This window comes from Heliorestis convoluta, from assembly GCF_009649955.1.
In the GTDB taxonomy this organism is placed as follows: domain Bacteria; phylum Bacillota; class Desulfitobacteriia; order Heliobacteriales; family Heliobacteriaceae; genus Heliorestis; species Heliorestis convoluta.
The window spans coordinates 2,171,614-2,229,284 of sequence record NZ_CP045875.1; the positions used below are offsets into that span (position 1 = coordinate 2,171,614).

A 57,671-nucleotide genomic window follows, 5' to 3' on the forward strand; every position below is an offset into this window, starting at 1 on the left:
TGAAGTAAAGACGAACCGGCGCGTATATGAACTGATTCTATCAGACATCAAAGATGTAGAGGAATTCAACCATGTCCTAGTCTGGCGTACAGCAGCAGGGATGCCTATCTACTTACATGATATTGCCAATATTACCTTAACAACAGAAGAACCTTCTGTACTGGCCTATCATAACGGTTTGCCTGCTGTAAGCCTAAGCATTAGCGGTGAATATGGCAGCGACATTCCAACGTTGCAAAGACATATCGATACAATGATGGCCCAATTAGAAGGAGATCTACCCAACTGGGCGCAATTGGAGTCGGTCTATTCGCAAAAAGAGCGAGTCGATGAGCTCTTTACTAAATTAACCCGCTCTCTCGTCTTTGCTGTCATTGCCGTTATGCTTGTCTGTATGCTCGGCATGAACTTGCCTTCTGTTTTCGTGGTAGCCATGGCCATTCCAGTGGCCTTATCGATGGCTTTCATTCCTCTTGGCACTTTAGGTATTACGCTCAACCAGATTTCTTTTATTGCCTTTATTATCGTTCTCGGTATATTGATCGATGATGCTGTCGTTGTGAATGACAACATAGAACGTCGCTTAACTGTATTTAAGGAAAGTCCTGAACGGGCTGCTGTCAACGGCGCCAAAGAAGTTTCTATTTCTATTTTTACAGCCAACTTAGCAACCATTTGCGCCTTTGGTCCACTCCTCTTTTTGACCGGCAATATTGGCAACTTTATCAAACCAGTTCCCGTGATTATTATATTGGCCATGCTTTCGTCTATGATTCTATCTCTTTCTGTTGTACCTATTTTCCGTCAGTGGTACGAGTCAAGAGAAGTGGCCAAAAGAGGTACGAGCTATGAGCGCAAAGCGCCTGGTATCTTGGGTGACAAAGTAGTAAGGTTGTCCAAATGGTATGCCAATCAATTGATGCCTGTCTTGGTTCGTCATCCTAAGAGAACTGCAACAGTGGGTCTTTTAGTCGGTGCCATCTCTTACGGTCTTGTTGTGTTTACACCCATTGAGCTTTTTCCCATTGACGATCGTACTGAATTGATTGTCAATGTTCGCGCACCTGTTGGTACGAGCTTGGAAGAGACAGAGAATATTATGAAAGAAGCAAGTAACTGGATCATCGAACAGCCTGGCGTCCGATTGGTAGCCGCTTACGCTGGTTCCGTAGCACCGAAGATGTTCTCTGGTGATACTGGTGAAGGTGGTGGCGACAATGCAGGACAAATTGTTGTACGTGTTTACGATGATGTCTCTACGTCTGCATTGGTGCGCCAGTGGGAAAAGGAACTAGAAAAAATGTTCCCTTATGCTGCTGTCGTACCGGAAGAGCTTATGGCAGGACCGCCCGTCGGAGCGCCTGTGTCGATTCGTCTCTTTGGTGATGATATTGAAACACTGCGCAGTCTTTCCCTAGAGATCCAAGAAATTATCAAAAACACAAGAGGCACTTTCGATATCAAAGATACCTTTGGCATCGAGCGCTATGCTTTATACTTTGATGTAGACCGCAATCAGATGAACCATCTTATGGTTCATGAAAGCGATCTATCAAGAACGATTCGCTTAGTTAGTGAAGGTATCAAAGTCAGCGAATTTGACACGGGACAAGAAATGATCGATATCGTCTTATTCAGCGATCGAGAAGGTCAAGATCCTGTTACAGCCATTCAGCATCTTACGGTTCCTAATAGCCGAGGGGAACAGATTCCCATCTATCAGATTGCAAAAGTAGAACCTGACTTTGCCCTATCATCGATTTATCGCTACAATCTTTCTCGTGCTGTTACGATTACAGGCGATGTACGCGATCGAACGGCTACAGAAGTGATGAGTGAAATCTTACCTCAGTTAGAACAGATGCAATTTCCGCCAGGCTATCGCTATGAAATTGCCGGAGAAACGTCGGAACAGACCGACGTCTTCGTAGAGATTTTCCAGCTTTTCATCGTCGTTGTCTTTTTGATCATCATCTTGATGGCCTTACAGTTTTACTCCTTGACCTTGCCCTTGCTCATCTTAAGTACAATTTTCTTAGCTTTTGCGGGTAGTCTCTTGGGTCTATTTATCACCCAGACGCCCCTTGGTTTTATGACGCTCATGGGCGCCATGAGTTTATCTGGTATCGTTGTTCGCAACGGCATCATTCTTGTTGAGTTCATTGAATCGGCACGACGAGAGGGCATGCCTTTAGATCAAGCAGTGATAACGGCTTGTGAAGCGCGGCTACGTCCCATCTTGCTTACTTCCTTTACTGCCATTGCAGGTCTAATGCCTTTGGTCATTAGCGGCGATGTACTCTTTAAGCCTATGGCTGTAGCCATTATTTCCGGTCTTTTCTTCTCTACCATGCTTACCTTAATGTTGCTACCTTCTTTCTATATCTTGCTTGATCGAGTGCGCAATCGTAAAGATTATCGAGAAGTGAAGAAAGATAGTTCGGGAGTGTCTATGTAGGAAAGTGTAGGATTTGCTTATCCGCCAGACTTTTCATTATGGAGAGGTCTGGCGGATTTTTTTATGCTAACCAGTTATGCCCGTCTGAGCACAACCAGTGATGAAAATCAGCTTTTCCTGATTACGTTGGGGTTACTTCGTGCAGGGGCCAGGTCATCACGCTTTCCTCCGCTCTGGACTGGTCCCACGCTGTTACCGCCAGCAAGCTGGCGACAGCTGAGGTCCCAAGTCCCGCTACGGAAAGCGTGATGCCCAGTCCCAGAAGGTTTTTGCTGATTGTTACTTTCCGTTGACATTGCTTTGCGCAACTTTCTGCGATGTATATGCAACTGCTTATTGTTTTTGTATTTGCAATAGGCCAAAACTCAGTCACAACCAGCAAGATGTATCTGGGTCAGGCGTTATGACTTCCTGGAGAGAGGACTTCAGACCTCAGCCATCGGCAGCTTGCTGCCGCTCATGGCGTGGGATGAGTCCGTTCGGAAGGAATTCATAACGACTGACCCTACCACAGGGTAGCTATTTGCGGACTAACCCCATGCATATAGGCAAATCTTAAAAATAGATAGAAGATATCGATCGGAAAATAATAACTATAACCATAGCATAGCAAGCAAAAAAGCCCTGTCTGTAAATGTAAAGACAAGGGCTTTTTTTGCTTTTATCTAGACCGTAGTAGGAGAGCTACATCATAAAATGCATGGAAGTTTTCTTAAGAAGAGAGCCCAGTATGAGATGGCAAAGCTTTGCGCGGTCTAGGATGATAAGGCTCTATAAGCCCCAGCTTTCGCAAGCGTGCGCGAATAATCGGATAATGCTTTCTCAATAGATAAGCAACAATACCCCACCAGAGAACATTCTTTATCCGCAATCGAAATAGTTTGCGATGGGCGGCAATGACGAGAACCAAAGCGCTTGTTTTTAACAAAGTTACTGAAACGGGCCTTGCTGCTACATTTTCAATAGCAAGAACTTCCCTAGACGCTGACAAAGGTGCCAGTACTTGTTCTTCCGCAATCGCTTTCGGATTGTAATGAATCAGTACTGTTCTGGTCAGGGAGCTATAATCCAAAGATAGGACTCCGATTTGTTCTTCTATGCAATCAAAGCGTTTTTGCCACTCTTCTGGTGGATAAGGGTGAAGAATTTGCAGACGAATTCTTCCGGGAATCTTATGCAGGATCTTCCAACTTGACAAGAGGAACACCTCCTAGCTCTTTGCGACCTCCTTCTATCTCTAAGGGATAGAGAAGTAAGCGACCTGAGTTCAAGACAACGCCTAAGGTGCTCAGGTTATGAAGCAAAGCGCCAGTGAGAGGAGAGATGATGTTCAGCGCACCAAGAAGAATCCCTGTAGCATTAATTCCTACAGCAAATGCAAAGTTCTGGCGAATTACTTCCATCGTTCTTCGACTTAAAATAATAAGTTGAACGACTTTGGTAGGGTCGTCACCTTGTAGTACAATCGGTGCCGTTTCAATGGCGGCATCACTGCCTGCTTGCCCCATGGCAATGCCTACGTCGGCGGTGGCGAGAGCCGGAGAATCATTGACACCTTCACCAACCATGACTACTTTGTAACCTTGGGCTTGATAGTTTTTGATAATATCTACTTTATCTTCTGGCATTAGACTTCCATGATGAAGAGGCACACCCAATTGACGAGCAATGATAGAAACGGTCTCCGGATTGTCACCACTAATAATGCTTACGTTCTGAATTCCTTCTGCGTAAAGCAGATCAATCGTTTCTTTTGATCGAACTCGTAGTGTATCGACAATACCGATCAGGCCGATCAGTGTTTTTTCTCGTGCTACATAAAGAACCGTTTCCCCAAGGCTATGCATTCTGTTCGCTTCAAAATCACCATGACTGCGTTCGATGCCTTCATCATCCATCCAGTGACCACTGCCTACTAGCAGAGGTTTGCCATCGATCAGTACACGAATACCATGGCCAATAATGACTTCATCGTCCGTATGATCGGGCAGAACCAGTTCCATTTCACGGGCTTTTTCTACGACTGCAAGAGCGAGTGGATGGTTAGAGTGCAATTCACCAGATGCAGCAAGGGCAAGTACATCTTCAGGACCATAGTCATCGTGCAAGCTGATGATGCGGCTTACACGGGGGCGACCTTCTGTGAGGGTACCTGTTTTGTCGAAAAGAACAGTATCAACAGAGCCCGCCTCTTCTAAATAGTGGCCTCCTTTAATCAAGATGCCACGGCGAGCACCGTTGCCCATAGCGGCACTGACAGCAGTCGGAGTCGCCAAGCCCACAGCACAAGGGCATGCGATAATCAGCATGGTCATGGCTCTACGGAAATCGCGTGTAAAGAGGAACACGACAAGAGCCAATAAGAAAGAGAAAGGAACAAAGCGTTCAGAAAAACGATCGGCAAAGTTCTGAATGGGTGCACGATGGCTTCTCGCGTCTTCCACCAAGTGAATAATTCGAGCCAAAGCCGTGTCGTCGCCTACTTTTAGTGCGAGAACGCGAAGATGGCCTGTCTCTACTACGGTGCCACTGAAAACGTCATCGCCAGGCTGTTTCATACGAGGCATGGATTCACCTGTCATCATAGACTCATTGACAGCAGCTTGTCCTTCCTGCACTTGGCCATCGACTGGAATTTTGGAACCAGGTTGCAAAATAACAACGTCGCCAGGAACAATCTCTTTTACCGGTATTTCAACTTCCACACCATTGCGTAGTACCCAGGATTTCTCTTCTTGCACGGCCAGCAAGTCGCGAATGGCACGGCGAGAACGCTCCAATGTTAATGTTTGAAAAAGAGTCGATAAATTGACAAGGAAAACGACGACAAGGCCTGTTACGCTTTCTCGTAATAGCAACGACACAAGTGTGGCCATGCCAATTAACAGATCGTTATTGATCTTTTTACCACTTAGGGCGCTAAGTCCACTTCGCAAAATCGGGTAGCCAGCTACAATGGTTGTTACAGCAGAAACAGTATGTACGGTGCGATTGGCTGACAATAGAGATGGACCTAGGATAATTCTCTTGACACCAACCCAGAGCAAGATGGCACCTGTGATCAGGGATTGTTTAATTTGGGTTTTGAGTGGAAGATCTTCGGGCTCTGCAATGGGGCGGCAAACTGAAGTTTTACAAAGACTTTCACTCTCAAGGCCTTCTGAGTTTGTAGATGACTGCTCGCTTTGATCAGGGCTAGAACTTTTAGGAGATTTTGGTTGAAGAAGTTCACGCTTTTGCTGATACGTTGAGAGTAGCTTTTCTCTAATCTCCTCTATGGACAGCAAAGCAGGATCATAGAGAAGTAATACATTACCAGAAGCAGCACTAGCCGATATTTTTTTGACTCGGCTATCAGTAGAGAAAGCTTCTTCAAGAGCGCAGGCCATGAAACGGAATCGATGCCCTTGCAATCCTTGTACGGCCAGTCGAACTCTTCCGGGTAGGTGATGTACGACTGTTACCATACCTAAGACTCGCTTTGGTCGTTCTTTTTCCCATTTGTAGGCGTAAGATCGGAAATAGAAGCGACTTCAGATAGATTCGATTCCGCTTTGCTAGCAGAAGTTACAGTAGCAGCGGCTTCTGCAGAGGCAGTTTCTTGGGGCGACTGGGCTGCACTTGATGCTTCTTCCGCTTTCTGAGCGGCAACTTCTTTTTCCACATGATGCTTATACTGGGCTTCTGCCATAATATCTTCAATGTTTTCTTTTAACTGAACACCTTTGCTAAGTGCTTTTTCCGATAAGTTAATAGCCCCTTGGGCAGCTTGGACAGCCAGTGGGCGGAGCGCCTTGGACACAGTAGGGAGAAGGGCAGCAACAGCAACAGTAGCACCTATACCTAAGGCAAATCCCTTCGTGCCTTTGTTGCTTAAGAGAGAATAGAGATGCTTGCGGTAGCCATTGGAGTTAGAATTGTTTCCTTGATTCATGGAAAATACCTCCTCATATGATAACAGATATCACATCCGATTTAAGTATATAAATATTTGTCAAAAAAGTAAAGCGAAGAATGTAACAAACTATCGAATAAAAAAGAATTATATGCTTCTCAAATTTTTTGAATAATAAAACAAATCTTTTTATACAAAGCAATTGACAAAAACAAGAAATCTTATTATCATGATACTGAAAATCGTTTTCTGTCAGGAGTGACTATGATGGCACTTTTATCAACTCCTTTACAAAAGGAGAATCCCCTTTTCATAGGTCACCATAGAGCGCCGCAAAAAGCATTGGAAGCAAAAACGAAAGTAATCCTTCAACAAGGAACCTCTATTATTAGAGTTCATTGTCTGCAATTTGAAGAAAAATGGCGTGAAAAAATGGTGTCCCAAATAGAAGAAGCAGCGGAAAGTGCTTATTCTTTAGTAAAACAACGAGAAGAGGCCTTGTTACCGACCTTCAGCGACTTGAACCAACTGCTAGAAGAGATTCGCTCTGACTTGAATCGAATTCACGCCTGTCCTTTTGGTGATACCCTTACATTACCATCGACTTTGCCCTATCCTGCTTCCATCAAGCAAGCTCTAACAGAACAGAAAATGACTTTATTCATGACAGGTTTTGCCGAAAAACAATACAATCAACTTTGGAACCAAACCCTACAAGGTGCTATTCCTACGGCTTGGCCAGCATGGGGGAAAAATCTTCTTCAACAAGGTATCGGCAGTCTTGGTATCGGCACGCTGTTACTCCAAGCCAATCATTGCTCTTATGATCAAGAAAAAGAGCGTTACCGCCAGCAACTCAGACAACGTTTCGATGGTTTGCTCTATCGCTGGCGACATCACCTGCTGGAACAGTGGCAACAGCAGTTCCAAAAAGCTGTATATAGCTGGTATGATGAACAACTTGCTTTATTGGCTCAAGAGAATCGCCAGGTCCATGCGATGTAGAACAAACACATGTAGGGACTTAGTAAGATTGCATACAATATAAAAAGAGAGCCCAGTTTGCGATTTTTCTTGTTGCTGCTGGGTTCTTTTGCTTGTATTATTTTGAAGTAGGAAAAGAAGTAAAAGGGAGTGGAGCACCCATGCTGTGGTGGACCGACGACTTGACCTCGGGGATAGACTTTATTGACAATCAGCATAAGGAACTCTTCAATCGCGTCAATGAAGTCTTCTCTGCTGTCAATGTAAATGATGAAGCTATGATTCGTAGCACCTTCGAATACTTAATCACCTATGTCATTGAACATTTCGGCGCTGAAGAAAGCTACATGATCTTATATCTTTATGATGATTTTGCTGAACATAGAGAGTCTCACAATTACTTTGTACTGCAAGTTAACGAACTTCATCGCCGCTTTTCTACAGAAGAGATTACGGAAGAAGAAAGAAAAGAGCTCGTCGATGCATTACAACTGCTCTTAGTAGAGTGGCTCGTTAACCACATTCATGACTTCGATAAAAAGCTGGCTGCTTCTATTAGAAAGGAAGAATAGACAACCTTTCATGGGACAGTCGTGGAGAAAACTGTTACAAAGTCCAGAGCGCCTTCGAAAAACTATAGTATAATAATGAGATGAGCTTATGCCAGGTCTCGGCAAGGGCTCATCTTTTTTTTGGAATCGTTGATTCTGCAATTTAGAAGATGGAAAAACAAGAGGAAATAAAAAACAGCTGTCGAAAAGTATAGATGAAAAAATACCCTCTATAAAGAATTGCAGAAAAGAATATGATATAACGATGCTAGAAAACGGGATGGTGATATAAAGTGCAAGATAGCTTCTATCGGTCTGTTCTTGAAAATTCGCCGATGGGTTACTCCTATCATAGAACGATTGTTGATAAAGATGGAAATCCCTGTGACTATGAATTTCTAGATGCAAATAGTGCCTTTGAAATATTTACAGGACTAAAAGTAGAGCATGTGATTGGAAGAAGGGCTACCGAGGTACTTCCACAGTTAAGAGATGGAGAATTTGATTGGATATCTTACTTTGGAAATATATCGTTGAGCGGAGAAAAAGGGCAAATTGAACAATACTCTAGACCCCTAAAGAAATGGTATAGAGTAAACGTCTATGTTCCAGAAAAGGGCTACTTTATTACCCACTTTATAGATATAACCCAAGAAATGACTCGGTTGGTTGAGCTAGATCGTTTTTTCTCTGTTAATTTAGATCTGCTTTGTATTGCTGATATAGAAGGCAATTTTTTAAAAGTAAACAAAGCTTGGGAATCCATCTTAGGTTATACCGCCGAAGAGCTAGGGCAAAAAAAATTCTTAGACTTTGTCCATCCTGATGATATAGAAAAAACCTTAGAGGCTATGTCAAAGCTCTATTCACAAGAACAGGTCTTAAATTTTGTGAATCGCTACCGCTGTAAAGACAACTCTTACCGCTATATTGAATGGCGATCTCAGCCTTATGGCAACTTGATCTATGCGGCTGCACGAGACATTACCAAACGAATCGACTACGAAAAAAATCTAGAATATTGGCACAATTTACTGCAGTATATCATTCAATATGCTCCGAACGCCATTGCTGTCTATGACAAAGAGATGCGGTATTTGTATGTCAGTGATCGTTATATTGATGACTATGGCTTGTGGGGAAGAGATATTATTGGCAAGAATCATTATGAAATCACACAAGAGGCTTCAGAAAAATGGAGAGATATTCATCGTCGCGCTTTAGCAGGAGAAGTGGTACATTCAGAAGAAGACCAATTTCAGAAGTCCGATGGATCTGTTGAATATACGCGTTGGGAATGTCGACCTTGGTATGGTCTTAAAGGGCAAATTGGCGGAATTATTCTTTATACGGAAGTGATCACAGAACGCAAAAAAACCGAAGAAGCTTTAATTAAAGCGAAAGAACAGGCTGAATCGGCGAACATAGCCAAAAGTCAATTTTTAGCCAATATGTCTCACGAGATTCGGACACCGCTCAATGGAATCCTAGGATTTTTGGATCTGCTCCAAGAAAGTGGATTGAATGCAGAACAAAAGGAATATATGACTTTCATTAATTCTGCCTCCGAAACCTTACTGAATGTAATTAATGATATCTTAAACATTTCAAAAATAGAGCTAGGTGTCCTTGAACTAGATGATATTGAATACAATCTACGCATGGCCGTTGAATCAGCAGTCCTTCCTTTTAGTATAAAAGCGTACAAGCAAGGGCTTAATTTGAATCTTCTCGTCAAATCTGATATTCCTCAGATGGTCAAAGGTGATCCTTCTCGTTTAAAACAAGCGCTTACCATCTTAATGAGCAATGCCATAAAGTTTACTGAAGCAGGCGATATTTATGTAGAAGCAGGTCTGAATAGCAAAAACGATGAAAACGTAGAGATTTTGTTCAAAGTACGGGATACGGGGATCGGCATGTCTACGGAAACCATCAATAAGCTCTTCAAACCTTTTAGCCAGGGTGATACTTCTTCAACCAGAAAATACGGCGGTGTTGGCTTAGGTCTTTCCATTTGTAAAACAATTGTTGAGATGATGGGTGGAGAGATTGGCGTTGCAAGTGTAGAAGGAGAAGGGAGTACCTTCTACTTTACAGTAGTCTTAAAAGAAGCCAAAAATGCCGAACTACAGGATCTCCCTGACTATTCCATATTACAAGGAAAAAGCATTCTAATCGTAGATGATGTTTCGGCCAATCGTGAAATAGCCAAGTTCTATCTTGAGGAAGTTGGTTGCATGGTCCATGAAGCCGCCAGCGCCTCAGAAGCATTTAGTAAGTTGATTCGCAATGATCTGACAGCAAAGTATCATGCCATTCTTGCGGACAATCATATGCCTGAAATGGATGGCCATGAATTAGCAACAGCCTTAAAAGTGATTCCATCGACCAAAAAAATTCCTCTCATCCTAGTTACTTCTGTTGCAAGCATTGGTGAAGCAAAAAAAGCAAAAGAAAATGGTTTTGCAGGATTTCTCACCAAACCTTACAAGCGAAGCGAATTGCTAGAATGTCTAACCATGGTGATTGGCGCCGAAAAAAAAAGTAAAAGAGATAAAGAACTTTTTATCACTCGGCACACCGTAGAAGAAGCAAAATATGCAAAGAGGCTGAAGATTTTGCTGGTAGAAGATGATCGCATTAATATGGAGTATTTTGCAAAAGTCTTAAAGCAAAAAAATCTGCACTGTGACATTGCCGAAAACGGTTTTCTAGCACTGCAAGCCCATGAGCAAAACAAATATGATATTATTTTTATGGACTGTCAAATGCCTGGTATGGACGGGTACGAAGCAACCAAGAGGATTCGGGATAAGGAAGGCATAAAAAATCATACACCGATTGTTGCTATAACAGCCTACGCCATGGCAGGAGATTCTATCAAATGCATGGAAGCAGGTATGGATGACTATCTAAGCAAGCCTGTCAATGTCCAACAAATCATGGCCATGATAGATAAATACTGTACTGAATAAAGCATACTTCTCCTACGCGAGCGTTTTTAAGTAAAATCTTATAGTTTTCTTCAACTTCAAGAAAGAAAGCCCCTTCTGTTGCAACTTTGCACAGAAGGGGCTTTCTTCATATATCTTTTTTGATGAGAATACTATTGATTGTAAGAACTATGCACTCTCTGTTTTCTTTTCTTCTTCTTCGTTACGCTTCCGTGACAAGGCAAAGAAAGCAAGTCCTGCTGCGACTGCACCGATCATGATTGCATAAAAGGCAGAAGAACTAGAATCTGTGTTAGCTGTGGCGATAGAACCTGTGATATCAACACCAGAGTTCCCGGCGTTATTAGCAAGTTGTAAAGTACCACTTTCAGGTCCATGGGCTGCAGCAGCTGGAAGGTCGACAGGCGTATCATCACTGTACTTATATTGAACGAGAATGGTTCCATATACCTTATTATCCATGGCATTCGCATTTTGCGTTCCAGAAATAATCTGGAGAACGCCTATACCTTCTTGGAAATTAGGGCTGGCTGAAATTTTTATATCACTAAAGACGCGGTTGGAATCACCTTCATAAATTTTGCTCATTTCAGGTCCCATGATATGCATACAGAAGGGAAGATCCATGCGAATCCCTTCTGGCATTGAAAAGTGCCAGCCTGCTAAAGCACGCTTATCTTCGAAACCACCGTCATAGACATCTTTGGACAATCCAATAATCAATTTATAGTTCGTAATACTGCCATCGGGGTGAACTTCAAATAAAATAGTTCCATCTTCTTGAACCATGTTAGCGCCATCTTTGGTACGGATCACTTCATATGTTATCTGATTGTGATAAGGCTGTTCTGGGAACTGGGCACCACCGATACCACCATGACAGCTTAAGCAAGAGGAACCAAATATAGCACTTTGACCTACGTAAGAGTCAACATTATGTAATGGATTAACAATTACACCTCTACCTGTTAGCAATGCCGGTGAAGTTTCTGTTGGTTCAACAATGTTAATCTCTTCTTCGGCCCATCTACTTTGCCCAGAACCAGGATAAGCTTCTGCCGAGCCATTGTAACTGAACAGTGCCACCGATAGTGCCGCTAATGATAAGAACATTTTGGACATTTTGAACATTCTGAACATACAATGAGCGCCTCCTCGTTTTTCTCAAGTCCGAATCTTATCTTGATTATATAGGGGTAAGGGGTAGCAGTAAAGGGATTACGAAACTATTCTTTTTCACTAGCTAAAAATCCTATTATATAAGGAAATAGAGAAGGTTCGTACATTCATAAAAACATAAAAAATAGACATACCCCCTAGTGTAAAGCTTTGAAAAAGATATTTTTTAAAGTCCTTAATCCAGTAGAAGGAAAAAGTTGTAGCAGCCTCGAATAAACACTGTGATAACTTTGTTTAACGATTTTCATTATTGACTAGAAAAGGAGGCCTCATCTTGCAAAAAAGTTTGCTCAAAAAAATGGTTGCTTTTTCTTTGCTAATAACCATTGTGCCTGTTCTTCTTTCTATGTTGCTCATGTTCTGGCAGGTGCGCTCAGAAATGGTCTCCAACCAGGAAGAGAGAATTCAAGAAAATCTTGAAGGACAGATTCGTCTGCTTGAGAATATTTTCAGTGAAACTAAGAATAAAGGCCTTATCATAAGCCAAGAACAAAATATTAAAGAAAGTCTCTTTATTGCTTGGCAAGGCAATAACGTCAAGGAAGAAAGTCTTGCTAGCCTTTCTTCCTATTTACAAAATCTTTTCATCGTAGAGGAAGGTCTTTATGAGAATATTTTCGTCGTGGCGCGAAACGGACAAATTTTAGCTGATTCACTAGATGGGAGCAGTGTGGGGCTTAGCATGAGTCATTATGACTTTTTTGGTCCTGTTTTGTCAGGTCGTACTCACACTTCTCGAGTTATGGAGTCACCGATCAGTGGTCGCCCCATTCTGATTGTAGGTGTGCCTGTCTATTCTCCCTATGATCCCAACCGGACGATCGGTGCCATTGCCTTGGCTGTTGAATTTCAACAGATATCAGAACCTATCATAGAACGACGCTTGGGCAAAAGTGGCTATAGCTTTGTTGCCAATGATACAGGCATGGTCTTAGCGCACCCTGATTCAGAAAAGATCTTAGCCTATGATCTAACGGAGCAAACGAATGGATTGGAGATCATACCCAATACAATCGAAGAGAAAACAGGTGCTCTCACATACAACGAGGAAGGTTCAACTCGTTGGGCCTTGTTTAGCGCCATTGACGGTGCGCCTATCGTTGTCGTAAGTACCATTGATCAGAATGAGTTTATGGAACGCTTTCAAAACATGATCCTGATCATCGCAACGGTAACCACAGTGCTTGTTATTGTGACAGGTCTTGCTGCTATGGTTTTTTCCAAGAATTTGTCCAACAGTCTACGGGATTTACGAAAAGCTATGGCTTATGGAGCGGCAGGACGTCTTACGGCACGAGCGGAAACAGATGCCCAAGATGAAAGAGCAGGCCTCGTGAAAGCTTTTAATGCAATGATGATTCGCCAAAGTCAGGTAGTCGGTACAGTCCGTCGCTCCTCTGACGAACTGGCTGCTTTTTCCGAAGAAATGGTGTCAACCACTTCCGATGTGAATAAGGCTATCGCAGAAATGAGCAACAATATGGAGCAAATGGCCATCGATGCAGAATATGGTGCCGAATCGGTTGTTGAAGTGTCACAAGTGCTTGTGGAGCTTTCTTCCTTGATTCAGATAGCGAGAGAAGCAGGGAATGTAGTGGAAGAAAAAAGTCAAATTACCTTTTCTGAAGCGCAAAAAGGCAAGCAGACTGTCGATGAGACGATTGCAGGTATGAACAATATTCAAAGAAGAGCGCAAGAAATAGAAAGTATCATAGCTCGCTTAAATACCTATACGCAACAGATTGGTACAATTACGGCAACCATTACAGGCATTGCAGAACAGACCAATTTACTTGCTCTGAATGCAGCTATAGAAGCAGCAAGAGCAGGAGAACAAGGAAGAGGCTTTGCAGTTGTAGCCGATGAAGTACGAAAGCTCGCTGAAGAAGCTTCGAAGGGTGCGACAGAAGTTACATCGCTCTTGCAGAAAGTGCAAGGTGAGACTGAAAAAGCAGTTGTAGCAACGCAGTCGAGTCGAAAAGATGTAGAACGAGGAGTTATTGCTGTTCAAGATTCTGGTGAGGTCTTAGAAAAGATTGTAGAGGCCATTGAGAAAGCCGTTGTGGAAGTAAAGCGCATTGGTGAGATTACGAATGAAAAGGTAGCTAGTTCCGAAAAAATTGTTGAACTTATTAACCAAGTGGCATCGGTCATTGAAAAAACCTCCTACAGTGCCAGCAACGTTGCTGCAGCCAGCGAGGAAGCGGCGGCTGCCATGGAATCCTTAGCCAAAGGAAGTGAAGAAGTTCAAGCAATGGCTGGTGAGCTGAGCGATGCGGTTACGTTTTTTAAGATGGATGACGATGTAGGGAATAAAAAGTAAGGAAAGGCCTTGGTAGCTATCACAGCTACCAAGGCCTTTCTAGTCAAACAAATGTGTTAAATAAAAACAATAATGGAAAAAAATAAAACATCTCAAAACAATATCTTGTTCATAAGCTTCTTCCGAGAGTCATTATAGGCAATTCTGTGAGGAGGATTGGTTGTGTTACAAAAGAAGGGGCTCATCATTGCACCATTGCTACTTTTTTTCTTACTTGTAGCAGGTTGTACACAAAGTCAGCAAGGAACACCATCACAAGATCAGTCGGATAGCAACAACAAGTTGAATATTGTCACGACAACGACAATGATTACCGATCTCGTTCGTGTTGTCGGTGGTGATGTTGTAGAGGTACAAGGATTGATGGGAGCCGGTATTGATCCCCATCTCTACAAAGCAAGTGCTGGTGATGTGAATCGAATGCGCCAGGCTGATTTGATTATCTACAATGGTTTGCATCTAGAAGGAAAAATGGCTGATATTTTTGAAGAATTTGAAGGGACTCAAGTCATAACCGTAGCGATAACGGATGCGGTTGATGAGTCGATTCTACTACCGGCAGAAGATGAGGGGAATTTATACGATCCCCATATCTGGTTCGATGTAGAACTGTGGCAAAAAGCAGCGATCTATGTACGGGATGCTCTTATTGAAGCGGATGAAAAAAATAGAGCGATTTATGAAGCAAATACAGAAGAGTATCTGCAAGAATTAGAGAAACTGCATGCTTACGTGAAAGAACAAGTTGCGAACATACCCAAAGACCAACGCGTCCTCGTAACCGCTCATGATGCCTTTGGTTACTTTGGTCGAGCTTATGACTTTGAAGTCTTAGGCTTACAAGGTATTAGCACAACGACAGAGGCAGGCATTGCCGATATGCAGGCGTTGGCAGACTTGATTGCAGAACGCAAAATTCCAGCCATTTATATTGAAACATCGGTGCCACCGAGAAGCATTGAAGCACTACAAAAAGCAGTGCAAGCAAAAGGCTTCTATGTAGCCATTGGAGGAGAACTTTTTTCCGACGCCATGGGTGATTCTGGCACACCAGAAGGGACCTATCTAGGCATGGTTCGTCACAATGTGGATACGATTGTAGAAGGCCTATCGAAGTAAGGGTTCCTAGATACCTCCTGTTCAGGCAACGTCATCAATCAAAAAAGTCCTGCAGATTTTAGATTTGCAGGACTTTTTTGTAAATATGGAATATATTTGTCAGTTCCCCGGACGACTATGATTACATACTTATTTTTTGAATGACTTTTTCACAAGGCTTGTCAACAAGAAGCACTGTGGAAAAAGGAGAGGCCTTTGTGTCAAGGGGATTCCTCGGATTGCAGAGTTGAGGTGACGCAATGATGTCAATGAATGCTTTAGATGTGAATGATTTAACGGTAGCTTATAAAGAAAAGCCTGTGCTCTGGGATATTGATCTTACAGTACCACCGGCTGTTTTGCTTGCTGTCATTGGACCGAATGGTGCAGGCAAAACAACACTGATTAAATCTATTCTCGGTCTGATTCCTACGGTAGCTGGAAGGGTGCGCATTTACGGTCGACCTTACAAAGAACAGCGAAAACAAGTGGCTTACGTACCCCAGAGAGGAACTGTAGATTGGGACTTTCCAACAAGTGTCCTCGATGTGGTGACCATGGGGCTCTATGGTACTTTAGGCTGGCTCAAAAGACCAGGAAAAGAAGAAAAGAAAAAAGCCCTAGAAGCTTTGGAAATGGTATCTATGACAGACTATGCTCATCGCCAGATCAGTCAGCTTTCTGGGGGGCAGCAGCAACGCGTTTTTCTTGCTCGTGCCCTGGTTCAGCAAGCACAAATCTATTTCATGGATGAACCTTTTCAAGGGGTAGATGCCATGACAGAAAAAGCAATCTTACGATTGTTAAAAGATTTGCGCTCTGCTGGGAAAACGGTTATTGTGGTACACCATGATCTACAGACAGTGCCAGAATATTTCGACTGGGTTACTTTATTGAACACGCGTCTCGTTGCCAATGGACCGATGGAAGAAGTCTTTACAGAAGCCAATCTCGAAAAAGCCTATGGCGGCAGGTTCTTACAGTTGAAAGCAAATGCGAGGGCAATGCCATGAAAGAATTGTTTCTTGCCCTTTTTTTTGATCATACCTTACGCACCGTTGCTATGGGAGCTGCTGCTTTAGGAATCGTCAGTGGTGCCTTAGGATCTTTTGCTGTACTACGACGTCAAAGCCTGCTTGGCGATGCCATTTCTCATGCAGCGTTGCCAGGAATTGCCCTTGCTTTTTTGCTTACAGGCAGTAAGTCAGCCCTTGTGTTATTGTTTGGCGCTGCCATGGCTGGCGCTCTAGCAACTTGGTTGGTAACCCAGATTGCGGGATTAACAAGAGTGAAATATGACAGTGCCCTAGGAATTATTTTATCGGTCTTTTTTGGCTTTGGTCTTGTCTTACTTACCTATATTCAAAAGCTTCCCAATTCCAATCAAGCAGGTCTGGAGAAATTCCTTTTTGGTCAAGCGGCAGCCATTGTAGAAAAAGATGTATTGTTAATGGCGGGGCTTGGCCTCGTAGCTTTGTTTCTTCTCTTTTTGTTCTGGAAAGAATTTAAGCTACTTAGTTTTGATCGTGATTTTGGGACCACCTTGGGCTATCCCATGGCTTTGATTGATTTTGTATTGACGACTTTGCTTGTTCTGGCCATTGTGATTGGTTTGCAAACGGTAGGTGTTGTCTTGATGAGTGCCATGTTAATTGCGCCAGCCGTTGCAGCAAGGCAGTGGACCGATCACCTTGGAATTATGGTCTTATTGGCTGCTTTTTTTGGTGCTTTTGCTGGTGTTGCTGGCACCGTAGCGAGCAGTACCATTTCTCGCATGCCTGCTGGGCCAGCCATTGTCGTAGCTGTAAGCATCTTGGTTATTATCTCTATACTTTTTGCTCCGCGGCGAGGTGTGATCTGGCAACGAGGAAGAGACTACTTGATGCGACAACGCTTTCGGGCGATGGGAGGGAAGAAAAATGGTTAGCCCACAAGTCGAGATCATGCTAATTGCTTCTGTTGTTGCTGTTGCTTGTGCTCTAGTGGGTGTTTTTCTCGTCTTGCGTAATATGGCTATGATGAGTGATGCCATTAGTCATTCTGTATTGCTCGGCATTGTGCTCGCTTTTTTCTTAACTCGCGATCTTTCTTCGCCGGCTTTAATTATAGGCGCTGCCATGATGGGTGTCATAACCGTTGTTCTGGTAGAACTGTTGCACCAGACCCGCCTTGTCCATGAAGATGCAGCCATTGGCATCGTTTTTCCCTTGCTTTTTAGTATTGCTGTGATTTTGATTTCTCGTCATGCTGCCAACATTCATCTAGATACAGATGCTGTTTTGTTAGGAGAACTGGCTTTTGCACCTTTTGATCGCTTTGTCTACCAAGGTGTTGATCTAGGTCCAAAAGCTTTGTATATTATGGGGGCCATTCTGCTGGTTAACTTCTTTTTTATTAGCCTTTTTTTCAAAGAATTGAAGTTGGTAACTTTTGACCCTCAGTTGGCGGCTGTCTTGGGCATTAGCCCTATTGTTGTTCACTATGCCCTGATGACGCTTGTTTCTGTGACGGCTGTTGGCGCTTTTGACGCCGTTGGTTCTATCTTAGTGGTCGCTTTAATGATTGCCCCGCCGGCTACTGCCTATCTTTTGACAGATCGCTTACATGTCATGATTGCCCTTAGTGCTCTCGTAGGCATCCTGAGTGCCATCGGTGGCTTTGGAATGGCCTATTATTTAGACGCTTCCATTGCAGGGTCTATGGCAACGGTGGCCGGTATTATTTTTGCTCTCGCTTTTCTCTTTGCGCCAGAAAGAGGTGTCGTTGCGGGAACTCGCCGCCGCATGGAACAACGCTGGAATTTTGCCCTTGTTACGTTGACCATTCACCTTTGGCATCGTGAAAAATCTGCGCCTGTCGTTGGCAAGGCCTATGCCATTCAAGAATTACGCCAACATTTGCGCTGGTCTACCGCCTATTTCGCTTCTGTTGTGGAACGGGCCATTCGCAGAGGATTGCTTACGCAGCGAGATGATTATGTACAGCTCACTGAGAAAGGACGAAGGCTTGCTCGAGAAGGTCATGGGATGGGAGAAAGAGCAACTTCTGAGCCTCTGTGAATACTGTCGTTACTATAGTTTCAAAAAACTTTGTAGTAGGCACAAGTGTTGTAAAGTCTATCATCCTTGTGTCTTGTTCACTCCAATAAAAGCCTATACAGATGCTTCTATTGACCAAATGGAACAGGTTTTGATATTTCCCATAAAGTGGAAAGTATCAAAACCTGTTCCATAGGGAGTGACAAAGTATGAAAAATCTTCTTTTTTTTCTGGTCTTTTTACACATTTTCCTCTATTACGTTTTGTTTTTCTTTTTTCCTGAGACCCATCATTTGCTCGAAGTTTTTCTACTGCCTTCTCTTTTTCTTGTTGGACTTCTAGGGCTACGTTGGGCGAGAAATTTAAAAGACCCTACTCGCAATAGCTGGATAGTTCTCAGCTTAGCTACTTTTGTGTACATTATCGGTGATATACTTTGGTTTTACTATGATTATAGTGGCTTAGAATCTGGGAAAGCTTCTGGAGCAGATCTTTTGTATTATATATGCGCTTTTTTTCTCGTTATTGGTATTAGTGGATTACTAAAAGCAAGTATCAGCAAGTTTTCTTTCCGTTGCATCTATCTTGATATATGGACTCTCATGATCATAATAGCTTCCGTAGTTTCTCAGTTTCTACTCTACCCACTGTGGACACAATCAGATCTAGATGTGTTAAGTCGACTTGCTCTATTGTTCTATCCCTTGCTTGATCTTCTTATTATCTTTTTTGCTCTACTTATCGCCTATCGTTGGCCTCGGCAAGAACGTGCGAAAGCATACTGGCTGATTGCAGGCATTTTTTTCTGGGTTGTTGTAGATAGCTATTACCTTTTAGAAGGCATTCAGCAAACCTATGAAGCAGGAAACTTTTTTGCTCCCTTCTGGGGTTTTGGCTTTTTCTGTTTTTTCTTTGCTTTACAACAACATGTAGCTGATGAAGAAAAAAAAAGTCAATAAAAATAGCATGGCGTTACAAAAGGAACTCTTTCTTTATGATAGAAAATCACTGTTGGTTCGTGCTATACCCAATATAGCAATATTTTCGCTGGCGATTCTCTCTATATTCTATCCAGACCTTACCTTTCTTCGTTATGGCTTCATTGCGGGTCTCATTTTGTTATCAGTACGTCAAATTCTAGTCCTTTCTGAAAATGATAATCTCTTAGTTGGTGCTCATAAGCTGAATAACTCACTAAATCAAGCCATCCATGAAGAAAAGATTCTTAATGAAGAGTTAGAAAAAGTGAACAAAAAACTAGAGCAATTAAATCATGATCTAGAAGAAAATGTTCGAGTAAGAACAAAAGAACTTCTCGTCAAAAATGAAGAATTGGTAAAAGCCAATCAGTTAAAGGAGCAGTTTGTCGCAACTGTTAGTCACGAACTAAAAACGCCGCTTCATGGCATTATTGGTTTTGGTCAAGTTCTAGAAGAAGATCTTAAGCAATCTGAAAATAAAAAGCACTTGTCCTATTTGCTTGATTCGGCTTATTATCTCCAAGCCCTCGTTGAAAGTTTGCTTAATTTTTCTAAGCTTAATGCCGACCAGTCTACATTGTACGTAGAAGAAGTGAATGTTGTTAAATTGGCACACTTTATTGCTAAGCAAGCAGAAGAGAAGATAAACAACAAGAACTTATATTTTGAGCTTCAGATAGCTGAATCAGTGAATATGCATCATTGTGATGAAATGAAATTGCGTCAAATTCTGATCAACCTTTTAGACAATGCTATTAAATACACTTTGCCAGGAGGGAGAGTTCATCTCGCCATTGATTACCGCGAAGAAACATTATTTTTCGTTGTAGAGGATACAGGCATAGGCATTCCAGCCGATAAAGTGGAAAGCATCTTTGAGCCTTTTTTTCAGATTGACAATACTTTATCACGTCGCCATGGAGGTACTGGTCTTGGGCTGTCTATTGTCAAAAAGCTTGTGGAACTTTTCGGTGGAACTATTGAGGTAGAAAGTGAAGTTGGCAAAGGAACCAAAATGTATGTCACGATCCCAGAAAAAAGTAGGAAGTGAGGATGCTTCTACTTTCTTCTTTTGAAAAGTACAATATCTTGTATCAAGCGTGGTATGGATAAGTAGGAGGATGAACCATGAAGAGCAAAAAATTCCTTGCCCAAACATTGTCCATCGTTATAATTCTTGTGCTGACTTTTGTCCTAACAGCATGTAGCTTTACAGAAAAGCTAGACCAGCCTCAACAAGAAGAGGAAAAAAGCGAACTCCTTCAAGTACTACAACCCGTGACGGTGAATAAGGAAAAAGCCGATCTACCCCAAAGCGAGATTACCTATCCGCAAGTAACAGGCTTATCAGACCAAGCTCTAGAAGCAACGATAAATCAAATCCTTAAGAACGAAGCCCTTTCCTATCGAGAAAAGACGCTTCAAGATGCCAAGGAACAGGGCTTCGATATAGAGAAAATCGCCTTCTACGGCGATTATGAAGTAACATACAACAGGGGAGGGCTTTTAAGTATTGCCATGCCCCAGGGGTCTTACATGCTACAAGCGGCTCATCCTAGCAATTATCTTAGTGCTGTTACGGTTGATGTAAGAACAGGCAACATACTATCCTTATCCGATCTGTTTATAGAAAAAGAGGACATCAAAGCACTTCTTGATCCTCTTATGAAAAAGCAAATTGAAGAACGAAACTTATCTCTCCTTACAGAATTTGCTGGTCTAGAAGAAGATCAAGACTATTATCTAGGGCCAAGTTATCTCATTCTCTATTATCAACCCTATGCCTATACGCCTCATGCCTATGGTGTCTTAAAATTCGCCATACCTTACCAAGCCATAGCAGCAGAAGTCGAACCAAAATGGGGCTTGCTTGATAGAGACTCTCAAGGATTGACAGAAGAAGAAGTTCGCGCTTTGCTCCTAGAAGCGCATCGGATGTATTGGTACATTGCTCGTGGCGGCCAAGGAGAAGGTGCTTTTGAGACTTTTACCCAGAATGGAATGGAATATCGTTATCTTCGAGGCGACATCGAAACGCGCCAAGGCTTAGAAGCCTATCTGGGCAAGCTTTTTACATCGACGGCAATAGAACAAAGCTTGCAGAATATGGGCATTGTTGAAAAGGAAGGCCGTATGGCGCAGCCGAATGCTGACGGAGGGTCTATGCTCAACTGGGAGAAAATGGGGCTTTATCTGATTGATGAGGGAGAAGAGAAGAGAGTCTATGAAGTGAAGATTTCTCATGAGACAACGCCGGAAGAAGATCAACAGCTCTGGACGGTGTTGCAGCGGGAACAAGGAACTTGGAAGCTTATAGAAACGGTTGATAGTTTTATGTAAGGTAGTCTGCATAGGGTATTAGACCTAGTTTTCGTACACCCCCCCGTGCCCGGTTGGGCACAACCATTTGATGAAAATTAACTTCTCCTGATTACGTTGGGGTTACTTCGTGCAGGGGCCAGGTCATCACGCTTTCCTCCGCTCTGGACTGGTCCCACGCTGTTACCGCCAGCAAGCTGGCGACAGCTGAGGTCCCAAGTCCCGCTGCGGAAAGCGTGATGCCCAGTCCCAGAGAATTTTTGCTGATTGTTACTTTCCGTTGACATTGCTTTGCGCAATTTTCTGCGATGTATATGCAACTGCTTATTGTATTTGCATTTGCAATAGGCCAAAACTCAGTCACAACCAGCAAAATGTACCTGGGTCAGGCGTTATGACTTCCTGGAGAGAGGACTTCAGACCTCAGCCATCGGCAGCTTGCTGCCGCTCATGGCGTGGGATGAGTCCGTTCGGAAGGAAGTCATAACGCCTGACCCCACCACAGGGTAGCTTTTTTCATACTTAACAGCCAAAAGCCGATATAGTAGCAGCACAAAGCACTACTATATCGGCTTTTTCTGTTAAGCAAGTCCTCTGTTGCTTTGCGGAATCTACTTCTGCCGCAGCCCTTTCTCACGGGCCACTAGATCCAATTGCACTGTCGCTACATCTTCTTCATATAAATCAAGTCGTTCCTGCTTCTGGTAATAACGCTCATCGACTGTCTTAAGATAACGCTTGCACTGGTTACAACCTTCAATCCGATAATGGCGCTCCTCGTCTACATAATAGATGGGCAAGCTGTACTGGTCTTCATTGGCACAAAAAGGGCAGACTACACGACGAAAAGGCCACTCTGTTTCACAAGTAGAGCAATACAGATAGCGCTTGCCATGCTCTTCTTTGGATAGACGTCCTAAAGTGGGTTCAGAACCACAATGGGGACAGAATGGCTCGCGCCAATCTCGAGTTGCTATGGTTTCTTCTAAAGCTTTGGAAGAAGCCAGCAGATAGGGCTTGAGCATGGCTCGGATAAAGTAATGTAGTAAGGGCAGATCAATATCTAAAGCGAGCCCTTTTTGCTCTAGCTCTTCAAAATCGCCAAGAGCTAGTAAGCGATAAAATTCACTCGCTTCTTCCCCTTTTAACAGTTTATGAAGCGAAGAAAGGGTTCCCAAATTATTCTCATCGGAACCATCTTCTCTTTGTAGCATCGCTTGTAACAAGTCAAGAATGCCTTCGCCATATTGACGAAGTCTAGTTGGTTCAAAAGGAAAAAGCTCGTGAGACCAAGCATGTTCCTTTTTGCTGAGTAAAGTTTGTACCTTTTCTTTTTGCTCTTCTGTCAGGGCAAGCGAAATTTCTTCAGCCCACTCTTGCTGTGCTTTTCGTACCTTCTGAAAAAAAAGAATCATATCCACAGGTGGTGCTTCTATCAAAGCCATTGTAGTCGGGCCCACTCCTTTCAAACATCAATAATACCGTAACTTGTTCGTTACTATTGTAGCAAAAAGTGCAAAGTCTTTCTATTGCCACTGTCGATAAAAAAAAGGAGGAGCTCCAGTGAAAGAATAGGTCACCCTCTAGTCAGCGCGATTTCTACAGCGCAGAAACAAGATGGCGCCAGGATTCATCTGGAAATCTCCTCCCGAACAAGTAAGGGTATAACTTTTTAATAAATTTCTAACGAGTGAATGCTTTTGTTGCGAGGCATAGGTTGACTAGATTTTATTCTCTTTCTTCAACTGTTCATACCACTTCGCATTCGAAACTTTGATTTTCTCAACAGGCACTTTGCCGTTGGTCATACCTGTTAAAGCAGCGTTACTGCGGGGGTTAATAGCAGCAAAGAAGATATGGCCCAGTGCTAAAAGCATGGTCACAAGAGCGGCAATACCGTGAATCGGTACGGACAATTGCAAGAGCGTCTGACCGAAAAAGCCATCGAACCAGAGAATAAATCCAGTGATAATAATAGCTACACCTAAGAAGACTTGTGCAAAAGCTTGTAATTTCTCGCCGCCATTGTACTTTCCTTGCGGTGGATATTTAAATCCTGGACTATTAAGGATATAGGGAACGAAGCCTTTGAGAAAGGCAATGTCGTCTTTGTCAAAATGAGTAATGTCACGGAGAAACTCACGCAAGTTTCTGCCGTTCCAGATAAGAGCGACGATAGGCGTGATGGCAAATACTACACCAGCAAGACGGTGAATGCGACTGGCCATAATTTTACCACCGAAGAGAGGCGCTAAGAAGTCAAAAGCCGTTGTAAAAAGTAGCAAGCCTGTCAAAGCACAGATGATAAAGCTAATCGCTCCGATCCAGTGAACGACTCTTTGATCGAGAGGGAACTTCTCAACCATCTCTACCTTTGCTACCTGTTCCTTCTTCTTAGTCATTCTTCTTGTCGCCCCCTTTCATGCGCTCATTGCGCCAGCTAAGCAGGGCTGCTCCAGCAAGACCAACGACAGTGCCTGCCAAAGCTAGCGTACCAGCCGGTTGAACGACATCTTTTAACAAGGTTAAAGAAAGGGGGGCTTGCGGATTTTCTGGCAAGTCATACTTAGAAGGTCGATCTGGTAAGAGATAGATCATACCGAGACCGCCTAGTTCATCAATCCCGTAGAGAGTGGCTTTGGGATACTGTCCTTGAACTGTTTGCAATCGTTCCTGAGCGACTCTCACCATCTCATCACGAGGTCCATACAAGATGGCGTCGGTTACGCAAGTCTTGGAACAAGCTGGTTCCATGTTGTTCCCGATGCGACCTAAGCAAAAAGTGCATTTGGACATTTTTTTGGCTCTTTGATCTATTTTAGGAATCTTAAAAGGACAATAGATCTCACAGTAGCCACAACCAACACAGTTTTCCTTAATGGTAACGACAGCACCATTGTCGGCTTTACGCAAGGCATCGTTAGGACAAGCTTTGACGCAAGAAGGTTCGCCACAGTGAAGACAACATTGCTTCACAAAATCCCATTCCATCTCACCTTCGCTATTTTTATGTTCGTAATAGCGAATCATCGTCCAGCGGTTTGGGGAAAGATTATTATGAGATTGATAGGTTCCAGTAAAGGAACCTATCTCACCCGGTAATTGATTCCACTGCTTACAGGCAACTTGACAGCCTCTACAGGCTATGCATTGCGTAATATCAACAAATCGAGCCATTCTTGTCATCTTAGCTCACCTTCCTTACATCAACCAGAAAGGCTTTGTACTCTGGTATGTGTGTATTGGCATCGCCGATATGAGGCGTAAGGATGTTGGTGATATCGCCTTTGACAAGCCCTTGGTAACCAAAGTGCCAAGTAAGACCAACTTGCTCTACTGTTTTACCTTGTACAGATAGAGTTTGTACTCGCTCTGTTACCATGGCGACCGCTTTAATGGCGCCACGGGCTGATGAGACTTCTACCATATCGCCATGCTTAATGCCACGTTCACGGGCAAGGGAAGGACTCATCTCAACGAAAAGCGCTGGCATTAGTTCAGCCAACCAGGGCATGTTGCGCGTAATAGCGCCCGTATGCCAGTGTTCGCAAACTCGCCAAGTGGAACAGACAATGGGGTATTGAGAAGCGTCGCCTCGCTCATTGCTTTCCCAGATCCGAATGGCTGGATTGTATTGTACTTTCGAAAGCTTGTTCTCTACAGGGCTTTCGTAAGGTTCATAATGCTCTGGAAAAGGTCCTTCGTTCATGGCATTCACAGAATAGAAGCGAGCCTGTCCTTCCGGTAGCATGATGAAAGGACTGGTACCGCCCGCTTCTTGCGGAGAGCGAGTCGGTGCAAAATCAGGTACATCATAACCAACCCAGCGCTCTTGCTGGGGATCCCACCAGATAGACTTCTTTTCTTCGGACCAAGGCTTTCCAGAAGGATCACAGTTGGCACGGTTGTAAATAATTCGACGGTTGGCAGGCCAAGCAAAGCCCCATTCTAGATAGACACCAAGGCCAGAAGGATCATCAGTACCACGACGCTTGGCGTTGTTGCCAGCTTCTGTGTACATACCGCTGTAGATCCAGTTACCACAGGCTGTGGTGCCGTCATCTTGTAAAGCGCCAAAGCCAGGCAGTTGCTGACCTGTTGTTAGATCTTTGCCGTTAATCTCTCGAGCAACAGCATCGACAAAGCTCGGTAGATTTTCAGAGGAGCCATAATTCCATGTAAGATACTTAATAGGCTCATCTTCAGGCTTGTTGCTATTTTCATAGTGAGACTTGATGGCTCTAGCAATGTGATCAATAATCCAAGATTCTTGCTTTGTATCGCCAGGACCTTCTACAGCTTGCCAACGGTATTGAATTAACCTTCCGCTGTGCGTCACTGAGCCTTCTTTTTCTAAGAACGATGTGGCTGGAAGTAGAAAGACCTCTGTTTTAATATCTTTTGGATTCACGCCAGGGCGTTTCCAGAAGGCTGCTGTTTCATTTTCGAAAATATCGATCTGAACCATCCAGTCGAGTTCTTCCATCGCCTTGGCTTCGTGGTTCGTGTTCGGTCCCGATACAACAGGGTTTTGCCCCCAGTTAAAGAGACCTTTGATCGTACCTGCCATCATATCTTCAAAAAGGGCGATATGGGAATGGTTAGCCCCTCTCTTTTGCTTGGGAAGGTAATGATAAGCTAGGTCGTTGTCAAGGTTCGCATGATCGCCCCACCAGGCTTTCAAGAGACTGGCTATAAACTTGGGTCGGTTTGTCCAGAAACCGCCTTTTGGTGTCGTAGCATTGTAGGCAGCCAGATCGACATGGTCGCCATCGTTCGGCGCAGGCATATAGCCCGGTAGTAAATGAAAGAGACAGGCCATATCCGTCGATCCCTGAACGTTGGAGTGACCGCGCAGAGCGTTTACACCGCCACCAGGGCGACCGACATTGCCTAGTAATAATTGCAGCATAGAAAGAGCACGACAGTTCTGCGCTCCTACAGTATGTTGTGTCTGTCCCATGGCATAAAGAATCGTTCCTGTTTTATCAGGGCTTGCTGTTTCGGTGAACATCTCAGCCACTTGCAAAAACTTCTCTTTAGGCATGCCGACAATGGAACAAACAGTGTCTACATCGTAGCGAGCGTAATGCTTTTTCATCATCTGGAAGACACAACGAGGGTCTTGTAAAGTCATGTCTTTGAGGGGGTTGCCTTGTCCATCGGTTTTGTAAGCCCAAGTCGCTTTATCGTAGGTTCTTTTCTCTTCATCGTAACCAGAGAAGAGACCTTCTTCGAAGTCATAGTCGTCATGGACGATGTAGGATGCGTTCGTATAGTGCAGTACATATTCGTGGTGGTAGCGACCTGTCTCGAAGATATAGTGGAAAAGGCCTCCGAAGAAAGGAATGTCAGTACCGCTTCTCATGGGCGCGTACAGATCCGCTCTTGCTGAGGTACGAGTAAAGCGTGGATCTACGTGAATAATCTTAGCGCCTCGCTTCCTCTTCGCTTCCATCAGCCAAGTGAAGGAGACAGGGTGATTTTCAGCAGCATTACTTCCAATAATAAGAGCACAGTCCGTGTTCTTAAAATCAATCCAGTGATTGGTCATAGCACCTCTTCCGAATGTGGCCCCCAGACCGGCGACCGTAGCGCTATGTCATATTCGGGCTTGGTGCTCAATATTGATAACGCCAATGGAGCGCATCAACTTGGAAATTAAGTAAAGATCTTCGTTATTTAATATAGAAGAACCGAGGCTGGCGATGGCTTCTGTGCGATTGACGATAACATCTTGTTCGTTCTTATGTACAATAGAAGCGTTGCGAGTCTCTGCTGTTAATTCACCAATGCGCTTGAAAGTCCATTCCCAAGACTTCTCTTCCCAAGACGTAGCGCCAGGCGCGCGATAGAGAACTTTGGTTACACGTTCATCGTTCTTTGCAGTCTGGAATGAAGCAGCGCCTTTGGAACAATTCGTACCTTTGTTGACGGGGTTGTCAGGATCACCTTCTACGTTCACCAGCTCTCCATTGACTGTGTGACAAATGACGCCACAGCCCCCGGAACAGAAACAGCAAATGGAAGTCGTTTCTTTGGCATCGGCAATCCGCAACCTTGGCGTGCTTGCTTCTAGACTATCAAGCGAAAAGCCTAAGCTTGTAGCCATGACGGCTGTGGTCGCGCCTGATAACTGCAGAAAGCGTCTGCGGCTTAATCCGGACATGTGGTTCGCTCCCTCCTTTGAATAATCAGAAGATTGTGCACCTTTGACACCCTATCATTCGATAGGGCACATTCAGAATCCAAAAAATTCTTAACCTTCTTAGTCTACTCCTATTATAGTGAATACTTACCCATACTGTATTCCTGCAGACCTTACCTGTCAAGAGTATGCACGGTTTAAAGCAAAGTTCTTGTCGGAATAAAAAGAAAAATCAGGGATTGAGTCGGTAGAGAGCCCAGGCTAGATAGGTCGCAAAGCTAGACCAAAGGGCATAAGGCAGAAAAAGCAGGGCCGAAAGACGATAATAAGGCCAGGATACAAAGACAAGCAAAAAAGCAGTGAGCGCGATTAAAGCCGTATTAAGAACAGAGAGAAATAGATTTTTGCTTACCGTTTGACCTGCAAAATAGATAAAGACAAGGAACACATTGGCAAGAAAAGATCCTTTCCAAAGCCAGCCTAAATTACGCCAACCGACTTTGTCTTGTAAAAGAGCCACCGACAAAGCAATTCCTCCATAGATAAGCATCCAGACAAGGCCGACAACGGCACCAGGTGGAGACCAGGCTGGCTTATTCAATGACTGAAGCCACCGCTGATCCATGGGGAATAAAAAGCTGGGAAGAGTATATAAAGCATACGTCGCAATAAAAGTGACGATTGACCGCATAGGGCAGGACCTCCTTTGCTTAAAACACTGAGGTAGGTTCTGTTGTATTACTTAAAAAGAGGCCAGAAGCGCTTGTACTCCTGACCTCTGTGGGGTTGCTTGACGATTACTGCATATTGTTGTTTTGCTGTTGAGCCTGTGTAACCGATTGTTGAGCTTGTTGAATTTGTTGTTGTGCTTGTTGTAGCTCTTGCTGTTGCTGTGCTGTTGCTTGTGCACCCATTTGAGTTTGAGCTTGCTGAAGTTGAGTTTGAGCTTGCTGAAGCTGCGTTTGAGCTTGTTGCATTTGTTGAGGGTTGTTGCTTTGTTGCGCTTGCTGGACCGCTTGTTGCGCTTGTTGAATGGCTTGTTGAAGCTGCTGAGTTTGCTGTTGTTGGTTTTGCTGGTTCTGTGGCATTCTTAGAATTCCTCCCTAAAATGTAAGTAATAATTTTCTATTGGAATCGATAACCTGTCTTTAAAATTTGTAAATAGCCATTACTTTATACTGGAGCAAAATACCAATTGATGGACAAGTCCCGAGTCCTGCTGACTTTTCCCGATTACGTTGGGGTAACTTTACAGAGGGGCCAGGTCATCACGCTTTCCTCCGCTCTGGACTGGTCCCACGCTGTTACCGCCAGCAAGCTGGCGACAGCTGAGGTCCCAAGTCCCGCTGCGGAAAGCGTGATGCCCTGGCCCAGAGGGTTTTTTGCTGATTGTTACTCTCGTTGGAAGAGCGTTGCGTAACTTCCTGCTATGCTTACGCAACTGCCTATTGTATTTGCAATAGGTCAATACGTAGTCACAACAAGCAAGATGTACCTGGGGCAGGCGTTTATCATTCCGTAGAGAGGACTTCAGACCTCAGCCATCGGCAGCTTGCTGCCGCTCATGGCGTGGGATGAGTCCGTTCGGAGGAATGATAAACGCCTGCCCCCACAGCAAACTTTGCCAACCATTATGCTACTTTTTGCCAACCCCATAAAGAAAAAGCAAAGACAAAGAATACTACAGAACCTACGAAAAAGTGACAAACTTTGCAGGACATTTGCTTGCTGGTTACGAAGGTATGTAGGTCAAAATATTATTCCGTAAAGTAGGGACCTGCCAATGCAAGCTATGATTGAATTAAAAGAAGTGGAAAAAGAATTTAGCGGCCAAGTAATTATTCCACCGCTATCTTTGAAGATAGAAGAAGGGGAATTTTTTACTTTACTAGGTCCTAGTGGTTGCGGGAAAACAACGCTCATGCGGATGATTGCTGGCTTAGAATTGCCGAGCAAGGGAGAGATCTTACTAGCAGGTCAGGCCGTCACGAAACTGCCGCCTTATAAACGAGATGTCAATATGGTTTTCCAGCAGTACGCTTTATTTCCCCACATGAGTGTAGAAGAAAATATCTGCTTCGGTCTAAAAATGAAAAAAGTAGCTCTTGAGGAACAAAAAAAGCGGGCCGAAGAAGTCATGGCTCTTACAGAATTGATGGAATATCGCTATCGTCGTCCTAAAGAGTTATCAGGTGGGCAACAACAAAGAGTTGCCATTGCACGAGCGATTGTGAACAATCCCAAAGTTTTACTCTTAGACGAACCGCTTGGCGCTTTAGATTTTCAACTGCGCAAACATTTGCAGTTAGAACTTAAAAAATTACAAAAAAATCTTGGCCTTACTTTTCTCTATGTAACCCACGATCAAGAAGAAGCTATCACCATGTCTGATCGCATTGCTGTTATGAACAAAGGTCAGTTAGAGCAAATCGGCAGTGCTCACGAGATTTATCACAAGCCGAAGACACGCTTCGTGGCAACCTTTATTGGAGAGAACAATATTTTTCAACAGGATGAAAGGTACTACGCGCTTCGTCCAGAGAAAATCAATCTTCATGATCCACTCAAAACGCAAGAATGTACATATCCCTTATACCGAGGTATTATTGAAGATATTGTCTTCTTAGGCAACATTGATAAAGTCTTTGTTCGAATGGTTGACGAGAGCCTTGATCTTTCTGTCTTTATGGCCTATCAGTATTTTGATGACAAGCGTCGTTGGCAAGTAGGAGAAGAAGTTCTTATCGGCTGGGAAAGCAGCGGCGCTGTGAGGGTTGGCTCATGAGTCGGGGCCGTTGGCTAGCTTATCCAGCCTTAGCATGGCTTTTTCTTTTTTTCTTATCGCCTCTACTCATTGTTGTCTTCTTGTCTTTTATGCAACGAGGCACTTATGGGCAAGTCATATATCAATTTACGACGGAGAATTATCTGCGTTTTTTTGAACCTCTTTACTTGCAGATTTTCGGTGATACCCTGGTTATGGCCTTTTTTACGACGGTAGTTTGTTTTCTCTTAGGCTATCCCATCGCCTATCAGATTTCAAAGCTAACACGGAGCTGGCAAAACCTTTTCTTGCTCCTTGTGATGGTGCCTTTCTGGATTAACTTTCTCATTCGATCTTATGCCTGGGTGATTATCTTGCGTTCTCAAGGCATGGTGAACACTTTCTTATTGGATTTGGGTTTGATTGAACAGCCTCTCAATCTCCTGTATAACTTTGGCGCTGTTTCTCTGGGGATGGTGTATGCGCACTTGCCTTTTATGATCTTGCCGATCTATGTCTCTTTAGAACAGCTCGATCGTCGTCTTTTAGAAGCAGCCTATGATCTAGGAGCAACGCCGATAAAAACTTTCTTCTATGTCACCTTACCACAGACTTTGCCTGGCATTATAGCGGGCTCTATCTTGGTCTTTGTATCTTCCTTAGGTATGTTCGTCATTCCAGATATTATGGGTGGCGCTAAATCTGCTTTGATTGGCAACTTGATTCAGAATCAATTTCTATCGGCTCGAGACTGGCCATTCGGTTCTGCCCTCTCCATGATGCTAGCCTTTTTCTCTTTGATTCTAATCTATCTTTATTATAGAGCCTTACAAGCCCAACAAGGGAAGGAGGAGAAAGGGTGAAGCCGTTGCGACATCGTCTGCTTTTTACCTATACCATGGCCGTCTTGGCTTTTCTCTACATTCCGATTGTGGTGCTTGTACTTTACTCTTTTAATGCCTCGCGCATCAATGCCCAGTGGAGTGGTTTTACTTTTGATTGGTATATTTCAGCGTTTCAGAATCGATATGTTATGGAGGCGCTCTATAACAGTTTGACCATCGCTCTGATCGCGATGATCGTCTCCACGGTGCTAGGTACGATGACGGCACTGGCCCTTCATCGTTACAAGTTCCGGTGGAAGGGTGCAATTCACAGCCTGATCTACTTACCGATCCTGATCCCGGAAATCGTAATGGGCCTTTCGCTCCTTGTGCTTTTTAGCCAATTGGCCATTCCACTTGGTAAGCTTACGGTGGTGATTGCTCATATCAGTTTCTGTATTTCTTTTGTCGTGATTATTGTTTTAGCTCGCCTCGAAGGGTTGGGCAAAGACCTAGAAGAAGCGGCACAAGACTTGGGCGCTACCCCATGGCAGACCTTTCGCTATGTTACCTTTCCACTCATATCACCAGGTGTTCTAGCCGGTGCCTTGATGGCCTTTACGCTTTCTATTGATGATTTTGTCATTAGCTTCTTTGTGGCGGGGCCTAATTCGACGACCTTGCCTCTTTATATCTATGGTATGGTAAAAAGAGGTGTATCTCCGGAAATTAATGCTCTTTCAACATTGCTCATACTTTTCATTGTAATCGTTACGGTGGCTCTGGTTATTTTGCCGGAGCGTTTTCAGAGTCGCGTAAGCGATAAGAAAGCGCAGCGGCAGATGCCTTTCTAATAATAATGAAAAAAGGGGGATTCCTTGTGTTTTGGGGTAAGAAAAGAAAACTAGTTGCCCTTCTTCTAACTGCTTTCTTTGTCGTAGCTCTTCTTTCGGGTTGTAGTGGTGGTGACGGTTCTTCGAGGAGTTCGCAGGTTCTAAACATTTACAGTTGGGCCGATAATTTCTGTGAAGATGTGATTGCTGATTTTGAGCGGGAATATGGTGTCCGTGTCAATTATGATAACTTTTCAAGTAATGAAGAGTTGTTAGCGAAGATTCAAGCCGGTGGTGCCCAATATGATCTAATTCAGCCTTCTGATTATATGGTTTCTACCATGATTAAGCTTAATTTGTTAGAAGAGATTAACAAAGAGAATATACCGAACTTGAGCAATATGGTGACAACTTTTGAGAAACCTCCCTATGATCCAGAAGACAAGTATTCCATTGTTTACACTTGGGGTGTTACAGGTATTGCCTATAATCCCAAGTATGTAAAAGAAGAGATTACGAGCTGGGAAGACTTGTGGAATCGGGCTCATCAAGGCCGTCTTGTTCTGCTTAATGATTCTCGTGAAGTAATTGGTATGGCTCTGAAGAAAAATGGTTTCTCCAATAGCAGCCGCGATGAAGGGGAAATTAGAGAAGCTGTGGAAGACCTAAAAGCTTTGCTTCCGAACTTACTCGCTTTTGATACTGATACGATTAAGCAAAAGTTTATTGCAGAGGAAGCTTGGATTGGCACAGTTTGGTCTGGCGATGCTGCTTTTATCTACGAAGAAAATCCTGACATTGAATTTGTAGTGCCGAAAGAAGGCGCAACCATCTGGGCTGATACCTTTGCCATTCCCAAAGGTGCTAAGAACAAAGAACTGGCCGAGAAGTTTATCAACTATATTCTTGAGCCAGAAGTTAGCGTAAGAAACTATGAATATATTGGCTATAGCAACCCTAACAAGGAAGCCTATCCACTTCATAACGAAGAATATCGCAACAATCCCATGATCTTCTTAAGCGATGAAGAGATGAGCAATACGGAGTGGCTTGAAGATGTGGGGGACGTACTGCCCCTCTATGATCGCTTGTGGACTGAGTTGAGAGTGGGTCGTTAGTACAAAAATAGCTACTTTGTGGTGGGGGCAGGCGTTATGAATTCCTTCCGAACGGACTCATCCCACGCCATGAGCGGCAGCAAGCTGCCGATGGCTGAGGTCTGAAGTCCTCTCTCCAGGAAGTCATAACGCCTGCCCCAGGTACATCTTGCTGGTTGTGACTGAGTTTTGGCCTATTGCATTGCAAATACAATAGGTAGTTGCGGATAGAAGAAAGTTTCGCCAAGCTATTTCAACGGAAGTAACAATCAGCAAAAACCTTCTGGGACTGGGCATCACGCTTTCCGCAGCGGGACTTGGGACCTCAGCTGTCGCCAGCTTGCTGGCGGTAACAGCGTGGGACCAGTCCAGAGCGGAGGAAAGCGTGATGCCTAGTCCCCTCTATGAAGTAACCCCAATGTGATCAGGAAATATTGATTTTCATCAGTGGTTGTGCCCGACCGGGCATGGGGGATTAGTACGCAATAAAGAAAGACCGCCTTCTCTCTAGAGTCATCGATAGCTATCGAATGACTGCTTAGAGAAGGCGGTCTTTCTGTTTTAGTTTATACGAGATCGCGAATCAAAGTTTCGCGGTCTCCATAGAGATAGTCGATGATAGGAACTTCAATCATCGTATAAGCACCAGGCTTCTGCTTAAAAGTAGCTCTCGCTGAGGCGATCAATACTTGGGCTGTTAAAGCAGGATTGTTAATACGCATTTCGAACTTGAGCAATTGGTTGTGACTTGATCCGGAAACACCTTTTCTTTCCATGAGAACACCATGACCCATGTCGACCAAGTCGCTTACTTTAGGAACTTGGGTTACGTGGGTTTCATCGTTTTTGAAATAGCTGTCCGTAAGAATGGCTTGTTCTACCGTCTTAAAGTCAGCACCTTCTTCTAATTCTACATACACCATGCGGCGATGAACGCTGGTGCCTAGTGGAATGGTCATGGAAAGGGCATCGCGAACGCCCTCAATGGACTTGGCCGCAACAGAGTGACCCATGCTCATGCCAGGTCCAAAGTTGGTGTAACTAAGACCTTTGGGAGTCATAAATTCAAAGATACTGCGAATCATAGAGTCGGTGCCGGGATCCCATCCGGCAGAAATGATGGCAACACTGTTATGTTTTTGCGCCACTTCTGCTAATTCTCGCCGTAAGTCAACAAGGGCACCATGGATATCGTAACTGTCAACGGTATTGATTCCTAAAGCAAGAATTTCTTTGGCTTGTTCGGGAACAGAACGAGTGGGCGTGGCCAAAATGGCTACATCTACAGGTCCTAGGTCTTTGATGGAAGCAACGACAGGGACGTCTGTTAATTCTTTTGGCTTTTCTTGGTTCATAGAAGAAGCTCGGCGAACAACACCTGCTACTTCCATATCAGGTGCTGCGTCAATGGCTTGCAGCGAATACTTTCCGATGTTACCATAGCCTACGATGGCGACTCTTAGTTTCTTTTCCATCCCTTCACACTCCTAGGTAAATTCTTGTATTTTTCGACAAATACGCTTGTTTATTGTATCAGGTATGGGTCATTGGGGGCAACCCGTTTGGTGCAGATTCAGAGCATGTGATACGAAAATAGCATAATCTTTCTGGGACAGGGCATCACGCTTTCCGGAGCGGGACTTGGGACCTCAGCTGTCGCCAGCTTGCTGGCGGTAACAGCGTGGGACCAGTCCAGAGCGGAGGAAAGCGTGATGCCCAGGCCCCTGCACGAAGTAACCCCAACGTAATCAGGAAACGTTGATGTTCACCAAATAATTGTGCCCGTCGCCTGGCAATGCAATGGCACGGGAACACTTCGTTTAGCAGCTATATGCATCAATCCTTACAATCCCCTCGCCTTCGCTTGATTATGTAGCGATCCCTAGATTCGTGACACAAGATAAGCAGAATATAAGATAACAAAAGCGCCAGTTACTGATAGAAGTAACTGGCGCTCTCATTATATCTACTGTGATAAGATATCTCTTTTACTGTTGTTCAAGATAGTTTAATACATTCAAGAAAAGCACAGCGGCTTGAGCGCGTGTGGTGATACCACGAGGTTCAAAGGTGTTGTTGGCGTGACCATTTACAATACCTTTTTCTGCTGCTGTGGCAACATAAGGTGCTGCCCAGTCTGCAATTTCACTGGCATCAGCGAATGTGAGGGTAGCGTCAGATAGTTCCAAACCTAGCGCTTTCGCAACGAATGTGGCCATTTCATCTCTAGTGATTTTTTGTTCAGGCTTTAAAGAGAAAGTGCCATCACCATTGTCATAACCATCTAGAATTCCTGCATCAACAGCAGCAGAAACAGCGGCTTTATAATCATTGTAGATTAGACCAGCGTCAGTGAAAGGTAGGTTTTCTTCGCCAGACTCAAGGCCAAAAGCACGAGCTGCTAGAACAAAGAACTCTACACGTGTGATTTCCTGATTGGGCTTAAAGGTTTTATCTTGATAGCCCATGATCAAGCCTTTTTCGAAAGCTTCTAGAATTTCGGCTTTTGCCCAGTGACCTTCAATATCAGTGAGTACTGCAGGAACTTCCGCAGTTCCTTCTGTACCAAATTCCAGCGTTTTAGCCAGAATCATCAGCGGAGAGGCTGCATTGGTTACGTCCATTAGAGCGATACGAACTTGATAAGCGCCCGTTGCCAGCGCTTCTTCGACGTTAAAAGGTAGAACATATTCTTCGTAGAGAAGTTCAAGTTCTTCTTGCGTCAAAGCTTCTACGTCTTGACCGTTCAGTTGTAGACGAGTAAATAGATCTTCCATGTTCACATCAGCGGTCACATCAACGATATCAGCACCTTTTTGCAGTTGACCGTAGGCTGCCAATAGGGCGAGCAGATCCTGTTGGTTGTCAGCAATCATCAAGGAGGCTGTTCCATGAGAGAATTCACCTTCTGTTAGTTCTGCTTGTAGTTGAAGAGAAAAAGCTTCTCCCATAGCAGCACGTAGAGCCAATTGACCTAGTTCAGGAGATGTAAGGAGGTCCTCAACAAGGGCATCTGTGTCCATTTCAAGAAGCAAAGCTTCTAGATCTGTTGTCCCCATTGCTTCAGGGTTCACAACGCCTTCTTCCGCTACAGCTAGAGGCAGGAAAGTAAAGAGCATTGCGAAAACAAGCATAGGTGCTAGAAAGGTACGCATTTTGTGCATCAAAGCGAGATCCTCCTCTTTTTGTGAATAAGATATAAAATGTTGAATGCGGTAACGGTACATAAAAGATTTCTAAAAAACCTTAAAGAAAACTTACCAATAATAAAATAAAAATAAAGCATAATACATGGTAAGCTTCGAAAAAGAAAGAAATCTTGTGCACATAGTGTACCATATTGAAATAACCCTGCCAAAAGCGAAAAAAAGATACCCACAGTGTTTATTGTAGAATAAACGCCTGTGGGTATCTTTATCTTAAGAATCCTATCTTTTAAACGGTCATGGATAATGGTGACAATCTAGGATCGCAAAAAGAAAAGTAAAAGAATGGGCAATGTAAAAGCCATCAAAGCAAGAAGATAGGTTGTTACGGCAGCTAGCTTTAATCCATTGCGCCACTGCTGTCGCCCATAGTTAATGGTATAAATCACAACGGCCATAATCGTTAACAATAATATCAACTGCCCTATATTCATAGAACTTTATCGCTTTCTATTTTTATTCCTGTTCTGGAATTATAATGGGTTGAAGAACCATGCCAGGTCGACGCAAATTAAACTCTGCAGAAACGGTAACTTCGGCTTGAGAAAAGCGCTTCTTCCAATCTAAGGCGATGTATTCTTGCTTATATAACATTTGTGTTCGCACAAAGCGCGCAAAATAGAAAGGATCAGATTCTAAAGCTTGCATTTTGCGAATTAACTCTAAGGCTTGTTCTGCTACTATTTTTTCAACTTCTGCTTCTAAAAGCGTATATTTGTCAGGTGATACATGCTTTTCTAAAGATTGAATATCTCGTATATTGCCTTCTAAGAAAAGGTGAATATCAATGGTTACAGGGTCTTCTTTATTCCAATCAATGGTAACATTGGGCGGACGGGAACGATATAACTCTACGGCAAAGGTCCGGTTTTCTACTTCTGGATCATCGAAGATCCACAAACCATAGCGGTAATTATCTCGTAAAAGACCGTAGATCCGAGACTCCCAGCCTGATAATTGCTCGATCATGACGCCTTCTTGAAGCACAGCGATGCCAATCATTTCAAGGGGATTACCGCCAGAACGATTAAAGTGATCTAAGGTTTCCCCACCAATTAGATCTTTATTAACTTCGTCATGATACTCTTCCGTTGACATGGGAGTTACTTGATTATTCTCAACTTCCTTTTCCACGATGGGATTAATACAGATCAGAGGTACGACTGTATCAACGTGATGTTCCTCAATTTCTGCAACGATATCGTGTAAAAGCATAGGCCGGGCATAGCCCAACTCGCGCATGCTTTCGCTTATACCTTCAATATAACGAGTCATAAATGTTTCGATGACCGGTAGATTGTTTAACATAAGATCACGAGCAGTGCCAAACTTATTAATCCAGACATACGTTGTTCGCCGAAACTGAGGCTCGCGTTCGAGATAATCAAGATGATAGTGAATGCCTTCTGTAGCGGCCAGTTCTTCGCCAAAAACTACGGCGCGAAGATGACGAAAGTCAAGCTTTCTTCCTATGCTTGTTCCTAACAAAGAGACGGCTTCAGGGATGGAGCGAGCTGTAACAGTAACAAGCTTATGGCCATCGGGCATTGTATCAGTACCTGAAGCTTTGCCGCCCCGTGGATCCAGTTGTCCAGGAATGGCAATACGAAAAACAACATCATATTGATTTTCAACCACGCTTTGATCAACGCCCATATTCAAAACAAAGGACAATGTTTCTAATTCTCTTCGATCCCAGCAACTTGTATTGAATAAAGAAAGCACCAAGAGCAGAGAAAGAAAAAAAAGACGAACCCTAGAAGTAGAGCTTTTTCTCATCGCCTTTGCCTCCTTTGACGGTGAAAAAGCAGAGCCCATAGCCAGAGGAGAAAGGGCAAGCCAAAGATAGGAATGGCAAGATAAGCCGGAAAAGTACGATAGGCTTTTACAGCTTCTAAGCTTGTTTCATGGAAAAAAGCAATGGTAAGGACAATGATAGCAAGAGGAAAGAGGTAGGGACGGTAATCAGACGCTTTCGCTCCTTGTGCCAAAGAAAGAGCACTTACGTAAAATCCTGCCGCCATCCCAATGATGGAAATACTTGCCCAAACGAACATAAAAAGAGGATCGAGGCGCTGTAGAAAAGTTCCATAATAGATCAAGCGAGTTAATTGAAAAAGGGGAAAACCCAACTCTGCGCCTGTATGAACGGGAAAAACATAAATATAGACAGCCTGGGCGAAAGCAAAGAAGAAGGTCAGAGTTATAAGACTCGTATAACCAGCTTGTTGCAAGGTCTGATGATTGCGAAAAAGAGGCGCAATAAAAGCAAGTAAAATAATCTCTTTATAAATTCCGATGTGATTGACAGAAGAAACTAAAAGACGCCATTCACCGTAGCCCAACCAGGGTGCAAAATTATAAAAGTCTCCGCGTTGCATAGCTAGCAAAAAAGTAACCATAAAAGCTACTAAAAGCCAAGGAAAAAGAAGCCCTGCCAGTCTTGCTAGATTTTCAATTCCAAAGTAAGCAAGATAGATAAAGGTACCTACCATGATAAAGAGAACGGCAGAAAGAGGTGTATGAGGCAATAAGGTGCTTAATAGAAATTCCCCGATAATTCGGAGCTGCAATCCAATAATCAAAACGAAAAAAGCGGCAAAGAGAAATCCTAAGAGCCATTGGGCCCAAGTCCCCCAAAGCAACCCTGCAATCTCTAGGAAGGAAAGGCCTTCAAACATTTTTAGTAGACTCGTTAGGATATAAAAAAACACCAAAGTGAAAACAAGCACAATCAGAGGTACAGCCCAAGCTACAGGACCCGCTTCATCAATTAAGTGACGAGGCATGGCCAGAAACATTTTGACATAGATCAGATAATTGCAAAGGCAAAAAGCTTCAAAGCCCCCGATATGGCCATCTTTTTTTTTCACCTTCATGCTTTTTTCCTTTTACTATGAAGTTTCTTAGATGACTTTGTATAGGGCTGTAGAAGTTGGATCTCTGTCGGCGTATTGACATCCCAGGGCCTTTGGACGAGGCTCTGTTTTTGTTTATTCAGTAGGCCCATAAAGGTAGGGCGTCTCTCCTGCATAAAAGGTATAGGTCGAAGAATCACGTCTGCGTTGCCCGGTCGAAGGGGGCTGACAGGAGAGAGAAAAGGAACGCCCATTGACTTGAGCGAGACAAGATGATGGCCTAGAAGAAGAAGACCAACGACAATGCCAAAAAATCCAAAAGCACTGGCCAAAGCGATAAAAAAGAGACGTAAGATACGGATACTAAAGGTGAGCGTATAGTAAGGGATTGAAAAGCCAGCTAGCACCGTAATGGCTAGGACAACAATCACAATGGGAGACACAATACCAGCTTCTACCACAGCCTGTCCGATGATAATAGCACCTACGATACCAATGGTCGGCCCAATCACATTAGGAATTCGTAAAGCTGATTCACGAATAAACTCAAAAGCCAACTCAAGAAACAAAATTTCTAAAAAAGTGGGAAAGGGAACTCTTTCCCGAGCCGAGGCAATGGACAGCATTAGCTCTGTACGAATCATCTCAGGATGAAAGTTGACGACAGCAATATAGATACCTGGTAAAAAAAATAGCGATTATCAAAGCAAATACACGAATCAAGCGGGCGAAAGAACCAATGGGCCAACGAAAATAATAATCTTCTGGACTATGCAATTGTGACCAAAAAGTAACAGGCATCAACAAAGCCTGCGGGCTACCTTGCATCATCACAGCGACAGAGCCTTCTAAGAGATGAGAAATGGTCCGGTCAGGTCTTTCTGTTGTTATAGCTTGCGAGAAAATGGACAGAGGTCTTCCTTGGATATAATTTTCTAGATTTCCTATGCTATAAAGCATGTCTACATCGATCGATTTAAGTCTTCTACGCATTTCTTGAACCAGCTTGGGAGAAGTCAGACCTTCTATATAAAGCACATAGAGACGCTCTTGTGAACGGTGCGGTTGTTCAACTGGCTCAGCGATAAACTCAGGAATAGACAGCCGCATGCGTAGTAAGTAAAGGTTTGTTCTAATTTCTTCTACAAAAGCATCATTAGAACCTCGAATGACCGTTTCTGTTTTTGGCGATTCTACAGCACGGCTTTCTCGCGTTCCAGCTTTTACAGCTAGGCCAATTGCAAAGCCTTCTACGTGTATGAATAACCTACCCGCGCTGATATGAGCGGCTGCATCTTCAAGCGTATAGACTTCTGTAACAACATGGCTGTACGTTAAAAGGTCTTTCAGATCCTCCCAAGCGATTTGGTTGCAATCTTCTGTTAAGGTAACAAGCGGTTCAACGATAGCATCTTGAACTTGCTGAGAATCAACAAGGCTTTGATAATAGAAGATGGAGACTTGACCACAGGGTGTTTTGAGCTGCCGAGTAACAAAATCTGGATTTATGGTTGCATAAAAAAGAGGTGCTAGAGCACTTTGTATGGAAGCGCTCTCTGTCGGCAGCTCTGTTTTTTCTTTATTCGTGGGGTGGTACTCCCTTGTAAGGGTTACTTTTCTCTGATAGGGCTTGCGAGAAGAACTGAGCGAGAAAGTTTTGTCTTGTGTAAAAGAGTTAACTACAAAAAGATTTTTTAGTTTTTGTAGATTTTTCTTCCAATTAAACAAGCTCACTCCATATAACCTCCGCTCTTCTACATGGCAACTAACATGTAGTCTTTGCTATTTTTTCTTTCTCATAGCAAATAAATAAAAGCAATATTTTCCATAAAGAGGGTTGTTCTGCTTTTTCTTAAATCGTAATGGTTACTTTTTCGCAAGAGAAAAGAGGAATTTGAACGAGAGGAAGCGAATTTAATATAATAAAAATAACAAAAGACAAAACAAAGGGTAGACAAATGGCTAGGGCTTTTTCAATGTCTTGAGAAGAAAGGAGGGAGAGGGCTTTCTGCAGAGCTAAAAGTGCAGGAGCCAGCGAGCCATGAAAATTATGATCATTGATGCAGATCCAAAGGGGAGTCTTTCGTTAAAATCCATACTTTCGCAAGCGGGCTACGATGCGGCTATAGCAAATAACCTTGATGAATTGCTTGAAAGACCCTCCTGTGAACAAGGGACAGCAGATTTTTGTGAAAAAAGAGCAGATTTACTACTACTTGATCTTCCTGGTCTTGATCTTGAGACGCGGCACAAAGCTCTTTCGTACTATAATAAGGCGAAAAACCATGAGAAGATTAGAAGCGTTCCTGCAATTATGATGATAGAAATCAATGATATGGATGATATTGATGAATTATTTCATCACCAATCCGTTGACTATATTACCAAGCCGGTGCGCAAAGCCGATCTGCTTGGACGAATTCGTTCTGTCTTATCTATGAAGAAAGAGATGGATCATCGGCAAGCCCGTGAGAAAAAGCTCTTAGAAGTAACACGACAACTAGAAGAAGCCGTTCAAAACTTAGAACAGATTTCGTCTTATGATGCCCTTACGGGTGTAGCCAACCGAAGATACTTTGATAAATATTTGAATTTAACCTGGGAACGCTGTGGGGAAGAAGGATTGCCTCTTTCTTTGCTTATGTTGGATCTCGATAATTTTAAAGACTTTAATGACACCTACGGACATCAAAGTGGCGATCGTTGCTTACAAGCTGTCGCATTGACCTTGCAAAAATATTTTGTCTTGCCAGGAAGCCTTGTCTGTCGTTATGGTGGGGAAGAGTTTGCCGTTATCATGCCCGATCTAGAAGGCAATAAAGCACTTTCTTACGCTGAAGAAGGAAGAAAGAAGATTGAAGAACTGTCTATTCCTCATCGTAAGTCTTCAGTTAGCGCCTATGTAACTGTGAGTATTGGTGTTGCGACAACAATACCGGGCAATGGTGAGATTGATAGCTACTTGAAGCTTGTTGATGCCTCCGATAAAGCACTCTATATGGCCAAAGGACAGGGACGCAACCAGGTCATGACTTATGAAGAGATGAAGTGTTATCAGAAGGTTTCACAGAAATAACTGATATAGAGCATTACAAGGACTGATAGAATTCTGACAGCATAGGGCGTCAGAATTTTTCTTTTCTCTATGAATGATCAGTAAAAGAAAGGAAAAAATAAGGCGGTAGCAAGAAAGGATGGATTACAAATGGATGGTTTGTTTAACTTATTGTCAGTTGGCTTTTGGGTTGTTCTTATCGCATTCTTCCTCTTCTCCATGGCTCGTATTGTGGGGCAATATGAGCGATCAGTCTTATTGCGATTCGGTAAATTTATTAAAGTACTTGATCCAGGTTTGAATTTTGTTCTTCCTTTTGGCATTGATCAGACCATTCCAGTCGATCTACGTACAGCAACCATTGATGTACCGAGGCAAGATTTGATCACCAAAGACAACGTACCTGTTTCTATCGACGCCGTTGTCTACTTTAATGTGTCTGATCCCAAGGCAGCTATTTTAAATGTGCAAAATTTTCGACATGCTACCACATTGCTGGCCCAGACCTTGTTACGTTCGGTCCTTGGTGCTCATGAATTAGACGATATGCTATCCCAGCGTGATAAGCTCAATCAGTTATTACAAGAACAGCTTGATAGGCAAACAGACGGCTGGGGTATCAAAGTAACAGGTGTAGAAATCAAAAACGTAGACCTACCAGAAGGCATGCGTCGTGCCATGGCCAAGCAGGCTGAGGCAGAGCGGGAGCGACGGGCCAAAATTATCGCTGCAGAAGGGGAATTTCAAGCATCCCAGAAACTGCTTGATGCCGCTACTGTCATCAGCAAAGATCCTGCAGGTTTAATGCTACGGACTTTGCAAACTCTCTCTGAAGTAGCCGGTGATAAAAATAGCACTCTCATTTTCCCAGTACCCGTAGAATTGCTCCGGTTGTATGGTGGAGATAAGAAGAACGAGAAATAGCACAAGGGGCGGTTATGCCCTTTAGCGCACAATCACAAAATAAGACAAATTGTGTATACAAAAAGCTATTTTTGTGCTATAATCTCAATGTTAAAAACGAATAGTGCCCTTTTGAACGCTGAGTTTCTCATACTTGGATGAGAAAGCGGGGGAACCAATTTTTTGGGGTGAGTCCGGTATGAACCGGTAGGGTGATCCATTCATCCGAATCCGTCAGCTAACTTCGTAAGCGTGGATGGTGTAAAGGGGTCTGCAAGTTTGTATGTAAATACATGCTTTTTATTTCTATCGCCTTTTAAGCCCTCGACATCATCCTTGTCGAGGGCTTTTCTTTTGGAATATGGAAGGAGTGAGGGACATGGGTTTTGAGCATCCGATTCCACAGTGGATTCCGAAAGAAAGCGCTCTACCCTATAAAGTAGAAAAAGCGGTGACTTCTTTCTGGGAAGCCAATCCGATACTTCTAGAGCTACTTTCAAGCAGTAGAACTTTAGAAGAAGCACGCGAGAGAGTGTATAACTATCTTCACGACTTTGAAAGAAAAAGCTTGCATGGCAAGGTTTACCTGAATCCTATGGAGCGGCAAGTAGGCCGTAAAGCTTTGCACGTATTAAAAAATATATTTGCGAAAAGAAACGAAGAAGTTACTCAAAAGAGTGCACTCAAAACTTTATATAAATTAGCCCATAACTCGAACCGCCCTGTTTCTATGGCTTTTATTGAAGAGATGAGCCACCTTTTCACGGCCATGAAGGGACAGACCAAGCTATATGGTGCTGTGCAGCAAGGTGAAGTTGCAGCGCAAGATGAGAGGCTTACTTCTATGGCTCGACAGGCCTTGCAGCAAAGCCGACGTTATCCCGATGGTTTTGACGCCGATGTTCAAGAGGAACGAGAAAAAAATCGTCAGCGAATTATGGCCTTCTTTGGTGCTATAGAAGAGAACTGGCAAGATTGGCGTTGGCAATGTAGAAACGTAATTCGTGACGCAGAAACATTGTCACAACTGGTAAAGCTCACGGAGGATGAGAAAGAAGCCATTGTTCAAGCTAACAAACATGGAATACCTTTTGGAATCACACCTTATTATGTATCATTAATGGACTTTGCAGACCATCGCCATCGTGATCACGCCATACGAGCGCAAGTACTCCCACCTCTTGACTATGTAAAAGAAGTTGTAGAAGGCCAAAAAGATCCTACGAAAACTTTTGACTTTATGGGAGAGAAAGATACTTCTCCAGAAAACTTAATTACACGGCGCTATCCTATGATCGCGATTTTAAAGCCGTACAACACTTGCGCCCAAATATGTGTCTACTGCCAACGTAACTGGGAGATTGATGATGTACTTTCTGAGAAGGCACAAGCGCCACGTCATAAGCTAGAAAAAGCCATGGCTTGGTTCCGCAAGCACCCTGAAGTAGAAGAAATCTTAATCACCGGCGGCGACCCTGCTGTGATGACCGATCAAGTTTTTGCCTCTGTACTGGATGAAGTGAGCAAGCTTGATCATGTACGCAGAATTCGCATTGGAAGCCGCATGCCTGTTGTTCTCCCCATGCGCTTTACAGAAGAATTTGCTGACCTGCTTGCCCAATATCGTATTCCTGGAAAGCGCGAAGTGGCAGTTATGACACACTTTGAACATTCTTATGAAGTAACACCAGAAGCTATGCAAGCCATTCAGCGGTTACGTCAACGAGGCATTGCCGTCTACAATCAAGGTGTCTATACCATGGAAAATGCCCGTCGCTTTGAAATGGTCGCCTTACGCAAGCGACTGCGTCTTATGGGCGTAGACCCTTACTACACCTTTAACGCCAAAGGCAAAGAAGAGACCAAAGACTACCGCATTCCCATTGCTCGACTTTTACAAGAGCAAGCAGAAGAAGCTCGACTAAACCCCGGTCTCGATCGAACTGATGAAGCCGTTTTCAACATTCCTCGCCTAGGCAAGAATTATCTTCGAGCAGGGCAAGATCACGAAGTGATCATGATCGACGAAAAAGGCGGCCGCATCTATGAATTTTTCCCTTGGGATCATAGCAACCTAGAAAGCGAACCTTTCTTGCATCAAGATGTGCCGATTTCTGGTTTCTTACAAGAGATGGAACGAAGAGGGGAAAAAGCAGAAGACTATCGTTCTATCTGGTACTACTATTAAGATTGGGTGTAAAAAATAACCTGGTTTTTTATAACTAGAAGTCTTTTCTATACGAAAAGAGAGGCGCAGACCTTTATGATAGGTTCTGCGCCTCTCTTTTTTAGGAAAGCTGAACTAGCTTAAGAAAGAGAAGCCTTATGCTGGGCCTAGGCATCTCACTTTCCTCCGCTCTGGACTGGTCCCACGCTGTTACCGACAGCAAAGCTGTCGACAGCTGAGGTCCCAAGTCCCGCTACGGAAAGTGAGATGCCCAGGCCAGGGACATATTGCTTGATTGCTCCTTAGGAGAGACAGCACAGGAGAACCGTCCCTCTGAGTTAGGTGTGGCAAACGAAACGTCCCCTTGGCATTGCCTATACCTTAGACCCCGGTACTGACTCCAAATCAGGATCAACTTCTTCCTCTTCCACTTCAGAAACTTCAACCATAGGCTGCACAATCGATAACAGAACTTTTCGCTTTAGCCGATCTTCCATTAACGTCGTGAGCAAAGAGGGCAAAGAACCATCTATCGTGGCCTCCGCTTCTAAGTGCAATGTTACCTTATAAGTAGAAGTTTCTCGATCGTAAGAAAAGGAAAAAGTCCTCCATAAAAAATCAGGTGAAACACGATTCTTTTCAACAAGAATATCTTCAATCAATTTCTCTGGATTATTAAGAACAATGCCGGCTTGTTCCGGTGATAAAGTCGTACCCATTGCTGGAACGACAGCACCTTCTTCTGGTGCAAGAGGAGGCGAATCAATCAGGCCGTGACGGTTTACTTCTGCGACTCGAACCATTTGCAACTGCAAAGAAACAGGTGCTTTGAGGCGATACTCTAAGAGATTTTCAATCTCTCGCAACTGATTCGGTGTAAAATGCTCTGGAGAACGTACTACAGCATAAATCTCTAGCCCTTTAGAATCCCGTTGATATTGATACGTTACCAGTTCTGTACGAGGAATAATCTGCAAGTTATCACTTAAGGATTGTAAGATCAATTTATCAGTCTGATTTCTATCAACAGCGCGAGCCATAATGGTGATCAGTGGAATCGAGATCAGAACGAGCATGGCAATCGAAATCATAAAGCGTTGACGAACCGAGAGGACTTCGTCTTTTTCACCGGTAAACTTCGAAGTAAACCCAGCCAACAAAAAGACAATAGAGCTAGCCAAACTAATGGCAATTAAGTTGGCTAAAAATAGAAGAAAACCACCCATAACAACGGCGTATTCGTAGGTTGCCAAACCAATCCCTACTACGCAAAGAGGTGGCATTAAGGCTGTGGCAATCGCAACGCCTGGCAGTGCAGCCGACTTGGGATGGTAGGTAATTGTATAAGCGCCAGCTGCACCAGAGGCTAACGCTATTAATAAATCGAAAAGTGTAGGTTCTATCCGTGCTAATATCTCTGGCGTCAGTTCTCGAGTGGGTGAAAGCAAGGTAATGAAAGTAGAAAGGACGATGGCCAAAGCAAGGCCTGTAAACTCAGCAAAAGAGGCTCGACGAAGTAGTTGTGTATCACCCAGTGTAATGGCCAGTGAACCCGATATAATGGGATTCATTAACGGTGCAATCAACATGGCCCCGATAATAACAGCAGCGCTATTGGTCAACAAACCCAATGTTGCTACCGTACCAGACAAAGCCACCATGAGATAAAAGTAAGCGTTGGCTTGTCCTGATTCACTAAGCTCATGATAAATCTCTCGTTTTTGCTCCTCTGATATTTTCGAAGCAACTCTTTGCATGAAACACCTCGCAAATTACAAAAAGTCTTTTGCATAAAGTATAGCAAAAGACTTTTCACCATGCTACGACAAAATTTCCATTCTGAGGTATCTTTTTATCGTGACTACTTCCGCGTTGCTCGAAAGGTTCCACCCCGAATGGGTTTTGTGTCCATCACAGTCACGAAAGCTTTCGGGTCCCACTCATTGACCTTTTTCTCCAGCTCACGAAACCTTTTTCTTTCAAAAACAACGTTCAGAAGCTGATGGCAACCTTCACGGCCTTGGCAGGGAAACAGGCTTACACCGAAACCTTCTTCACGCAATCGATCGGAGAAATTCCAGGCGTCCCGGAAGGTGATAACTTGCATGGTTAAGTAACCAATGGCGAGTTTTTCTTCGAGCCAGGTACCGACTACGTTGCCGGCTGCAAAGCCGAGGGCGTATATAATCAGGCTTAAAGGGTCATCAAGCGTATCAAAGACAAGCTTAAGAGCAATGATGTAGATTAAAACTTCAAAGAATCCAAAGGTGGCAGCCCATAGTTTTTTCCCTCGCATGACCATAAGCACGCGCAGTGTCATCATTGTGACGTCAATAACCCGTGCCATAAATACTACGAAATAGCCGAATAGTAGTGCCGTCACCTTGCTAACTCCTTTCCTCACTTTGAATAAGGAAACCTGCCTATGGTCGGCAGGTTTCCTGTTGTTTCTATGAGTCAAATTGGAGCTTTATCAAAATCTTATGGTTTTACCCATAAGTTCATATCTTCAAAGTCGCCTGCAATATGACAGTTGTTAATCAGCCTGCCTTGAAAGCGATAGCCTAATTTATAGAATACCCTGTTGATACCAAAAGATGTAGCGCGGGCTAAGGTGTAGCAGCAGTAAGGGCCACTCTCTTTGATCTCTTTTTCAAGTTCGGGAATAAGTCGCTCTGTCAAAGATAGGCCGCGGTGTTCTGGGTGAGTGGCGCAGTCTGTAATCTCGTAGCCCTGCCATTCTCTTTCGGGATAGGTGGCGGCCATGCTGACGAGCTTTCCTTGATGAAAAACACCGGCAAAAAGGCATCCTTTGGAGAAGAGTTCTTGGATATAGGAAGGATTTTCCACTGGACTGGGGTAGCTTGCAAAAACTTCCTTGAGCAGCCCTGAGATGGCAAAGCTATCTTTGCGTTGCAAAGAGCGTATCTCGTAAGCATCAGGAATGGGTGAGAGGTTTTTGATAGGTCTTTTCGTCAGTTCTTGTAGAACCTTTTGTTCTGCTTCAAGATTTTTGGAGACGCCACGCTCTTGATCTATATAGTAAGCCAGAGAGGCCAATGTTTTCTCATCTATATGACTTTCTACAATTCCTTCGAGAACAAAACCTTGATCAAGCCAGTGACCTAGATCTTGCACTGATGTCCAGAGCCAGATCTTTTCTAAGCCTTCGTTTCTGGCGATCTTTCGTAGTTTTGGTGTCGATTTTGGAGATATGGGGGATCGAATAGAGGTTACGATCAATCGTCGATTGTGCGGGTCCTTTTGCAGGTTGGAAGTAGCATAGGCTTTATAATCTCGTTGGCAATTCTCTGAAGTATAAGTCTTTTTACATGATATCATCGGTTTTCCACCGCCGCTTCACGGTAGTAGTTACTGTTTCTTCGGCGATCTCGTTGATTGTCTTGTGGTATAAGACATACTTTTTCTCCACGGAATAGCTTGGCTAGGCCAGCGCGACTTGCTTTTTTGGAATTGCAATTTTTCTCACAACTATCGCAAGCACTTTGTTTGTCGCGAGGCTCTTGATAGACTGTAATCAGACCTTCGTAATTACGTAAGACCACTTGGTCGCCTGACTGAGAAATTAGGTACGTTGGTTGAACAGGAATCTTTCCGCCTCCACCGGGTGCATCGACAACGAAGGTAGGTACGGCTAACCCAGATGTATGGCCACGCAATGTTTCTATAATTTGAATGCCTTTACTTACAGAGGTACGGAAATGCTCAATACCTCGAGAAAGGTCACACTGGTAGAGGTAGTATGGGCGGATACGTATTTTTACAAGCTTATGCAAGAGTTCTTTCATAGTGATAGGGCAGTCGTTAACACCTTTTAATAAAACAGCTTGATTGCCTAGAGGTACGCCAGCATTGGCTAGCAAGGCAATGGCTTTTTCTGATTCTGCTGTTATTTCTTTCGGATGATTAAAATGAGTGTTCACCCATACAGGATGATGCTTTTGAATAATTTCGATTAGCTTTGGTGTAATCCGCTGTGGCATTACGACAGGCGCTCTTGTACCTATACGGATAATTTCTACATGTGGAATTTTGCGTAAAGAGGAAAGGAGATAGTCTAACATTTCATCGCTAATGCAAAGCCCATCGCCACCTGATATTAGGACATCGCGAATGTCGGGTACAGAACGAATATAGTTAAGAGCCTGGTTAAGCTCCTTTTTACTTCTTTGTTTATCTTTTGTTCCCGCAAAGCGCCTTCTAGTACAATGTCGACAATACATGGCGCACTGATCAGTCGTTAACAAAAGAACGCGATCGGGATAACGGTGTGTCAACCCTGGAACGGGAGAGTCGCTATCTTCATGAAGAGGATCGTCTTGATCGGCCGGTGAAGATTGTAGCTCTAAAGCAGAAGGGATAGACTGTAAACGAATGGGGCAACGGCTGTCCTTCTGATCGATGAGTGTAAAGTAATAGGGTGTGATAGCCATACGGAAACTATCAAGGCATTGTTGGATACTCTGGGCTTCTGTATCTGTAAGTGTCATTTTCGTTCGTAGGTCTTCTAGTGTGGTGATACGATTGGCCATTTGCCAGGTCCAATCGTTCCATTGTTCATCTGTAGCCTGAGGCCAAAAGCGTTTTCGAGATTCGGTCATTCTCATCCTCCTAGAATTTCGTAAGACTGGCACAAAAATAAAAAAGCTCTCGCTAAAGGAGCAACAAGAGCTTGTGGTTTCAAGTACTAATGAAGAAGAAACCCTGTTCGTGCCAGACCGAGATACTGCTCTTTTCGCGCTTACGAAGTTAGCTGTCGGATTCGGACCAAAGAGCAGGTCCTACCAGTTCAAGAACTGGATTCACCCCATAACGAGTGGGTCCTCCGCTTCCACCGTAGTTGTGGAACTCAGCGCTGGTCTTTATGATGATGTCCTTATTTAGGATATCATGTATAGATTATGCTTGTAAAACAGAAAGAGGAACCTTCTGGCTCCTCTTTCCGGTACGTCGTAGGCTCTATAGGCTTTGTTCTTCTTTAGGGCATGATAACAATAAATTGGTCTCATTTTCTGTAAGAAGCTTATGAATGAACATGGTAGGATGCCTTGTTAGGTCAATTTCGGTAGCTTCGACCAGTTGTTTTCCCTCATCAGAAAAAATAAGCCGCACAACAGGACGAGTCTGAAATAGTTTGTTCACATCAACAACGATGCCCACGGCACCCGTATTCAATTGAACGACCGACCCAATGGGGTAGATAGCGATGTTTTGGAGAAAGACTTGTGTTATTGAAGGATCGAGATGTTGTGATGTTGCGGCCATAAGGATCTCGTGGGCTTGATAGGGCAAAAATCCTTTGCGATAGACGCGGTCTGCTACAAGAGCGTCAAACATGTCTGCAACGGCTACAATACGAGCAAACTCATGAATGTCATTGCCATGAAGACCTCTCGGATAGCCCGTGCCATCAAAGCGTTCATGGTGTTGAAATGCTACATGGGCACTAAGGCTAGAAAAATCTTCTCTCTTTTTTCGAATTACGTCAAAGCCGTAGTAGCTATGCTTTTGGATTTCCTTGTATTCATCATCCGTCAATGAGCCAGGCTTGTTAAGAATTTCTATGGGAACAAACATTTTACCAATATCGTGAAGAAGAGCACCACAGGCTAAATCACGAAGTTTTAGCTCATTATAGCCTAACGCGAGCCCTGTTAAGGTTGCAAGAACGGCCACATTGACAGAATGCCCAAAGGTATAGTCATCATAAGCTCGTATATCGCTCATATGAATCAGAATATGCCGGTTCGCTATGATTTCATCAATAAGATGAGAGACTGCTTTTTTAATTTCTCGTCCATCGATGCCTTTTTCTCCTAGCAATTGAACTCGAAAAAAAGTATCGCGCACGGTCTTGATGGTAGCATTGCGAACTGATTCTCGTATAACTTGCGGAATTGGTAAGTCATCGGTCAATTGGTCTTTGATAAAAACAGCAGGGATACCCAGTTTTTTTAGTCGCTCGATAAACGAGGCAGATACGGTGATACCTGCACCTAATAAAATTTTTCCATCGGAGCTATATAAGGTACGAGCGAGTATCATACCTGGTGTTAATTGCTCCATTGATATTTTTCTCAAAACAAGGTGGCCTCCCTGTTTGCTTACTATCTTTGTCTTGTTCTATCTTTTTAAGGTGAAATCCTGCTTTCGTTGGCAGAGGGAAATAATTGGACCTAAAAGCTTTTGCGTGACTTTTTCGAAAAAAAGGGATAAAATGATTTTTGTAGAATCGTTACTTAAGCCCCCCTGTTAGACAAGAAGCTGGTATTTGGGCCATGGGGCTCCATGGACAGTACAGAAATGGAACAGGACATAAACACTGGATATTTTTCAGTCATAATGACCGCTAGGGGAGCCCGGTTTTTGCTCGGGCTGAGAGGGAGCAAGCAATGGATAGCTCCGACCCTTTGGACCTGATCTGGCGTAATACCAGCGGAGGAAAGCGGATAGATTAAGAATCTATTTTCTTTATCCCTCCTCTTATTTTTACCGAGGAGGGATTGTTTGTGTCTGCAAGGGGTAATAAAGCAGGAGGATGAACAATGACTACGATGCAGCGGGGCACACAAATGATGCGAGCACTGCAAGGCGAAGTTACGCCTGAAATGGTGCAAGTGGCCAAAGAAGAAGGTTGGCAAGCGGAAGAGTTAAGAGCCGAGATTGCCGCTGGCCGAGTTGTAATTCCAGCGAACAATCAGCGTCCTAGAGAAAAGTATTGCGGTGTCGGTCGTGGCTTGCGAACCAAAGTAAACGCCAATATTGGAACGTCTAAAGGGACTTCCGGTATTGATTACGAAAAAAGCAAGTTGGCCATTACCGTAGCTTGTGGTGCCGATGCTGTTATGGACTTAAGCACCGGTCCTGATATCGATGGAGTTCGTAGAGCTTTAATTGATGGTTGCCCCATTGCTTTTGGCACCGTGCCTATCTATCAAGCAACTGTTGAAGCGCAAGAGAAGAAAGGTTCTTTTATTGCTTTAACAGAAGAAGATATTATGAAAGCGGTACAAGCACAGGCAGAAGATGGCGTTGACTTTATGACCATTCATTGTGGCCTAACTTTAGAAGCACTAGAAAAGTTACGCAATCATAACCGCATTACCGATGTCGTTTCTCGCGGTGGCTCTTTTTTAACAGGTTGGATGTTACATCATGAAAAAGAGAACCCTTTCTACACGCGCTTTGATGAAATCTTAGAAATTGCTCGTCAATATGATATTACGCTTAGTTTGGGCGATGCTTTACGACCCGGATGCCTTGCTGATGCAACGGACAGAGGTCAGATTCAAGAACTGATCTTGTTAGGCGAACTGGTTGATCGCTGCCGTGCTGCAGAGGTACAAGTTATCGTTGAAGGGCCGGGTCACGTCCCTCTTGATCAAGTTGAAATGAACATTAAGCTACAAAAGAGACTCTGCCAGGATGCACCTTTCTATGTCTTGGGACCTCTCGTTACCGATGTTGCACCTGGTTATGATCATATTACGAGTGCCATTGGTGGTGCTATCGCCGCTGCAGCGGGTGCTGATTTTCTATGCTATGTAACGCCTGCAGAGCACCTAGGCTTGCCCGATGAAGATGCAGTTCGTCAAGGTATTATGGCTTCCCGTATTGCTGGTCATGCTGCCGACATTGCCAAAGGTATTAAAGGTGCTGCCGATTGGGATCGCTCCATGGCTCGAGCACGGAAAGCTTTAGATTGGGAAGAACAGCGTAAGCTTGCCATGGATCCAACGACTTTCGATAAGCATCCTCATACCCGGAGCAAAGAAGGTTGCTCTATGTGTGGGCCCTATTGCTCTATGAAGATTGTGAGCGAATATCTGGGTCGTCCTATGGGAACTTGCTAACGGTAAGAGATGCATGCTTTTCTAGGTAGTTGCAATTTGTGCAGAAGGAGTGCCTGGATCTCGTGGTAACACCAATCAATCGCATCGGTGAGTTTGGGCTTATCGATAAGCTTGCAAAAGCTTGGTCAGAAGGTGCTTCAGAGACAGCCCCTTCTTACAAACAAATGCTTCAACAGATAGGCGGTATAAACTCTGACAAAGCAGGTCCTTTTCTACCGCGGCTTGCTGTAGGTGATGATGGCGCTATTCTTGATGTACCATCTCACCGACCTTTGTTAACCACAACAGATATGCTCGTTGAAAAGGTTCACTTTCTATGGTCGCCCGAGAGAATTGCTTCTCTCGGGCATAAAGCCATGGCCGTAAATATCAGCGATATCGCGGCCATGGGAGGTCTTCCAACGTGGGCTTTTTTGTCTATTGCAATACCGCCTGTAGCAACGGTCGAAGAAGTTGTAGCTTTATATCGTGCTATGGGAGAAACCGCAGGCCGCTATGGTATTTCCTTGGCTGGTGGTGACACCGTTCGATCGGATCAATGGGTTATCAATGTTACTTTGATGGGATTGGCGATCAAAGAGCCAGTACGGCGTAGTGGTGGTAAGCCCGGTGACTTGCTTGTTGCTACGGGATGGCTCGGCGATGCAGCAGCAGGCCTTCATTTGCTATTGTCAGGGAAACCTTTTCAGGAGATGACGATGCAAGAGCAATTATTGCTACACCGTCACCTAGAGCCAACGCCTCGAGTGAAAGAAGCCGTGATGCTTGTTCAACAAAAAGCAGTAAAAGCCATGTTAGATATCAGTGATGGCCTAAGCAGCGAAATTCATCATCTTTGTAAGCAATCCGACTGTGGCGCTCTCCTTGATTTGTCACGCCTTCCCATCAGGGACGAGACAACTGAAATCGCTACATCGACAGGGCAATCAGCTCTTTCGTGGGCTTTATCAGGTGGTGAAGATTTTGAACTGCTTTTTGCTATCGACAAGGAAAAAGTATCTCTACTATCGACAATAGAGCAAAAAACAGGAACAAAATGTACAATTATCGGTGAATTGACGCCGCCCAATGAAGGAATCAATGCCTTTCATGGCCCCGAGCATAAAAGCCAAGCCTTCCCTCTTCGAGCAAAAGGCTATAATCATTTCTGAGACAACACAGAGGGACGGTATAAGCTGTATTTTTGAAAGGAAGTAGAATGAGCAAGAGAGATTTTTCAGAACTACCGAAAGTACTTTCTATTGCTGGCTCTGATCCCAGTGGTGGTGCAGGTATACAGGCTGATCTGAAAGTGATGGCTCAACTGGATGTTTACGGAGCAGCTGCTGTCACCGCTTTAACAAGACAAACGACGCGTGGTGTTCATCATATCTACGCTTTAGAACCAGACTGGGTACTCAGGCAGATTGAAGAAGTACTTTATGATCTGAAACCTAGGGTAGTAAAGACAGGGATGCTACAAAGCCCAGCCATTTTACAAGGCTTAGCAAAAATATGGCGTGCTTATCAAGAAGAGTATCGTTCTCTTTTGGATTCTGATTGCAGCGATAATGAACAGGAACGACGCCTCGTCATCGATCCTGTAATGCACTCAGGAACAGGCATCAGCTTGCTCGATGAAGGCAGCTTACGCCTTTTTCGAGAGGAACTATTGCCATTAACAACAGTTCTTACACCCAATATTCCAGAAGCAGAAGCTTTCACGGGTATGAGAATCAAAAACATGGAAGATATGGAGAAAGCAGCGGGTCTTCTTCTGGATTGTGGTGTACAATGGGTATTACTGAAAGGTGGCCATCTACCAGGGCAAGAAGAGGGCGAGATTGTCGATCTGCTTTGCTCTCACGATGAGAGCTATGCCTTTGCAGGGCCTCGTATACCTTATCAGGACCCTCATGGTACAGGTTGCACGCTTGCTTCAGCTCTGGCCTCTTACATGGCCCAGAATTACTCTGTACGAGAAAGTGCGGCGAGTGCCATTACTTGGGTGCGAAGAGCCATTGAAAAGCCTTTGCAAGTGGGTACAGGTCGACCTGTTGTATGTCAGCCTGCTTTGGTAAAGTAAGGGTCCAAGATTAGCACGGAAAATAGCTACCTTGTGGTGGGGTCAGGCGTTATGAATTCCTTCCGAACGGACTCATCCCACGCCATGAGCGGCAGCAAGCTGCCGATGGCTGAGGTCTGAAGTCCTCTCTCCAGGAAGTCATAACGCCTGACCCAGGTACATCTTGCTGGTTGTGACTGGGTTTTGGCCTGTTGCAAATACGATAGGTAGTTGCGTATACATAGCAAAAAGTTATGCAAAGCAATGCCAATGGGAGTAACAATCAGCAAAAACCTTCTGGGACTGGGCATCACGCTTTCCGCAGCGGGACTTGGGACCTCAGCTGTCGCCAGCTTGCTGGCGGTAACAGCGTGGGACCAGTCCAGAGCGGAGGAAAGCGTGATGACCAGGCCCCTGCTCAAAGTAACCCCAACGTAATCAGGAAAAGAAAAAGTGACCTTTTCGCCCCTCTTTGCATAGGTAGGGGAGAGAGGGTTGCTTTTTTTATTGGAACAAAGAAAGTGGTGGAATCAGGAAAGAAGAATGATCTGACCTAACAATTAATAAAAGTCTAAAAGTGCTCTTATATAATTGCAAAATGAAAAAAGCCTGCCCCACAAGGTGATATAAGGGAATCACTTTGTTTCGCGAACACCAAAGGAGGGTTTTCCATGACCCAATGCTTATGCCAAAGTAAGAAACTGGAAAAACTTCACGAAATTATTGCAGTTCACAAAGGAAAAGCAGGAACCTTAATTCCGGTCATGCATGAAGCACAAGATCTTTTTGGCCATCTGCCCCTAGATGTACAAAGCATGATTGCAGAAGGGTTGGAAGTACCGTTGGCTGATGTCTATGCTGTAGCAACTTTTTACTCTAAATTTACACTGCAACCGAAAGGCGTCTATTCGATTCAAGTTTGTCTTGGTACTGCTTGCTATGTAAAAGGAGCGCAAGCCCTTTTGGACAAGCTGGCGGAGCTATTGCATATCAAGGTAGGTGAGACAACAGAAGACGGTCTTTTCACCCTAGAAGCTACAAGATGTATTGGTGCCTGCGGTCTTGCACCGGTCATGACTGTAAACGATGAAGTCTATGGTCGCCTGTCCGTAGAACAAATTGACGACATTGTGCATAAGTACATGGAAATGGCATGGAAGGATGAAGAACATGGCGACACTTCAGAATCTCGCTGAGATTCGCCAGAAGACGCTACAACAAGCCAACTTGGATAGGTCGCGCCAGGGCATTCGTATTGTTGTAGGCATGGCCACTTGTGGTATTGCAGCAGGTGCCCAAAAAGTGTATGAAACAGTGCAGCAAGAGATTGCACGCTATGGTCTAGCTGTTACGGTAGTACCGACAGGTTGTATTGGTCTCTGTCGTTATGAACCCATTGTTGACATTTATGTACCTGGCCAAGAAGAGGCTGTTCGATACGGACAGATAACACCAGAAAAAATAAAAAAAATCATTGCCCTTCATCTTTTTGCAGGTCAACCCGTACCTGACTATGTCTGTCAAGATCATAGAGGAAAGCAAATGATGGTAGCGCTACGCAACAGCGGTGTGATCAACCCTGAATCAATAGAGGAATATATCGCTGTTGGAGGCTATCAAGCTCTTGCCAAAGCGCTTTTCGAAATGACACCGCAAGAAGTGATTGAGGAAGTAAAAGCATCAGGCTTACGAGGTCGAGGCGGTGGCGGCTTTTCCACAGGGTTGAAATGGGATTATTCCGCTCGTGCAGAAGGTGACCAAAAATATGTGCTTTGTAACGCCGACGAAGGTGATCCCGGTGCCTTCATGGACCGCAGTATTTTAGAAGGCGATCCACACAGCATCATTGAAGCGATGACTATCGCTGGTTATGCCATTGGTGCTGATCGTGGCTATATCTATGTTCGCGCCGAATATCCTCTCGCTGTAAAGCGCTTAGAAAAGGCGATGTCACAAGCACGGCAGATGGGTTTTCTCGGGACAAAGATTTCTGGAAGTGCTTTTTCTTTTGACCTGGAGATTCGGCTCGGTGCTGGCGCTTTTGTTTGTGGTGAAGAGACGGCTCTTATGGTTTCGATTGAAGGAAAAAGAGGTGAACCACGACCACGACCGCCTT

The 57,671-nt window shown here is 43.9% G+C and carries 46 protein-coding genes and 3 riboswitches (2 of these 49 only partly in view); of the genes, 24 read left to right on the forward strand and 22 right to left on the reverse strand.

The genetic code is table 11. The annotated features are described in order from the left end of the window. Positions 1 to 2,458: the 3' portion of an efflux RND transporter permease subunit gene (locus tag FTV88_RS10455; RefSeq protein ID WP_153725568.1), read on the forward strand. It extends 641 nt beyond the left edge of the window; the window shows 2,458 of its 3,099 coding nt (coding positions 642–3,099); its start codon lies beyond the left edge, outside the window; the stop codon is at positions 2,456 to 2,458. A 712-nt stretch (positions 2,459 to 3,170) separates the two neighbouring features. On the opposite strand, the gene FTV88_RS10460 is transcribed toward FTV88_RS10455, so the two are convergent. From FTV88_RS10460 to FTV88_RS10470, 3 genes are read right to left on the reverse strand one after another with little or no spacing between them, the layout of a single operon-like run. Further along, positions 3,171 to 3,656 (reverse strand): hypothetical protein, encoded by a 486-nt coding sequence (locus FTV88_RS10460; protein ID WP_153725569.1) that lies wholly within the window; start codon positions 3,654 to 3,656, stop codon positions 3,171 to 3,173. After that, positions 3,631 to 5,925: a heavy metal translocating P-type ATPase gene (locus tag FTV88_RS10465; protein WP_153725570.1), complete on the reverse strand. Its 2,295-nt coding sequence runs from the start codon at positions 5,923 to 5,925 to the stop codon at positions 3,631 to 3,633. Before FTV88_RS10465 ends, FTV88_RS10460 begins: the two co-directional genes overlap by 26 nt. Before the next feature lie 2 nt (positions 5,926 to 5,927). After that, positions 5,928 to 6,392 (reverse strand): hypothetical protein, encoded by a 465-nt coding sequence (locus FTV88_RS10470; RefSeq protein WP_153725571.1) that lies wholly within the window; start codon positions 6,390 to 6,392, stop codon positions 5,928 to 5,930. 225 nt (positions 6,393 to 6,617) lie between these two features. Here FTV88_RS10470 and FTV88_RS10475 point away from each other — a divergent pair, with 225 nt between their 5' ends. From FTV88_RS10475 to FTV88_RS10485, 3 genes are all read left to right on the forward strand, one after another. Next, positions 6,618 to 7,358: a hypothetical protein gene (locus tag FTV88_RS10475; RefSeq protein ID WP_153725572.1), complete on the forward strand. Its 741-nt coding sequence runs from the start codon at positions 6,618 to 6,620 to the stop codon at positions 7,356 to 7,358. A gap of 140 nt (positions 7,359 to 7,498) precedes the next feature. Beyond that, the gene (locus FTV88_RS10480) at positions 7,499 to 7,909 is read left to right on the forward strand and encodes a bacteriohemerythrin (protein ID WP_153725573.1); all 411 of its coding nucleotides are present in this window, start codon (positions 7,499 to 7,501) and stop codon (positions 7,907 to 7,909) included. A gap of 272 nt (positions 7,910 to 8,181) precedes the next feature. Next, a complete protein-coding gene (locus FTV88_RS10485; RefSeq protein WP_153725574.1) occupies positions 8,182 to 10,866 on the forward strand; it encodes a PAS domain-containing hybrid sensor histidine kinase/response regulator in 2,685 nt (894 codons plus the stop codon). 147 nt (positions 10,867 to 11,013) lie between these two features. Here FTV88_RS10485 and FTV88_RS10490 read toward each other — a convergent pair whose 3' ends face one another. Further along, a complete protein-coding gene (locus FTV88_RS10490) occupies positions 11,014 to 11,985 on the reverse strand; it encodes a hypothetical protein (protein WP_153725575.1) in 972 nt (323 codons plus the stop codon). 313 nt (positions 11,986 to 12,298) lie between these two features. Here FTV88_RS10490 and FTV88_RS10495 point away from each other — a divergent pair, with 313 nt between their 5' ends. The 8 genes from FTV88_RS10495 to FTV88_RS10530 all read left to right on the forward strand — a co-directional run bounded on the left by FTV88_RS10495 (position 12,299) and on the right by FTV88_RS10530 (position 21,803). After that, positions 12,299 to 14,347 carry a methyl-accepting chemotaxis protein gene (locus FTV88_RS10495; RefSeq protein WP_153725576.1) on the forward strand — a complete coding sequence of 683 codons (2,049 nt, stop codon included), beginning with the start codon at positions 12,299 to 12,301 and terminating at the stop codon, positions 14,345 to 14,347. A gap of 162 nt (positions 14,348 to 14,509) precedes the next feature. Continuing rightward, positions 14,510 to 15,466 carry a metal ABC transporter solute-binding protein, Zn/Mn family gene (locus FTV88_RS10500; protein ID WP_153725577.1) on the forward strand — a complete coding sequence of 319 codons (957 nt, stop codon included), beginning with the start codon at positions 14,510 to 14,512 and terminating at the stop codon, positions 15,464 to 15,466. A 239-nt stretch (positions 15,467 to 15,705) separates the two neighbouring features. After that, on the forward strand, positions 15,706 to 16,458 hold the full coding sequence (locus FTV88_RS10505) for a metal ABC transporter ATP-binding protein (RefSeq protein ID WP_279236763.1): 753 nt from the start codon (positions 15,706 to 15,708) through the stop codon (positions 16,456 to 16,458). Further along, complete coding sequence (locus tag FTV88_RS10510) at positions 16,455 to 17,372, forward strand: metal ABC transporter permease (RefSeq protein ID WP_153725578.1); 918 nt, start codon at positions 16,455 to 16,457, stop codon at positions 17,370 to 17,372. Before FTV88_RS10505 ends, FTV88_RS10510 begins: the two co-directional genes overlap by 4 nt. Beyond that, the gene (locus FTV88_RS10515) at positions 17,365 to 18,504 is read left to right on the forward strand and encodes a metal ABC transporter permease (RefSeq protein WP_153725579.1); all 1,140 of its coding nucleotides are present in this window, start codon (positions 17,365 to 17,367) and stop codon (positions 18,502 to 18,504) included. Before FTV88_RS10510 ends, FTV88_RS10515 begins: the two co-directional genes overlap by 8 nt. A 188-nt stretch (positions 18,505 to 18,692) precedes the next feature. Beyond that, positions 18,693 to 19,442, forward strand: coding sequence for a hypothetical protein (locus FTV88_RS10520; RefSeq protein ID WP_153725580.1), 750 nt, complete (start codon positions 18,693 to 18,695; stop codon positions 19,440 to 19,442). After that, a complete protein-coding gene (locus FTV88_RS10525; RefSeq protein WP_153725581.1) occupies positions 19,420 to 20,514 on the forward strand; it encodes a sensor histidine kinase in 1,095 nt (364 codons plus the stop codon). The genes FTV88_RS10520 and FTV88_RS10525 overlap by 23 nt, the downstream gene beginning before the upstream one ends. A 77-nt stretch (positions 20,515 to 20,591) precedes the next feature. Next, entirely contained in the window at positions 20,592 to 21,803 is a 1,212-nt protein-coding gene (locus FTV88_RS10530; RefSeq protein WP_153725582.1) for a DL-endopeptidase inhibitor IseA family protein, read from the forward strand. A 590-nt stretch (positions 21,804 to 22,393) separates the two neighbouring features. Here the strand turns inward: FTV88_RS10530 and FTV88_RS10535 are convergent. The 6 genes from FTV88_RS10535 to FTV88_RS10560 all read right to left on the reverse strand — a co-directional run bounded on the left by FTV88_RS10535 (position 22,394) and on the right by FTV88_RS10560 (position 29,018). Continuing rightward, positions 22,394 to 23,227 carry a formate dehydrogenase accessory protein FdhE gene (locus FTV88_RS10535; protein WP_153725583.1) on the reverse strand — a complete coding sequence of 278 codons (834 nt, stop codon included), beginning with the start codon at positions 23,225 to 23,227 and terminating at the stop codon, positions 22,394 to 22,396. A gap of 276 nt (positions 23,228 to 23,503) precedes the next feature. Further along, on the reverse strand, positions 23,504 to 24,184 hold the full coding sequence (locus tag FTV88_RS10540; protein WP_153725584.1) for a formate dehydrogenase subunit gamma: 681 nt from the start codon (positions 24,182 to 24,184) through the stop codon (positions 23,504 to 23,506). Next, on the reverse strand, positions 24,177 to 24,968 hold the full coding sequence (locus FTV88_RS10545) for a 4Fe-4S dicluster domain-containing protein (protein WP_153725585.1): 792 nt from the start codon (positions 24,966 to 24,968) through the stop codon (positions 24,177 to 24,179). The genes FTV88_RS10540 and FTV88_RS10545 overlap by 8 nt, the downstream gene beginning before the upstream one ends. Position 24,969: 1 nt before the next feature. Then, complete coding sequence (gene fdnG, locus FTV88_RS10550; RefSeq protein WP_153725586.1) at positions 24,970 to 27,951, reverse strand: formate dehydrogenase-N subunit alpha; 2,982 nt, start codon at positions 27,949 to 27,951, stop codon at positions 24,970 to 24,972. Between the two features lie 211 nt (positions 27,952 to 28,162). Then, entirely contained in the window at positions 28,163 to 28,621 is a 459-nt protein-coding gene (locus FTV88_RS10555) for a TspO/MBR family protein (protein ID WP_153725587.1), read from the reverse strand. 106 nt (positions 28,622 to 28,727) lie between these two features. Next, positions 28,728 to 29,018 carry a hypothetical protein gene (locus FTV88_RS10560; RefSeq protein ID WP_153725588.1) on the reverse strand — a complete coding sequence of 97 codons (291 nt, stop codon included), beginning with the start codon at positions 29,016 to 29,018 and terminating at the stop codon, positions 28,728 to 28,730. 695 nt (positions 29,019 to 29,713) lie between these two features. Here FTV88_RS10560 and FTV88_RS10565 point away from each other — a divergent pair. From FTV88_RS10565 to FTV88_RS10580, 4 genes are read left to right on the forward strand one after another with little or no spacing between them, the layout of a single operon-like run. Next, positions 29,714 to 30,715: an ABC transporter ATP-binding protein gene (locus FTV88_RS10565; RefSeq protein ID WP_153725589.1), complete on the forward strand. Its 1,002-nt coding sequence runs from the start codon at positions 29,714 to 29,716 to the stop codon at positions 30,713 to 30,715. Next, positions 30,712 to 31,557, forward strand: a complete 846-nt coding sequence (locus FTV88_RS10570) for an ABC transporter permease (protein WP_153725590.1) — start codon at positions 30,712 to 30,714, stop codon at positions 31,555 to 31,557. The genes FTV88_RS10565 and FTV88_RS10570 overlap by 4 nt, the downstream gene beginning before the upstream one ends. Next, entirely contained in the window at positions 31,554 to 32,372 is an 819-nt protein-coding gene (locus FTV88_RS10575) for an ABC transporter permease (protein ID WP_279236764.1), read from the forward strand. The genes FTV88_RS10570 and FTV88_RS10575 overlap by 4 nt, the downstream gene beginning before the upstream one ends. A 26-nt stretch (positions 32,373 to 32,398) precedes the next feature. Continuing rightward, positions 32,399 to 33,469, forward strand: a complete 1,071-nt coding sequence (locus tag FTV88_RS10580; protein ID WP_279236766.1) for a polyamine ABC transporter substrate-binding protein — start codon at positions 32,399 to 32,401, stop codon at positions 33,467 to 33,469. A 545-nt stretch (positions 33,470 to 34,014) separates the two neighbouring features. Here FTV88_RS10580 and FTV88_RS10585 read toward each other — a convergent pair. The 7 genes from FTV88_RS10585 to FTV88_RS10615 all read right to left on the reverse strand — a co-directional run bounded on the left by FTV88_RS10585 (position 34,015) and on the right by FTV88_RS10615 (position 41,246). After that, positions 34,015 to 34,923 (reverse strand): diaminopimelate dehydrogenase, encoded by a 909-nt coding sequence (locus tag FTV88_RS10585; RefSeq protein WP_153725592.1) that lies wholly within the window; start codon positions 34,921 to 34,923, stop codon positions 34,015 to 34,017. Positions 34,924 to 35,436: 513 nt separating this feature from the next. Next, positions 35,437 to 36,612, reverse strand: coding sequence for an S-layer homology domain-containing protein (locus FTV88_RS10590; RefSeq protein ID WP_243137510.1), 1,176 nt, complete (start codon positions 36,610 to 36,612; stop codon positions 35,437 to 35,439). A 299-nt stretch (positions 36,613 to 36,911) separates the two neighbouring features. Continuing rightward, positions 36,912 to 37,088 (reverse strand): hypothetical protein, encoded by a 177-nt coding sequence (locus FTV88_RS10595; protein WP_153725594.1) that lies wholly within the window; start codon positions 37,086 to 37,088, stop codon positions 36,912 to 36,914. 22 nt (positions 37,089 to 37,110) lie between these two features. Beyond that, positions 37,111 to 38,433: a Ger(x)C family spore germination protein gene (locus tag FTV88_RS10600; RefSeq protein WP_162007998.1), complete on the reverse strand. Its 1,323-nt coding sequence runs from the start codon at positions 38,431 to 38,433 to the stop codon at positions 37,111 to 37,113. Further along, positions 38,430 to 39,533 (reverse strand): GerAB/ArcD/ProY family transporter, encoded by a 1,104-nt coding sequence (locus FTV88_RS10605; protein WP_153725596.1) that lies wholly within the window; start codon positions 39,531 to 39,533, stop codon positions 38,430 to 38,432. The genes FTV88_RS10600 and FTV88_RS10605 overlap by 4 nt, the downstream gene beginning before the upstream one ends. Further along, the gene (locus FTV88_RS10610; protein ID WP_243137091.1) at positions 39,530 to 40,156 is read right to left on the reverse strand and encodes a spore germination protein; all 627 of its coding nucleotides are present in this window, start codon (positions 40,154 to 40,156) and stop codon (positions 39,530 to 39,532) included. The genes FTV88_RS10605 and FTV88_RS10610 overlap by 4 nt, the downstream gene beginning before the upstream one ends. A 1-nt stretch (position 40,157) precedes the next feature. After that, entirely contained in the window at positions 40,158 to 41,246 is a 1,089-nt protein-coding gene (locus FTV88_RS10615; protein WP_153725598.1) for a spore germination protein, read from the reverse strand. Positions 41,247 to 41,553: 307 nt separating this feature from the next. Between FTV88_RS10615 and FTV88_RS10620 the strand changes: the two genes are divergently transcribed. From FTV88_RS10620 to FTV88_RS10630, 3 genes are all read left to right on the forward strand, one after another. Continuing rightward, a complete protein-coding gene (locus FTV88_RS10620; RefSeq protein WP_153725599.1) occupies positions 41,554 to 42,588 on the forward strand; it encodes a diguanylate cyclase domain-containing protein in 1,035 nt (344 codons plus the stop codon). A gap of 129 nt (positions 42,589 to 42,717) precedes the next feature. After that, positions 42,718 to 43,491, forward strand: coding sequence for a slipin family protein (locus FTV88_RS10625; protein ID WP_153725600.1), 774 nt, complete (start codon positions 42,718 to 42,720; stop codon positions 43,489 to 43,491). A 106-nt stretch (positions 43,492 to 43,597) separates the two neighbouring features. After that, a riboswitch (cyclic di-AMP (ydaO/yuaA leader) is annotated at positions 43,598 to 43,737 on the forward strand. A 112-nt stretch (positions 43,738 to 43,849) separates the two neighbouring features. Next, a complete protein-coding gene (locus FTV88_RS10630) occupies positions 43,850 to 45,658 on the forward strand; it encodes a KamA family radical SAM protein (protein ID WP_153725601.1) in 1,809 nt (602 codons plus the stop codon). A gap of 353 nt (positions 45,659 to 46,011) precedes the next feature. Here the strand turns inward: FTV88_RS10630 and FTV88_RS10635 are convergent, their stop codons facing one another. The 5 genes from FTV88_RS10635 to FTV88_RS10655 all read right to left on the reverse strand — a co-directional run bounded on the left by FTV88_RS10635 (position 46,012) and on the right by FTV88_RS10655 (position 51,739). Then, positions 46,012 to 47,394: a TIGR00341 family protein gene (locus FTV88_RS10635; protein ID WP_153725602.1), complete on the reverse strand. Its 1,383-nt coding sequence runs from the start codon at positions 47,392 to 47,394 to the stop codon at positions 46,012 to 46,014. 104 nt (positions 47,395 to 47,498) lie between these two features. Next, positions 47,499 to 48,020 carry a DUF2179 domain-containing protein gene (locus FTV88_RS10640; RefSeq protein WP_153725603.1) on the reverse strand — a complete coding sequence of 174 codons (522 nt, stop codon included), beginning with the start codon at positions 48,018 to 48,020 and terminating at the stop codon, positions 47,499 to 47,501. Between the two features lie 98 nt (positions 48,021 to 48,118). After that, complete coding sequence (gene ablB, locus FTV88_RS10645; protein WP_153725604.1) at positions 48,119 to 48,979, reverse strand: putative beta-lysine N-acetyltransferase; 861 nt, start codon at positions 48,977 to 48,979, stop codon at positions 48,119 to 48,121. Beyond that, positions 48,976 to 50,259: a lysine 2,3-aminomutase gene (kamA, locus tag FTV88_RS10650; RefSeq protein WP_153725605.1), complete on the reverse strand. Its 1,284-nt coding sequence runs from the start codon at positions 50,257 to 50,259 to the stop codon at positions 48,976 to 48,978. Before kamA ends, ablB begins: the two co-directional genes overlap by 4 nt. 123 nt (positions 50,260 to 50,382) lie before the next feature. Further along, a riboswitch (cyclic di-AMP (ydaO/yuaA leader) is annotated at positions 50,383 to 50,523 on the reverse strand. Between the two features lie 94 nt (positions 50,524 to 50,617). Continuing rightward, positions 50,618 to 51,739: an HD-GYP domain-containing protein gene (locus tag FTV88_RS10655; RefSeq protein ID WP_153725606.1), complete on the reverse strand. Its 1,122-nt coding sequence runs from the start codon at positions 51,737 to 51,739 to the stop codon at positions 50,618 to 50,620. 260 nt (positions 51,740 to 51,999) lie between these two features. Further along, positions 52,000 to 52,119, forward strand: a riboswitch (TPP riboswitch). 84 nt (positions 52,120 to 52,203) lie between these two features. On the opposite strand from FTV88_RS10655, the gene thiC reads away from it, so the two are divergent. The 5 genes from thiC to nuoF all read left to right on the forward strand — a co-directional run. Next, complete coding sequence (gene thiC, locus FTV88_RS10660; protein ID WP_438266896.1) at positions 52,204 to 53,511, forward strand: phosphomethylpyrimidine synthase ThiC; 1,308 nt, start codon at positions 52,204 to 52,206, stop codon at positions 53,509 to 53,511. A gap of 62 nt (positions 53,512 to 53,573) precedes the next feature. Beyond that, positions 53,574 to 54,662: a thiamine-phosphate kinase gene (gene thiL / locus FTV88_RS10665; protein ID WP_153725607.1), complete on the forward strand. Its 1,089-nt coding sequence runs from the start codon at positions 53,574 to 53,576 to the stop codon at positions 54,660 to 54,662. 47 nt (positions 54,663 to 54,709) lie between these two features. Continuing rightward, positions 54,710 to 55,576 (forward strand): bifunctional hydroxymethylpyrimidine kinase/phosphomethylpyrimidine kinase, encoded by an 867-nt coding sequence (thiD, locus tag FTV88_RS10670; protein ID WP_153725608.1) that lies wholly within the window; start codon positions 54,710 to 54,712, stop codon positions 55,574 to 55,576. A 650-nt stretch (positions 55,577 to 56,226) separates the two neighbouring features. Next, on the forward strand, positions 56,227 to 56,751 hold the full coding sequence (locus FTV88_RS10675) for an NADH-quinone oxidoreductase subunit NuoE family protein (RefSeq protein ID WP_153725609.1): 525 nt from the start codon (positions 56,227 to 56,229) through the stop codon (positions 56,749 to 56,751). After that, positions 56,726 to 57,671: the 5' portion of an NADH-quinone oxidoreductase subunit NuoF gene (nuoF, locus tag FTV88_RS10680; protein ID WP_153725610.1), read on the forward strand. 884 nt of this gene lie beyond the right edge of the window; the window shows 946 of its 1,830 coding nt (coding positions 1–946); its start codon is at positions 56,726 to 56,728; its stop codon lies off the right edge, out of view. Before FTV88_RS10675 ends, nuoF begins: the two co-directional genes overlap by 26 nt.

Bases quoted from the DNA above. Each gene is read 5' to 3' on its own strand.
- FTV88_RS10465 (WP_153725570.1), bottom strand. From the start codon at position 5,925: ATGGTAACAGTCGTACATCACCTACCCGGAAGAGTTCGACTGGCCGTA.
- FTV88_RS10470 (WP_153725571.1), bottom strand. From the start codon at position 6,392: ATGAATCAAGGAAACAATTCTAACTCCAATGGCTACCGCAAGCATCTC.
- FTV88_RS10475 (WP_153725572.1), top strand. From the start codon at position 6,618: ATGATGGCACTTTTATCAACTCCTTTACAAAAGGAGAATCCCCTTTTC.
- FTV88_RS10480 (WP_153725573.1), top strand. From the start codon at position 7,499: ATGCTGTGGTGGACCGACGACTTGACCTCGGGGATAGACTTTATTGAC.
- FTV88_RS10490 (WP_153725575.1), bottom strand. From the start codon at position 11,985: ATGTTCAGAATGTTCAAAATGTCCAAAATGTTCTTATCATTAGCGGCA.
- FTV88_RS10505 (WP_279236763.1), top strand. From the start codon at position 15,706: ATGATGTCAATGAATGCTTTAGATGTGAATGATTTAACGGTAGCTTAT.
- FTV88_RS10510 (WP_153725578.1), top strand. From the start codon at position 16,455: ATGAAAGAATTGTTTCTTGCCCTTTTTTTTGATCATACCTTACGCACC.
- FTV88_RS10515 (WP_153725579.1), top strand. From the start codon at position 17,365: ATGGTTAGCCCACAAGTCGAGATCATGCTAATTGCTTCTGTTGTTGCT.
- FTV88_RS10520 (WP_153725580.1), top strand. From the start codon at position 18,693: ATGAAAAATCTTCTTTTTTTTCTGGTCTTTTTACACATTTTCCTCTAT.
- FTV88_RS10525 (WP_153725581.1), top strand. From the start codon at position 19,420: ATGAAGAAAAAAAAAGTCAATAAAAATAGCATGGCGTTACAAAAGGAA.
- FTV88_RS10530 (WP_153725582.1), top strand. From the start codon at position 20,592: ATGAAGAGCAAAAAATTCCTTGCCCAAACATTGTCCATCGTTATAATT.
- FTV88_RS10535 (WP_153725583.1), bottom strand. From the start codon at position 23,227: ATGGCTTTGATAGAAGCACCACCTGTGGATATGATTCTTTTTTTTCAG.
- FTV88_RS10540 (WP_153725584.1), bottom strand. From the start codon at position 24,184: ATGACTAAGAAGAAGGAACAGGTAGCAAAGGTAGAGATGGTTGAGAAG.
- FTV88_RS10545 (WP_153725585.1), bottom strand. From the start codon at position 24,968: ATGACAAGAATGGCTCGATTTGTTGATATTACGCAATGCATAGCCTGT.
- FTV88_RS10555 (WP_153725587.1), bottom strand. From the start codon at position 28,621: ATGCGGTCAATCGTCACTTTTATTGCGACGTATGCTTTATATACTCTT.
- FTV88_RS10560 (WP_153725588.1), bottom strand. From the start codon at position 29,018: ATGCCACAGAACCAGCAAAACCAACAACAGCAAACTCAGCAGCTTCAA.
- FTV88_RS10565 (WP_153725589.1), top strand. From the start codon at position 29,714: ATGCAAGCTATGATTGAATTAAAAGAAGTGGAAAAAGAATTTAGCGGC.
- FTV88_RS10570 (WP_153725590.1), top strand. From the start codon at position 30,712: ATGAGTCGGGGCCGTTGGCTAGCTTATCCAGCCTTAGCATGGCTTTTT.
- FTV88_RS10585 (WP_153725592.1), bottom strand. From the start codon at position 34,923: ATGGAAAAGAAACTAAGAGTCGCCATCGTAGGCTATGGTAACATCGGA.
- FTV88_RS10590 (WP_243137510.1), bottom strand. From the start codon at position 36,612: ATGCACAAAATGCGTACCTTTCTAGCACCTATGCTTGTTTTCGCAATG.
- FTV88_RS10595 (WP_153725594.1), bottom strand. From the start codon at position 37,088: ATGAATATAGGGCAGTTGATATTATTGTTAACGATTATGGCCGTTGTG.
- FTV88_RS10600 (WP_162007998.1), bottom strand. From the start codon at position 38,433: ATGAGAAAAAGCTCTACTTCTAGGGTTCGTCTTTTTTTTCTTTCTCTG.
- FTV88_RS10605 (WP_153725596.1), bottom strand. From the start codon at position 39,533: ATGAAGGTGAAAAAAAAAGATGGCCATATCGGGGGCTTTGAAGCTTTT.
- FTV88_RS10610 (WP_243137091.1), bottom strand. From the start codon at position 40,156: ATGATTCGTACAGAGCTAATGCTGTCCATTGCCTCGGCTCGGGAAAGA.
- FTV88_RS10620 (WP_153725599.1), top strand. From the start codon at position 41,554: ATGAAAATTATGATCATTGATGCAGATCCAAAGGGGAGTCTTTCGTTA.
- FTV88_RS10625 (WP_153725600.1), top strand. From the start codon at position 42,718: ATGGATGGTTTGTTTAACTTATTGTCAGTTGGCTTTTGGGTTGTTCTT.
- FTV88_RS10630 (WP_153725601.1), top strand. From the start codon at position 43,850: ATGGGTTTTGAGCATCCGATTCCACAGTGGATTCCGAAAGAAAGCGCT.
- FTV88_RS10635 (WP_153725602.1), bottom strand. From the start codon at position 47,394: ATGCAAAGAGTTGCTTCGAAAATATCAGAGGAGCAAAAACGAGAGATT.
- ablB (WP_153725604.1), bottom strand. From the start codon at position 48,979: ATGATATCATGTAAAAAGACTTATACTTCAGAGAATTGCCAACGAGAT.
- kamA (WP_153725605.1), bottom strand. From the start codon at position 50,259: ATGACCGAATCTCGAAAACGCTTTTGGCCTCAGGCTACAGATGAACAA.
- thiC (WP_438266896.1), top strand. From the start codon at position 52,204: ATGACTACGATGCAGCGGGGCACACAAATGATGCGAGCACTGCAAGGC.
- thiD (WP_153725608.1), top strand. From the start codon at position 54,710: ATGAGCAAGAGAGATTTTTCAGAACTACCGAAAGTACTTTCTATTGCT.
- FTV88_RS10675 (WP_153725609.1), top strand. From the start codon at position 56,227: ATGACCCAATGCTTATGCCAAAGTAAGAAACTGGAAAAACTTCACGAA.